General features: G+C 71.0%; 49 protein-coding genes, 3 tRNA genes and 1 pseudogene (2 of these 53 only partly in view). 28 read left to right on the forward strand and 25 right to left on the reverse strand.

Annotated features, from left to right (window positions below):
- Positions 1-253, forward strand: the end of a protein-coding gene (locus IOD16_RS03465) for a hypothetical protein (protein ID WP_201438859.1). It extends 1055 nt beyond the left edge of the window; 253 of the gene's 1308 nt are visible here — the last part of the coding sequence; its start codon lies beyond the left edge, outside the window; its stop codon occupies positions 251-253.
- Positions 254-365: 112 nt separating this feature from the next.
- On the opposite strand, the gene IOD16_RS03470 is transcribed toward IOD16_RS03465, so the two are convergent.
- Positions 366-438, reverse strand: a tRNA-Arg gene (locus IOD16_RS03470).
- Positions 439-563: 125 nt separating this feature from the next.
- Positions 564-1619, reverse strand: a complete 1056-nt coding sequence (locus IOD16_RS03475) for a LacI family DNA-binding transcriptional regulator (RefSeq protein ID WP_201438860.1) — start codon at positions 1617-1619, stop codon at positions 564-566.
- Between the two features lie 63 nt (positions 1620-1682).
- Between IOD16_RS03475 and IOD16_RS03480 the strand changes: the two genes are divergently transcribed.
- The gene (locus IOD16_RS03480; RefSeq protein ID WP_201438861.1) at positions 1683-2882 is read left to right on the forward strand and encodes an MFS transporter; all 1200 of its coding nucleotides are present in this window, start codon (positions 1683-1685) and stop codon (positions 2880-2882) included.
- On the opposite strand, the gene IOD16_RS03485 is transcribed toward IOD16_RS03480, so the two are convergent.
- Positions 2848-3414 carry a DUF3558 family protein gene (locus IOD16_RS03485; protein ID WP_201438862.1) on the reverse strand — a complete coding sequence of 189 codons (567 nt, stop codon included), beginning with the start codon at positions 3412-3414 and terminating at the stop codon, positions 2848-2850. The two genes, IOD16_RS03480 and IOD16_RS03485, sit on opposite strands and share 35 nt — an antisense overlap.
- 79 nt (positions 3415-3493) lie before the next feature.
- Between IOD16_RS03485 and IOD16_RS03490 the strand changes: the two genes are divergently transcribed.
- Positions 3494-5446: a cytochrome c oxidase assembly protein gene (locus IOD16_RS03490; protein WP_201438863.1), complete on the forward strand. Its 1953-nt coding sequence runs from the start codon at positions 3494-3496 to the stop codon at positions 5444-5446.
- A 57-nt stretch (positions 5447-5503) separates the two neighbouring features.
- Here IOD16_RS03490 and IOD16_RS03495 read toward each other — a convergent pair whose 3' ends face one another.
- The 3 genes from IOD16_RS03495 to IOD16_RS03505 are packed head-to-tail and all read right to left on the reverse strand — an operon-like array spanning position 5504 to position 7870.
- On the reverse strand, positions 5504-6307 hold the full coding sequence (locus IOD16_RS03495; protein ID WP_201438864.1) for an ABC transporter permease: 804 nt from the start codon (positions 6305-6307) through the stop codon (positions 5504-5506).
- A gap of 14 nt (positions 6308-6321) precedes the next feature.
- Complete coding sequence (locus tag IOD16_RS03500) at positions 6322-7251, reverse strand: ATP-binding cassette domain-containing protein (protein ID WP_201438865.1); 930 nt, start codon at positions 7249-7251, stop codon at positions 6322-6324.
- A gap of 10 nt (positions 7252-7261) precedes the next feature.
- On the reverse strand, positions 7262-7870 hold the full coding sequence (locus tag IOD16_RS03505) for a TetR/AcrR family transcriptional regulator (protein ID WP_201438866.1): 609 nt from the start codon (positions 7868-7870) through the stop codon (positions 7262-7264).
- 179 nt (positions 7871-8049) lie between these two features.
- Here IOD16_RS03505 and IOD16_RS03510 point away from each other — a divergent pair, with 179 nt between their 5' ends.
- The 4 genes from IOD16_RS03510 (at position 8050) to IOD16_RS03525 (ending at position 19650) form a co-directional block, all read left to right on the forward strand.
- Positions 8050-8541 (forward strand): single-stranded DNA-binding protein, encoded by a 492-nt coding sequence (locus IOD16_RS03510; RefSeq protein ID WP_201438867.1) that lies wholly within the window; start codon positions 8050-8052, stop codon positions 8539-8541.
- 317 nt (positions 8542-8858) lie between these two features.
- Positions 8859-10535 (forward strand): energy-dependent translational throttle protein EttA, encoded by a 1677-nt coding sequence (gene ettA / locus IOD16_RS03515; protein ID WP_123743703.1) that lies wholly within the window; start codon positions 8859-8861, stop codon positions 10533-10535.
- Positions 10536-10553: 18 nt separating this feature from the next.
- Positions 10554-14495 carry a hypothetical protein gene (locus IOD16_RS03520; protein WP_201438868.1) on the forward strand — a complete coding sequence of 1314 codons (3942 nt, stop codon included), beginning with the start codon at positions 10554-10556 and terminating at the stop codon, positions 14493-14495.
- A 196-nt stretch (positions 14496-14691) separates the two neighbouring features.
- Positions 14692-19650 (forward strand): NAD-glutamate dehydrogenase, encoded by a 4959-nt coding sequence (locus IOD16_RS03525; protein ID WP_201438869.1) that lies wholly within the window; start codon positions 14692-14694, stop codon positions 19648-19650.
- 223 nt (positions 19651-19873) lie between these two features.
- Here IOD16_RS03525 and IOD16_RS03530 read toward each other — a convergent pair whose 3' ends face one another.
- A complete protein-coding gene (locus IOD16_RS03530; protein WP_236594728.1) occupies positions 19874-20614 on the reverse strand; it encodes an SDR family NAD(P)-dependent oxidoreductase in 741 nt (246 codons plus the stop codon).
- A gap of 110 nt (positions 20615-20724) precedes the next feature.
- Here IOD16_RS03530 and IOD16_RS03535 point away from each other — a divergent pair, with 110 nt between their 5' ends.
- Complete coding sequence (locus IOD16_RS03535; protein WP_201438870.1) at positions 20725-21579, forward strand: helix-turn-helix domain-containing protein; 855 nt, start codon at positions 20725-20727, stop codon at positions 21577-21579.
- A 77-nt stretch (positions 21580-21656) separates the two neighbouring features.
- On the opposite strand, the gene IOD16_RS03540 is transcribed toward IOD16_RS03535, so the two are convergent.
- Complete coding sequence (locus IOD16_RS03540) at positions 21657-23219, reverse strand: carbohydrate-binding module family 20 domain-containing protein (protein WP_236594729.1); 1563 nt, start codon at positions 23217-23219, stop codon at positions 21657-21659.
- A 217-nt stretch (positions 23220-23436) separates the two neighbouring features.
- Here IOD16_RS03540 and IOD16_RS03545 point away from each other — a divergent pair, with 217 nt between their 5' ends.
- The 5 genes from IOD16_RS03545 to IOD16_RS03565 are packed head-to-tail and all read left to right on the forward strand — an operon-like array spanning position 23437 to position 28087.
- On the forward strand, positions 23437-25041 hold the full coding sequence (locus tag IOD16_RS03545) for a glycoside hydrolase family 13 protein (RefSeq protein WP_201438872.1): 1605 nt from the start codon (positions 23437-23439) through the stop codon (positions 25039-25041).
- Between the two features lie 11 nt (positions 25042-25052).
- A complete protein-coding gene (locus IOD16_RS03550; protein WP_201438873.1) occupies positions 25053-26045 on the forward strand; it encodes a LacI family DNA-binding transcriptional regulator in 993 nt (330 codons plus the stop codon).
- Complete coding sequence (locus IOD16_RS03555) at positions 26042-26986, forward strand: DNA glycosylase AlkZ-like family protein (RefSeq protein WP_201438874.1); 945 nt, start codon at positions 26042-26044, stop codon at positions 26984-26986. Before IOD16_RS03550 ends, IOD16_RS03555 begins: the two co-directional genes overlap by 4 nt.
- Positions 26987-27036: 50 nt before the next feature.
- Positions 27037-27468 (forward strand): acyl-CoA thioesterase, encoded by a 432-nt coding sequence (locus IOD16_RS03560; RefSeq protein ID WP_201438875.1) that lies wholly within the window; start codon positions 27037-27039, stop codon positions 27466-27468.
- Positions 27461-28087 carry a hypothetical protein gene (locus tag IOD16_RS03565; protein ID WP_123748066.1) on the forward strand — a complete coding sequence of 209 codons (627 nt, stop codon included), beginning with the start codon at positions 27461-27463 and terminating at the stop codon, positions 28085-28087. Before IOD16_RS03560 ends, IOD16_RS03565 begins: the two co-directional genes overlap by 8 nt.
- A gap of 59 nt (positions 28088-28146) precedes the next feature.
- On the opposite strand, the gene IOD16_RS03570 is transcribed toward IOD16_RS03565, so the two are convergent.
- Positions 28147-29742 carry a glycoside hydrolase family 13 protein gene (locus IOD16_RS03570; protein WP_201438876.1) on the reverse strand — a complete coding sequence of 532 codons (1596 nt, stop codon included), beginning with the start codon at positions 29740-29742 and terminating at the stop codon, positions 28147-28149.
- Between the two features lie 57 nt (positions 29743-29799).
- Positions 29800-30186, reverse strand: a complete 387-nt coding sequence (locus tag IOD16_RS03575) for a globin (protein WP_201438877.1) — start codon at positions 30184-30186, stop codon at positions 29800-29802.
- A gap of 272 nt (positions 30187-30458) precedes the next feature.
- On the opposite strand from IOD16_RS03575, the gene IOD16_RS03580 reads away from it, so the two are divergent.
- A complete protein-coding gene (locus tag IOD16_RS03580) occupies positions 30459-31829 on the forward strand; it encodes a hypothetical protein (RefSeq protein WP_201438878.1) in 1371 nt (456 codons plus the stop codon).
- A gap of 93 nt (positions 31830-31922) precedes the next feature.
- On the opposite strand, the gene IOD16_RS03585 is transcribed toward IOD16_RS03580, so the two are convergent.
- Together IOD16_RS03585 and IOD16_RS03590 are read right to left on the reverse strand one after the other, a co-directional pair.
- The gene (locus tag IOD16_RS03585) at positions 31923-32840 is read right to left on the reverse strand and encodes a mechanosensitive ion channel family protein (protein WP_123743690.1); all 918 of its coding nucleotides are present in this window, start codon (positions 32838-32840) and stop codon (positions 31923-31925) included.
- Positions 32841-32856: 16 nt separating this feature from the next.
- Positions 32857-34950: a prolyl oligopeptidase family serine peptidase gene (locus tag IOD16_RS03590; protein WP_236594731.1), complete on the reverse strand. Its 2094-nt coding sequence runs from the start codon at positions 34948-34950 to the stop codon at positions 32857-32859.
- 153 nt (positions 34951-35103) lie between these two features.
- On the opposite strand from IOD16_RS03590, the gene IOD16_RS03595 reads away from it, so the two are divergent.
- Positions 35104-35769 carry an HNH endonuclease gene (locus IOD16_RS03595; RefSeq protein WP_236594732.1) on the forward strand — a complete coding sequence of 222 codons (666 nt, stop codon included), beginning with the start codon at positions 35104-35106 and terminating at the stop codon, positions 35767-35769.
- 13 nt (positions 35770-35782) lie between these two features.
- Here the strand turns inward: IOD16_RS03595 and IOD16_RS03600 are convergent, their stop codons facing one another.
- Positions 35783-36100 (reverse strand): hypothetical protein, encoded by a 318-nt coding sequence (locus IOD16_RS03600; RefSeq protein WP_201438880.1) that lies wholly within the window; start codon positions 36098-36100, stop codon positions 35783-35785.
- Positions 36101-36585: 485 nt separating this feature from the next.
- On the opposite strand from IOD16_RS03600, the gene ctaJ reads away from it, so the two are divergent.
- Together ctaJ and IOD16_RS03610 are read left to right on the forward strand one after the other, a co-directional pair.
- Positions 36586-36831: an aa3-type cytochrome oxidase subunit CtaJ gene (gene ctaJ / locus IOD16_RS03605; protein WP_106615147.1), complete on the forward strand. Its 246-nt coding sequence runs from the start codon at positions 36586-36588 to the stop codon at positions 36829-36831.
- A complete protein-coding gene (locus IOD16_RS03610; protein ID WP_123743687.1) occupies positions 36818-37303 on the forward strand; it encodes a DUF5130 family protein in 486 nt (161 codons plus the stop codon). The genes ctaJ and IOD16_RS03610 overlap by 14 nt, the downstream gene beginning before the upstream one ends.
- 54 nt (positions 37304-37357) lie before the next feature.
- On the opposite strand, the gene IOD16_RS03615 is transcribed toward IOD16_RS03610, so the two are convergent.
- Both IOD16_RS03615 and IOD16_RS03620 read right to left on the reverse strand, forming a co-directional pair.
- Complete coding sequence (locus IOD16_RS03615) at positions 37358-37522, reverse strand: DUF397 domain-containing protein (RefSeq protein WP_201438881.1); 165 nt, start codon at positions 37520-37522, stop codon at positions 37358-37360.
- Entirely contained in the window at positions 37519-38358 is an 840-nt protein-coding gene (locus IOD16_RS03620) for a helix-turn-helix domain-containing protein (RefSeq protein ID WP_201438882.1), read from the reverse strand. Before IOD16_RS03620 ends, IOD16_RS03615 begins: the two co-directional genes overlap by 4 nt.
- A 215-nt stretch (positions 38359-38573) precedes the next feature.
- Here IOD16_RS03620 and IOD16_RS03625 point away from each other — a divergent pair, with 215 nt between their 5' ends.
- Positions 38574-39452: a helix-turn-helix domain-containing protein gene (locus IOD16_RS03625; RefSeq protein ID WP_201438883.1), complete on the forward strand. Its 879-nt coding sequence runs from the start codon at positions 38574-38576 to the stop codon at positions 39450-39452.
- Positions 39453-39598: 146 nt separating this feature from the next.
- On the opposite strand, the gene IOD16_RS03630 is transcribed toward IOD16_RS03625, so the two are convergent.
- The 3 genes from IOD16_RS03630 to pepN all read right to left on the reverse strand — a co-directional run bounded on the left by IOD16_RS03630 (position 39599) and on the right by pepN (position 42763).
- Positions 39599-39910: a type II toxin-antitoxin system PemK/MazF family toxin gene (locus IOD16_RS03630; protein WP_201438884.1), complete on the reverse strand. Its 312-nt coding sequence runs from the start codon at positions 39908-39910 to the stop codon at positions 39599-39601.
- Positions 39900-40130, reverse strand: a complete 231-nt coding sequence (locus IOD16_RS03635) for a hypothetical protein (protein ID WP_201438885.1) — start codon at positions 40128-40130, stop codon at positions 39900-39902. Before IOD16_RS03635 ends, IOD16_RS03630 begins: the two co-directional genes overlap by 11 nt.
- Positions 40131-40201: 71 nt before the next feature.
- Complete coding sequence (gene pepN, locus IOD16_RS03640; protein ID WP_201438886.1) at positions 40202-42763, reverse strand: aminopeptidase N; 2562 nt, start codon at positions 42761-42763, stop codon at positions 40202-40204.
- A 220-nt stretch (positions 42764-42983) separates the two neighbouring features.
- Between pepN and IOD16_RS03645 the strand changes: the two genes are divergently transcribed.
- Positions 42984-43607 (forward strand): mycothiol-dependent nitroreductase Rv2466c family protein, encoded by a 624-nt coding sequence (locus tag IOD16_RS03645; protein WP_201438887.1) that lies wholly within the window; start codon positions 42984-42986, stop codon positions 43605-43607.
- Between the two features lie 68 nt (positions 43608-43675).
- Positions 43676-45030, forward strand: a pseudogene (locus IOD16_RS03650) (aldehyde dehydrogenase family protein).
- Positions 45031-45187: 157 nt separating this feature from the next.
- On the opposite strand, the gene IOD16_RS03655 reads toward IOD16_RS03650, so the two are convergent.
- The gene (locus IOD16_RS03655; RefSeq protein ID WP_236594734.1) at positions 45188-45898 is read right to left on the reverse strand and encodes a 2-phosphosulfolactate phosphatase; all 711 of its coding nucleotides are present in this window, start codon (positions 45896-45898) and stop codon (positions 45188-45190) included.
- Positions 45899-45925: 27 nt separating this feature from the next.
- Between IOD16_RS03655 and IOD16_RS03660 the strand changes: the two genes are divergently transcribed.
- A complete protein-coding gene (locus IOD16_RS03660) occupies positions 45926-46393 on the forward strand; it encodes a ribose-5-phosphate isomerase (protein ID WP_201438888.1) in 468 nt (155 codons plus the stop codon).
- Positions 46393-47196: an Fpg/Nei family DNA glycosylase gene (locus IOD16_RS03665; protein ID WP_123743677.1), complete on the forward strand. Its 804-nt coding sequence runs from the start codon at positions 46393-46395 to the stop codon at positions 47194-47196. Before IOD16_RS03660 ends, IOD16_RS03665 begins: the two co-directional genes overlap by 1 nt.
- Positions 47197-47200: 4 nt before the next feature.
- Here the strand turns inward: IOD16_RS03665 and IOD16_RS03670 are convergent, their stop codons facing one another.
- Positions 47201-47965, reverse strand: a complete 765-nt coding sequence (locus IOD16_RS03670; protein ID WP_201438889.1) for a hypothetical protein — start codon at positions 47963-47965, stop codon at positions 47201-47203.
- A gap of 62 nt (positions 47966-48027) precedes the next feature.
- Positions 48028-49236 (reverse strand): GNAT family N-acetyltransferase, encoded by a 1209-nt coding sequence (locus IOD16_RS03675; RefSeq protein WP_201438890.1) that lies wholly within the window; start codon positions 49234-49236, stop codon positions 48028-48030.
- Positions 49237-49319: 83 nt separating this feature from the next.
- Here IOD16_RS03675 and IOD16_RS03680 point away from each other — a divergent pair, with 83 nt between their 5' ends.
- Positions 49320-50036: a maleylpyruvate isomerase family mycothiol-dependent enzyme gene (locus IOD16_RS03680; RefSeq protein WP_201438891.1), complete on the forward strand. Its 717-nt coding sequence runs from the start codon at positions 49320-49322 to the stop codon at positions 50034-50036.
- Between the two features lie 141 nt (positions 50037-50177).
- Here the strand turns inward: IOD16_RS03680 and IOD16_RS03685 are convergent, their stop codons facing one another.
- On the reverse strand, positions 50178-50519 hold the full coding sequence (locus IOD16_RS03685) for a VOC family protein (RefSeq protein ID WP_201438892.1): 342 nt from the start codon (positions 50517-50519) through the stop codon (positions 50178-50180).
- A gap of 268 nt (positions 50520-50787) precedes the next feature.
- Positions 50788-50858: transfer RNA gene (locus IOD16_RS03690), tRNA-Gly, on the reverse strand.
- Between the two features lie 61 nt (positions 50859-50919).
- Between IOD16_RS03690 and IOD16_RS03695 the strand changes: the two genes are divergently transcribed.
- Positions 50920-50996 (forward strand) — tRNA-Pro (locus tag IOD16_RS03695).
- A 96-nt stretch (positions 50997-51092) separates the two neighbouring features.
- On the opposite strand, the gene IOD16_RS03700 is transcribed toward IOD16_RS03695, so the two are convergent.
- Both IOD16_RS03700 and IOD16_RS03705 read right to left on the reverse strand, forming a co-directional pair.
- Positions 51093-51452 (reverse strand): hypothetical protein, encoded by a 360-nt coding sequence (locus tag IOD16_RS03700; protein ID WP_201438893.1) that lies wholly within the window; start codon positions 51450-51452, stop codon positions 51093-51095.
- A gap of 89 nt (positions 51453-51541) precedes the next feature.
- Positions 51542-52447, reverse strand: coding sequence for a LysR family transcriptional regulator (locus IOD16_RS03705; protein WP_123748058.1), 906 nt, complete (start codon positions 52445-52447; stop codon positions 51542-51544).
- A 1154-nt stretch (positions 52448-53601) separates the two neighbouring features.
- Here IOD16_RS03705 and tig point away from each other — a divergent pair.
- The 4 genes from tig to clpX all read left to right on the forward strand — a co-directional run.
- Positions 53602-54960, forward strand: coding sequence for a trigger factor (gene tig, locus IOD16_RS03710; protein WP_201438894.1), 1359 nt, complete (start codon positions 53602-53604; stop codon positions 54958-54960).
- 143 nt (positions 54961-55103) lie between these two features.
- Positions 55104-55682, forward strand: a complete 579-nt coding sequence (locus IOD16_RS03715; RefSeq protein WP_123743663.1) for an ATP-dependent Clp protease proteolytic subunit — start codon at positions 55104-55106, stop codon at positions 55680-55682.
- 35 nt (positions 55683-55717) lie between these two features.
- The gene (locus IOD16_RS03720) at positions 55718-56344 is read left to right on the forward strand and encodes an ATP-dependent Clp protease proteolytic subunit (RefSeq protein ID WP_123743662.1); all 627 of its coding nucleotides are present in this window, start codon (positions 55718-55720) and stop codon (positions 56342-56344) included.
- A gap of 207 nt (positions 56345-56551) precedes the next feature.
- Positions 56552-57671, forward strand: partial view of an ATP-dependent Clp protease ATP-binding subunit ClpX gene (clpX, locus tag IOD16_RS03725; RefSeq protein WP_106615123.1) — the 5' portion only. The gene runs 161 nt beyond the window's last position; 1120 of the gene's 1281 nt are visible here — the first part of the coding sequence; its start codon is at positions 56552-56554; its stop codon lies beyond the right edge, outside the window.

Consider the following 57671-nt stretch of genomic DNA (forward strand, 5'->3'; position numbering starts at 1 on the left):
GATCATCGCCGGCGCCAAGGTCGAGTCCTACGAAACCCTGACCGACATCGCCACCGGCCTGGGCATCCCACCGGGCTACATGGGCCTGGCCCACGACGAACAACCCGACCCCGACCACCCGTGCAGCTGCGCGAACCTCGACGAACGCACCAAACGCGACCGGTTCCTCGCCCACGCCGCCCTGGTCACCGTCGGAACCACCACCACCTGGGGCTGCCAATCCCCAACGTGCCGCTCGGCCCGCCTCATCTGACCGGCAACGCCCGCGCGACCCGACCACCGGCGCCAGGTCCCGCCACCACGATCTCACTGCGGTGTGGGCCGATCTCGACCACCGACCGGCCACACCACCCACAGCGCTTACGCGCCCCCGGCAGGATTCGAACCTGCGACCTCGGGATTAGAAGTCCCTCGCTCTCTCCACTGAGCTACGGAGGCTGGAGGGGCTGTCGACCACGCGCTGTAGCAGCGTAGCTGCCCCACCGGACACATCGTCCGGAAGACTCGTCGCGTTTCCTTCCGGGGCTCGGAAGGGGATCAGGAGGGCCTAAAAGTGATGTGGATCACTTCGGTGAGGCCGTCGAGTCGCGCTGGACGAGAGAAACCGGCAGTCTGGTTGGTTCGCCTGGTCTGCCGCCGTCGAGCAGTCGCAGGGCCAGTTCGCCCGCGTGTCGGCCCTTCTCGGCCAGGGGTTGACGCACCGTAGTCAACGGTGGGTCTGCGTGTTCGGCGGCGGGCACGTCGTCGAAGCCCACGACCGACACGTCGGCCGGCACGCGCAGCCCCAGGTCCCGCACCGCCTGGAGCGCGCCGAACGCCAGCTCGTCCGAGGCGCACAGCAACGCCGTCGGTCGGGGTGAGGCGGAGAGCAGGGCACGGGCCGCCGCACGGCCCAGTTCGCGGTTGCTCCGGGCGCACTCCCACACCGGGGTGTCCGCGCCCGTCACGTCGAGGTACCCGTGCACCCGGTCCCGGGTCACGCGGAACGACGTCGAAACCAGCCGTTCGGGCGTCACGAGGCCCGTCTGCCCGTCCGGGTGCAGCGCGAACGTCACCACGCCGAACCGCCGGTGCCCGAGGCTCCACAGCGACGACGCCGCCAGCCGCGCCCCGCCGAAGTCGTCCACCTCGACCCGTGCCGTGTCCGGCAGCACGGGCTGGTCGATGACGACCAGCGGCAACCCGCGAGCCCGCACCGCGGCCAACGCCGGCGCGTCGTCCGGCAGCGAGTAGGCCACCACGACGTCCGCCTGGGCCCGCGTCACGGTCTCCGGCCGCGGCCCGGCCTTGTCGCGCCCGGGCATCAGCACCAGGCAGTGGTCGTGTCCGTCCACGGTCGAAGCCAGTCCGTCCAGCACGATCGACAGCGCCGCGTCGGCGAACGACGCCGACAGTCCCTGTCCCAGCATGAACCCGACGGCCGCGCTGTGCCGGGTGGCCAGGCTGCGCGCCACCGGGTCGGGTCCGGCGTACCCGATGGACGCCGCGGTCTCCAGGATCCGCTCGCGCAGCGCGGCCGACAGCTGGTCCGGCCGGTTGTAGGCGTTCGACACCGTGGCGCGCGACACGCCGACCACGCCGGCCACCGTGTCGAGCGTCGGCTTCCGAGGGCGGTCCACGTGATGAGCGTAACCAGGTAATCGATTGGACGTTCTGAAGCGCTCTAGTTCACACTCGGACGCATGCCAGCACCACGCCTCGCCGTCTTCGCGGTGTTCCTGTTCAACGGGGCGCTGTTCCTGTCCTGGGCCGCGCGCATGCCCGCGTTGGCGGCACAGGTGGGCGCGACCGAGGCCACGCTCGGCCTCGCGCTGTTCGGCGCGAGCGTCGGCTTGGCGTCGACGGCGCCGTTCGCGGCCAAGCTCTGCGCGCGGGTGGGTGCGCGGAAGCTGATCCTCGTGGGCGCGGCGGTCACCGTCGTGGCCGTGCCGTCGCTCACGCTCGCCGAGACGCCCTTCCAGCTGGGCCTGGTCCTGTTCGTGCTCGGCTCGTGCGGCGCGTCGTTGGACGTCGGCATGAACGTCGCCGCCGTGGCCGTCACCCGCAGCCTGGACCGGCCGCTGATGCCGCAGTTCCACGCGGGCTTCAGCGTCGGCGGCCTGGTGGGCTCGCTGGGCGCGGCCGCCGCGGCGGCCGTCGGCTGGGGCCTGACCCGACACCTGATCTTCGTCGCGGTGATCGGGGCGGTCGTGATCGTGTGGGTGATCAGGTCGGTGCCGGACACGACCGCGGACGCGGGCGGCGAGACCTCCGACGCGGTCGAGGAGGACCGCCCGGTCCTCAAGCGGCCGCTGCTGTGGCTGCTCGCGACGATCACGCTGTTCTCCGCGATCGCCGAGGGCGCGGCCTCGGACTGGTCGGCGCTGTTCTTCGTCAACGAACGGGGTGTCGGCGAGGCCGCCGCCGCGGCCGCGTACGCCGGGTTCTCCATCGCGATGGCCACCGCCCGCCTGTTCGGCGAGCCCGCGCAACGCCGCGTCGGCCCGTACCGGCTGCTGGCGGTGGGCGCGGTGGTGGCGGCGGCGGGGTTGGCGCTGGCCGTGCTGGTGGTGTCGCCCGCGGTCGGCTACGCCGGGTTCGCGCTGGTGGGCCTCGGCCTGGCGTTCGCCTTCCCGGTGATCATGGACTTGGCCGGTGACGCGGGCAAGCGCGCCGACGGCACGGGTGGTGAACGCGAGATCGGCCTGGTCACGACGGTCGCCTACACCGGTTTCCTGCTCGGACCGCCCGTCGTCGGCGGTATCGCGCACGCGAGCAACCTGTCGATCTCGCTGGGCTTCGTGGCGTGCGTGATCGCGTTGATGGTGCCCGCCGTGCTGCTGGCACGCCGGTCGCGCGCCCGTGAGCTCACGCGAGCGGGAGCCGGTTCAACGCGGCCTTGAGCAGCGGCTGCATCCCGGCCAGCATCTGCTCGGGCACGCCGCCCGCCTGCGCCATCGCCACCAGGACGGTGCGGTTGGCGTTCACCACCATGGTCGCGGTGCACGCCATCTCGCCGCCGCTCAGCTCGCACAACGTCCACGTGGAGTGCCCCTCCACGACCACCTCGTGGCCCTTGGCCTGCCGCACCTGCACCTGCTCGTACTTCTGGTAGAGCGCGACGACCACGGTCCGGCCGGGCTGCGAGCCGTCGTCCAGCACGTATTGGCAGGACTCCTGGATCACGTCGTCCTTGCGCGCGGGTTCCTTCTTGTACGGCCCGATGGACTTCAGGTCGTCGGCGGTGAGCAGGGAGCACGGTTCGACGCCGACGACCGTGCGCGGCTTGGCGATCCGGGGGGCGGCCGACGGTGTCGCCGACGTCCCGGTCGCAACCCCCGCCTGGGGCAACGCGTCCCCGTTGACGGAGTAACTGCACCCCGCCGACAGGAGCAAGGCGAGGGCCATCACGAGCGCCGAGCGAGAACTGGTCACGTCCGGCAACGGTAGTGGGTGTGATCTGCGCACGTCCGGCGGTTGGTGGCGGTGTGGTCAGGCCGCCTACGCTCGTCTCGTGCCCACAGACGCGCCTTCCCGCACCCGGCGGACCGGTCTCATCCCCCTGCTGATCGTCGGCACGGCGATAGCCGCACTGGTGGCGGCCGGGCTGCTGGTGCTCACCGGCGGCGACGCGTCCGGGCTGATCGTCGTGCGCGTGCTGACCGAGGCGGCCGGGGTGGTGACGGTCGGGTCGCTGCTGCTGGCGGCGTTCCTGGTGCCGCCGCAGGCGAGCGGCACGCTGGCCGCGGACGGCTACGCGGCCGTGCGCACGGCGGGCTGGGCGGCGTTGGTGTGGACGTTGGGCGCGGTGCTGTCGGTGCCGTTCACGGTGGCCGACGCGCTGGGTCAGCCGGTGACGGCGCTGCTGGAGCCGGCGGTGCTTTTCCAGGTGGCGGGCCTGGTGGAGCAGGCGAAGGCGTGGCTGATCACGGCGGTGATCGTGGCGCTGCTGGCGCTGGGCTGCCGGCTGGTGCTGTCGTGGGGTTGGACCGTGCCGCTGTTCTTCCTGTCGGTGTTCGCCCTGATCCCGGTGGCCGTGACGGGGCACTCGTCCGGCGGCGGCTCGCACGACGTGGCCACGAACAGCCTGCTGTACCACCTGATCGGGGCGGCGTTGTGGGTCGGCGGCCTGATCGCGCTGCTGGCGCACGGCCGGCGGGGCGGCGACCACCTGGGGTTGGCGACGGCGCGGTTCTCCAGGCTGGCGCTGGTCTGCTGGCTCGTGATGGCGGTGTCCGGCGTGGTCAACGCGTGGGTGCGGCTGCCGGTGAGCGAGCTGTTCGGCAGCGACTACGGGCTGCTGGTGCTCGGCAAGACGCTCGCGCTGGTCGTGCTGGGTGTCGTGGGGTACTTCCAGCGCGAGAAGAGCGTGAAGGAAGTCGTGGCCACGGGCTCCGGGCGATCGCTGGTGAAGCTCGCGGGCGTCGAGGTGCTGTTGATGTTCCTCACGCTCGGCCTGGCCGCCGCGTTGAGCCGCACGCCCCCGCCGATGGAGGGCCGCGTGCTGCCCAGCACGGTGGAGCTGCGCATCGGCTACGACCTGGCCGGCGCGCCGACGTGGTCGCGGCTGCTGTTCGACTGGCGCTTCGACCTGGTCTTCGGCACGATCTTCATCGCTCTCGGCGTGCTGTACCTGCTCGGCGTGCGGCGGTTGCGCAAGCGCGGTGACGCGTGGCCGGTCGGCCGCACGGTCGCGTGGGTCGCGGGCTGCCTGACCGTGGTGTTCGCCACGTCGTCCGGGTTGGGCCGGTACGCGCCGGCGATGTTCAGCATCCACATGGAAGCGCACATGCTGCTGTCCATGCTGGCGCCGATCCTGCTGGTGCTCGGCGGTCCGGTGACGTTGGCGATGCGGGCGCTGCCGACGGCGGGCAAGGGCAACCCGCCGGGGCCGCGGGAGTGGCTGCTGGCGTTCGTGCACTCGCCGGTGGCGAAGGTGCTGACCAACCCGTTCGTGGCGTTGGCGCTGTTCGTCGGCTCGTTCTACGGCCTGTACTTCTCCGGGTTGTTCGACGCCGCGCTGGACTACCACTGGGCGCACCTGGCGATGAACGCCCACTTCATCCTGGTCGGCTACGTCTTCTACTGGCCGGTGATCGGCATCGACCCGGCGCCGAACCGGCTGCCGCCGCTGGGACGGCTCGGCCTGCTGTTCGCCTCGATCCCGTTCCACGCGTTCTTCGGCATCGTGCTGATGAGCTCGCAGACCGTGATCGGCGACAACTTCTACCGCTCGCTCGGCCTGCCGTGGGTCACGTCGCAGCTGGAGGACCAGCGGCTGGGCGGCGGCATCGCGTGGGCGGCGGGCGAGCTGCCGCTGATCGTGGTGATGGTGGCGCTGCTGGTGCAGTGGGCGAGGTCGGACAGCCGTGACGCCCGCCGGGCGGACCGGCGGGCGGACGCGGACGGTGACGCGGACCTGGTCGCGTACAACGCGATGCTGCGCAAGATGTCGGGCAAGGACTAGGCGCCGGGACCAGGTACCGGGACCTGGCGGCAGGACCTGGTCGGGCCCGCCCGAGGGTCAGAGCGGGCGGTTGAACCCCCGGACGGCCGCGAACCACCCGGCCGCGGCCAGCACGGCGCTCGTGGCCAACGCCCCGACCACCCCGGTCACGGGCTGGGCCAGCGCCAACGACCGCGCCGCGTCCACCGCGAACGTCAACGGGTTGACGTTCGCGATCGCCTGGAGCCACCCCGGCAGGCCGCTGACCGGCACGTACGCGCTCGACGCGAACATCAGCGGGAACATCGCCAGGAAACCGACGGTCTGCATCAGCTCGGCGTTGCGCAGCCACGCCGCGATGGCCAGGAAGATCCAGCCCAGACCCCAGCCGACGGCCAGGGCCAGCGCGAGCGCCGCCGCGATGCCCGCCACGCCGCCGGCGGGGGAGAAGCCGAAGACGACGACCGCGAACACCAGCATCAGCAGCAGTTGCGAGGCGGTGCGGACCAGGTCGGACAGGCTGCGCGCGACGAGCACCGAGCCCGACCGGATGGGCAGCGACCGGAACCGGGCCAGCACGCCGTTCTTCATGTCCGTGACGAGCCCGACGCCGGCCTGCAACGCGGACTGCATGGCGGTGTTGACCAGGATCGCGGGCATCAGGAAGTCGATGTAGGCCACGCCCCGCGGGAAGCCGGGCGTGTTGGCGATGCTGGCGAAGATCTGGCTGAACAGGGTCAGCATGATCAGCGGTTGGAGGATGCTGAACACGATCATGCGCGGGTCGCTGACCAGCGTGCGCAGGGATCGCTGGGTCAGCACCAGCACCTGGGTGCCGAAGTCCGTGCCGCGCCAGCGCGGCGCGGCGGTGAGGGTGGTCATCCGATGGCTCCTGTTCAGGCCGCGTGCTGCGCGAGGGTGAGGTAGACGTCGTCCAGGGTCGGCTCGCCGAGGGCCAGTTCGGTGGCCTCCAGCCCGACCTCGTCCAGCGCGCGGACCACCTTGGCGATCTCGCGGGACGACGTGACGGGCGCGGTCAGCGTGTTCTCCGCCGCCACCGGCTGCATGCCGGCCCGTGCCAGGGCTCCGGTGGCCTTGGCGACGTCCGAGGCGTCCGCCAGGGTCACGGTGACCGTGCGTTGGCCGACCTGGGCCTTCAGATCGGCGCTGGTGCCCGTGGCGACGACCTTGCCCTTCGAGAGCACCGTGATCGAGTCGGCCAGGCGGTCGGCTTCGTCCAGGTACTGGGTGGTGAGCAGGACCGTGGTGCCGTCGGTGACCAGGCCCTCCACGATCTCCCACAGGCCGAGCCGGCCGGCCGGGTCCAGGCCCGTGGTCGGCTCGTCCAGGAAGATCACTTCCGGGTGGCCGACGAGGCTCGCGGCCAGGTCGAGGCGTCGCCGCATGCCGCCCGAGTAGGTGCGGGAGGGCCGCTTCGCCGCGTCCGCCAGCTCGAACAGCTCCAGCAGCTCGTTGCCCCTGGCCCTGGCCTCCCGCGGGGTCGCGCCGAGCAGCCGGGCGATCAGGATCAGGTTGTCCAGGCCGGAGAGCTGCTCGTCCACGGAGGCGAACTGGCCCGTCAGCCCGATCCGGCTGCGCACCTGGTGCGCCTGCGCGACCACGTCGAACCCGGCCACCTCCGCGTGGCCCGAGTCCGGCGGGAGCATCGTGGTGAGCACGTTGACCAGGGTCGTCTTGCCGGCGCCGTTGTGGCCGAGCAGGCCGAGCACGGTGCCCTTGGGCACGGCGACGCTCACCCCGTCCAGGGCCTTCTGCGCGCCGAACGCCTTGCCGACGTCGGTCGCTTCGATCATCAGGTCTGTCATCGGTACCCCCTCAGTCCTGCTTCAGCGCGCCGTGCAGGAACAGCTCCACGAGCTGGTCCGCGCCCGCGGTGGCGTCGCCGAAGCCTTCGCCCTGCATGCGGTTGGTGAACACGAGCCCGAGCAGCAGCCGCGCGGCGAGGGACGGGTCGACGCGCAGGTCGTCGTCCGGGCCGAACAGCGAGGCGACGCGCTCGACGATGCGCTGCATCTCGACCGGCGGTCCCTTGTGCTCGCGCCGCTCGTCGTGCGGGTCGTAGCCCGAGTCGCGGAGCACGCTCATCAGCTTCCACATCCGGTCCAGGTAGCCGGAGACGGCGCCGATGGCCCGCGAGAGGCGTTCGGCGAGGGTGTCGGCCTGCCTCGCCTGCTCGATCAGCTCCAGTTCGGAGTCGACCCCCAGCGCGCTGCGCACGCACGTGCGGATGAGCTCCTGCTTGTCCTTGAACGCCCGGAAGACGGTGCCCTCCGCGATGCCGGCCGCCTTGGCGATCTGGCTGGTCGTCACGTTGGCGCCATGCGTGAACAGCAGCGGGACGGTGGCGGCGACGATCGCCTCGCGGCGGTCCTCGGGGCTCATCGCGGGTGCGCGTCGACGGCGTCGGGTGGTGTCCTCGGGCATGGGGCCAGCTTATGAGTGAGTCCTCACTCATGTCAACGAGTGAGCGCTCACTCATTTCGATTATGCATGCCCCGGCCACTTGTCCACAGTCCCGGAACCACCCCTCGCCACCCGCCCCCCACCACCGGCAACCTGGTCCCGAGCGACCAACCAAAACCGGCGATCAAGAGGAGACGGACATGGCGTTCAACGAGACCCGGGTCACCATCTGCGGCAACGTGGCGAGCCCGGTCGTGCACTCCAAGGTCGGCACCGGGTTCAGCCGGGCGAAGTTCCGGCTGTTCAGCGCGGAGCGGGTCTGGGACCCGGAGGACCGCAGCTGGTCCGACGGCGCGCGGATGTTCCTGACCGTGTCCTGCTGGCGCATGCTCGCGGACAACGTCCAGGTGTCGCTGACCAAGGGCGACCCGGTGGTGGTCACCGGCCGGTTGACGATCAGGGAGGTGGAGTTCGAGGGCAAGCGGCAGCCCGTCGTGGAGCTGGAGGCCACCGCGATCGGGCCCAACCTGGCCCTGTGCACGGCCACGTCGACGCGCACCAGGCTCGCGGCGGACGCGGTCGAGGCCAGGGCCGCGCCCGAGATCGCCGCACCCCGCAAACCGGAGGAGTTGCCGCTGGTCCTCCCGGGCGAACCGGAGCGCCCGAAGGAGGTGGCCGAAGTGCCGTTCTGAGCCGAACGAGCTACAAGGTCTTCCGCCGGGCCGATCGGGGCGGAGAATGCGCGGGCAGTCGTCGCCGTTGCGAGCGTGGAGGAGGGAGGTCGTCGGGCCGGCGCCAGGGCCGGGTCCGCACGCAGGCATCGGGGGTTGACAGCGCACCGAGTTCGCGCATCCGGTCGGAGTCGCTGGTCGCAGGGTCGCGCCAGGCGGGACCGGCGGTCGTGTTACGACTGTGGGTGACCCACGTTCGCGTTAACTCTGCGTTGTGACCCGTCCGTTGCCGGCGTCCGAGGTTCGGGCCCGAACGGCACCGCTCTACGATCGCGGGCATGGCCGAGTACGTCTACACCATGAAGAAGGTGCGCAAGGCGCACGGGGACAAAGTCATCCTGGATGACGTCACCATCATGTTCCTCCCCGGTGCGAAGATCGGCGTCGTCGGTCCCAACGGCGCCGGTAAGTCGAGCGTGCTGAAGATCATGGCCGGCCTGGACACACCGGGCAACGGCGAGGCCTTCCTCGCGCCGGGCTACACGGTCGGCATCCTCCAGCAGGAGCCGCCCCTCAACGAGGAGAAGACCGTCCTGGGCAACGTCCAGGAGGGCCTCGGCGAGGTCAAGGTGAAGCTCGACCGCTACAACGAGATCGCTGAGAAGATGGCCGTCGACTACTCCGACGAGCTGATGGAGGAGATGGGCCAGCTCCAGGAGGACCTGGACCACGCGAACGCGTGGGACCTCGACTCCCAGCTGGAGCAGGCGATGGACGCCCTCCGCTGCCCGCCGCCCGACGCCGACGTCAAGACCCTCTCCGGTGGCGAGCGCCGCCGGGTCGCCCTGTGCAAGCTGCTGCTGAGCAAGCCGGACCTGCTGCTGCTCGACGAGCCCACCAACCACCTGGACGCCGAGAGCGTGCTGTGGCTGGAGCAGCACCTGGCGCAGTACCCGGGCGCCGTCCTGGCCGTCACGCACGACCGGTACTTCCTGGACAACCTCGCCGAGTGGATCCTGGAGCTCGACCGCGGCCGGGCCCACCCGTACGAGGGCAACTACTCCACCTACCTGGAGAAGAAGGCCGAGCGGCTGGCGGTCTCGGGCAAGAAGGACCAGAAGCTGCAGAAGCGGCTGAAGGACGAGCTGGAGTGGGTCCGGTCGGGCGCCAAGGCCCGGCAGGCCAAGTCCAAGGCCCGCCTCGGCCGCTACGAGGAGATGGCCGCGGAAGCGGAGAAGACCCGCAAGCTCGACTTCGAGGAGATCCAGATCCCGCCGGGCCCGCGACTGGGCAGCGTCGTGGTCGAGGCGGACAGCCTGAAGAAGGGCTTCGGCGACCGGGTGCTGATCGACGGCCTGTCGTTCAGCCTGCCGCGCAACGGCATCGTCGGCGTCATCGGCCCGAACGGCGTCGGCAAGACGACGCTGTTCAAGACCATCGTGGGTCTGGAGGAGCCCGACTCGGGCACCGTCAAGATCGGCGAGACGGTCAAGCTGTCCTACGTCGACCAGAACCGCGGCGGCATCGACCCGAAGAAGAACGTGTGGGAGGTCGTCTCCGACGGCCTGGACTACATCCACGTCGGCAACGTCGAGATGCCGTCGCGGGCGTACGTCAGCGCGTTCGGCTTCAAGGGCCCGGACCAGCAGAAGCCGGCGGGCGTGCTCTCTGGTGGTGAGCGCAACCGGCTCAACCTGGCGCTGACCCTCAAGGAGGGCGGCAACCTGATCCTGCTGGACGAGCCGACGAACGACCTGGACGTCGAGACCCTGGGCTCGCTGGAGAACGCGCTGGAGCAGTTCCCCGGCTGCGCCGTGGTCATCTCGCACGACCGGTGGTTCCTCGACCGCGTCGCCACGCACATCCTGGCGTGGGAGGGCACGGACGAGAACCCGTCGAAGTGGTACTGGTTCGAGGGCAACTTCGAGGGCTACGAGAAGAACAAGATCGAGCGCCTCGGCGCGGAGGCGGCCAGGCCGCACCGCGTCACCTACCGCAAGCTCACGCGGGACTGAGAGCCGGGGACCTACATCGTGGCGGCGAGGGGCGAGGCGCAGGCGGACGTCGAGGTGAGCACGCTGGTCGTGCCCGCCTGGCGGCTGCGTTGGCGGGCACCGGAGCTTGCTCTGGTGCTGGGCGAACGCGCCGTCGCGCTCGCCTCCGCCCGCCGTGACGAGGTCGACCGGTTGCGCGCGGAGGCCCTGGTGGTCTTCGCGAGCAACCGCATGGGCCGGGGCGTCCGCATCGCGGACCGGGCGTTGGACGCCCTCAAGGCGGCCGAGGCGGCGTCCGAGCGGGAGACGGCGTGGCGCCTGCGGGTCGAGCTGGCCGACAGCGCCAGGTCGGTCGGCGCGCCGCTCACGGGTTTCGCCGCCGTCCGCCCGGTGCTGGAGGCCGACGACGTGCCGCCGGGCCTGCGGGCCACGGCCCTCGTCCAGGCCGGCGAGTGTCTGGTCTCGGTGGGGCGCGGTGCGGCACTGACCCAGGCGTTGGACGAAGCGGACCGCCTCTACCAGGCGGATCCGATGCTGGACCACGACACGACCCTGCTGCACCGCGGTCTGCTCCGGGCCTCCGCCGCCGGTCAGCACCGCCGTTGGGGCGACCTGCAGGCGGCGGTCGCCGCGGCCCGCGACGGCCTGGCCGTGCTGGACCGGCTCAAGGAGCCGGAGTCCGACAACGGCCAGGTCCGGGGCAGGCTGACGGTCGAGCTGGTCTGCGCCTTGATGGACCTGAACAAGCCGGGTGAGGCTTCGGAGGTCGGCACCCCGCTGCTGGAACGCCCGGTGCGGGCGCCGTCCGCCTCCACCGCCGGTTGGCTCCGGCTGGCCCTGGCCACCAGGGTCCACCTGCCCGCCGGGCGCGTCGACCAGGCCCGCGACCTGCTCCGCGACGCCGCCGACAGCGCCGAGCGCCACCAGTTGGACATCCTGCTGGCGGAGAGCCTGCTGGCGCTGGCGCACGTCCACGAGGTGGCCGGTGACCTGACCGAGGCGCTGGCCAACCTCCGCTCCGCGCACGCCGCCGAACGCAGGCGTGCCAGAGCGGTCTACGCCGTGCGGGCCAGGCTCGCCGCCGAGTTCTCCGGCGTCCACCGCCGGCAGGCGGGTGGCCTGCACGACGAACTGGCCGCCCTGCTCCGCACCGGGACCCCGGTCGTGGCGCCACCCGTCGACCCCGACCTGGCCCCCGAGGCGAAGCAGCAACTGCGCCAGTGGCGTCCGGTCCAAATGCACCGCAACGAGGGAGTGCGGGTAAAGCGCTCCCGCCGTGCGGCCGAAGACATGACGGTGGAAGGCCTCTCAGCCGCAAGGGCGCACGCCGCCGATCGCTGGCGCCTGGTCCAACCGTTCGGTGAGACGGAAGGCGACGACCCCCAACCGGGAGGCCGTCGCCGAGCACCGGACCCGGAAACCCCGCCGTCGCCGACCCAGGGCCGCCCGGAACACGCGCGAAGCGGCCAAGCCAAGCCCACCACCACGCCACCGGCAGGCATCCCGACCCCCGCCCAGCCGGTCGCCCCGACCGGCACGGGGATCGGCAACGCCTTCGGCGCCAAGCCACCGACCGCCGCCGGCCGCGCGGGAACCGACGCGCCCGCCACCGGCGGCACGGACCACGGCACCCCGACCAGCGCCTGGCCGGCAACCGACGCGGTCCTCGCCGACCCGACGGTCACCCCGCCCACGAGCGGGCCGGGCGACGCGCCGGCCGACCTCCACGCGAACAGCGCCGACCCGGGGCAGACCACCCCCGCCGGGCCGGCCGGCCCGCACTCAGCCGGCCTCGGCACCGCCGCCCAGACCTCCGCCGCCCAGACCTCCGCCGCCCAGACCTCCGCCGCCCAGACCTCCGCCGCCCAGACCTCCGCCGCCCAGACCTCCGCCGCCCAGACCTCCGCCGCCCAGACCTCCGCCGCCCCCACCTCTGTCGGCATCAGCGCGCACGACGCGGCAACCAACGCGACCGCACCCGCGCAGACCCCGACCACCCCGCCGGCCCCGAGCCGCGCGAGCGCCGCACAGCCCAGCGAGCCGGTGGTCGGCGGTGCCGCGCCCGGCGACACCACCCCGCCCGCGCCCCTCGCAGGACCCGGCGCGCCGGGGACCAGCGGCGTCGTGCCTGGCGGCAACCTTCCGGACCCGAGCCGCGCGGGTGGCACGGGGCAGGCTGAGGCGAAGCCTGACGGCCCGGCGACCGGCGGCGCGCCTTCCGGCGCGGGCGTCGGCGGTCCGGGCTTCGGCGGCCCGGGCTTCGGCGGCCCGGGACTCGGCGGCCCGGGACTCGGTCGCGCAGGACTCGGCAACGCGGGCCCCACCAGCGCAGGCCTCGGCAATCCGGGACTCGGCGGTGCGCCGGCCGGAGCCCCCGCGGGCGAGGTGAAGCCTGGCGGATTCGGGCTCGGGGTCGGTGGTGCGGCAGAGGCCTCGCCCGAGGCCCGGCCCGGTGCTCGTCAGGGTGTCGGCGAGCCCGCCGTGCGGCGTCCGATCGGTGGCGCCGGGCTTGGTGGGGGCGGGTTCGGCATCGTGCAGCCCGAGGTCGACGACAGCGGTGCCGGCGAGCCTGAGGCGGGTGAGCCCGGTGCTGTTGAGCCCGGTGCCGTTGAGAGCGGTGGTGTTGAGGGCGGTGTCGTGGGAAGTGGTGAGGAGGTCGAGAGCGGTGCAGAGCCCCCGGCCCCGCTCCTCCCCGGTCATGAGGGCGGCGAGCGGAGTGTGCCTGCGGCTGGGTTGATCGCAGCCGCCGGCGCCGTGCGCAGCGGTCGTCGGCGGGCTGCTCGTGAGGCTGCCGACGACGAGGGGGAGCGGTCGTCCGGTGACACCGACCCCAGCGTGCTGGACACGCTGAAGGCCGCCGGGCTGCTCGACCCGCAGCGCGCCGGCGGTCGGCGGCGCGCTCCCGACGCTGACGAGGAGGCCGTCGTTTCCGAGCCCGAGCCCACGCGACAGGCCGAACCCGAGCAGGTGCAGTGGCGCGTCGAACCGCCGCCGCGACTGCGCGGTGAGGCGCCACCCATCGACATGTTCGACTCGCCGACGATGGTCCAGCCCGCCGTGCGCGACGACGTGCCGCCGGTCGGACTCGGCGCGGCCTTCGTGAAGGGCCCGCTCATCCCGACCGCCCGGGTGCCCGACCCGCCCGACTACCCGCTGCCGCCCGTGCCCGACTTCGCGATGTCTTCACCGATGCCGATGCCGACGTCGGAGCAGGCGGTGGAGACGGAGGACCTGCCACCGCTGTTCCCCCCGACCGACGTGGATTCGTCCGCCGAGAACCTGTCGACGCCGACGACGCGGCCGGTGCCCCAGTCCGCGCCACCGGCCGCGCCCCAGCCGGAGCCACAGCCCGCGCCGCGGCCCGAGGCGGAGCAGGTGCCGACGGTTCCGGTCCCCGATCAGGCGCCGCCGGTCCCGGTCCCCGACCCGGTGTCGTCCGACCTGCCCCCCGACACCCCGCCGCCCCCGCTTCCGTCACCGGCGGCGCGGTTCAGCCCCACCGGGTTCCTCGGCGCAGGCGATATCGAGCACGACGACACACCCGCACCCGGCGACCCGGTGGTCGACACGGCCGGCGACGCACCCACCGAAGCGCCCGGCGTGGACGCCGCACCTGCCGAGGACGCGCCGAAGGAGCCCTTCGTCACCGCCGTCGTCGTCGGCGGCAAGACGATCGACCTCCCGGCCATCGTCGTCGACCCGACCCCGCCCGCCCCCGACTCGCCCAGCGCCACCCGTGCCTCGCGCCGCCACAAGAGCGACCTGAGCCTGGCCGAACTCCTCGCCGAAGCCCTCGTCGCCTACGAGGACGCCCGACGCGAGGACGAAGCCGCCGGCCGCGTCGAGGGCGACGACGAGAGCACCATGCTGATCTCACCTGTCGGGACGGCGCCACCCGAGTCCGACAACGAGACCACCGCTCCGATCCAGCGCGTGGACCCGTCGTACCGCTTCGACACGTGGACACTTCCCGAATCGTGAAATGATTTGAGGTTCTAATAAGGTTTCCCGCCGGTAACAAAGCGGGAAATAGGCCGTGCCACAAGTGAATTCCGGACTTTCCGGCAAGTTGTTCGATTCAGTGCGAGGGTTGCGGCGAAGGGGTTCGCGCTCGTCTGGTTAAGTGGTGCGCACACCCGGTACACAGAGGTACCGGATAGCGTGGAGTCGCCTGAACATGACCTCGACTGGAGCCCCGTCCCGATCCGAGCACGCCGCCCGCGACGTCGGCGCGGCTCGCCCGGCCAGTCCCGAACAGGCCCGTGACGAATTGATCGAACGTGCCGCCGCCAACGCCCCCGAGCTCGCCGACCTGATCCGCCTGTACTACCGCCACGTCCCGGCCGAGGAAGTCAACGACGACGACCCGGTGGACCTGGTGGGCGCGGTGCGCTCGAACTACCAGCTCGCCGAGTCCCGCGTGCCGGGCCGCCCGGTGGTGCGGATCCTCAACCCCACCCGCGCGCACGACGGCTGGACGTGTCCGGCCACGGTGGTGCAGGTGGTCACCGACGACATGCCGTACCTGGTCGACTCGGTGGCCTCCGAGCTGACCCGCGGCGGCGTGCAGGTGCAGCGGGTGGTGCACCCGATCGTCGTGGTGCGCCGGGACCTGGTGACGGGCGCGCTCCAGGAGGTCCTGCCGACGGCGGACCCGGCCGACCCGCCGGGTGACGCGCTGGCCGAGTCGTGGATGTACATCGAGGTCGACCTGCTCACCGACCCGGACCGGGCGCGTGAGCTGGAAGCCAAGCTGCACACCGTGCTCAACGACGTCCGCGAGGTCGTCGAGGACACCGACAGGATGGCCGGCATGGCGGGGCACCTGGCCGAGCTGCTGGAGTCCGAGCCGCCGCCGCTGCCCAGCCACGAGGTGCAGGACGGCGCGAACCTGCTGCGCTGGCTGGCCGACGACCACTTCACGTTCCTCGGCTACCGCCAGTACGAGCTGGTCCGCGACGACCCGGCCACCGACGGGGCCCCCGCGCTGCGGGCGGTCCTGGCGAGTGGTCTCGGCGTGCTCAGACAGGACAGCCTCGCGGCGCGCAGCCTGACGGCGGGCCCGGACGCGGGCGCCCAGGCACTGTCACCCGAACTCCTGGTCCTGACGCAGGCCAGCGCGCAGTCGAGCGTGCACCGGTCGGTGTACCCCTACTACGTGGGCGTGAAGACCTTCGACGCCGACGGCAACGTGTCCGGCGAGCACCGGTTCCTCGGCGTCTTCTCCACCACGGCCCTGCACGAGGACGTGCTGGACATCCCGGCCATCGAACGCCGGGTCCGCGCCGTCATCCACCGCGCCGGGTTCCCGCTGCACTCGTACTCGGGCCAGCGGATGCTCGAAGTGATCCAGAACTACCCGCGCACCGAGCTGTTCTCGGTCGACACGGACACGCTCTACCAGACGGTCGCGGGCGTGATCGCGCTCGCCGAACGCCGCCGGCTGCGGCTGTTCCTGCGCCGCGACCCGTACGGCCGCTTCTACTCCTGCCTGGTCTACCTGCCGCGCGACCGCTACACCACGACGTCGCGGCTGGCCATGCAGGAAGTGCTGATCGACCAGCTCGGCGGCGTGAACCTGGAGTACAGCGCCCGTGTCGGCGAGTCGGCGCTGGCGCGCGTGCACTTCACCGTGCACACCGACCCGAACCGGCAGACCGAGCCGGACACCGGCCACATCCAGCAGCTGCTGGCCGAGGCGGTGCGGCTGTGGGACGACCGCATGGTCGAAGCGGTGCTGGGGGACCACGCCACGGGGCTGGGCGCGGAATCGTCGTCCGAGCAGGGCCAGCGGATCGCCGCGGCGTTCCCCGAGGCCTACAAGGAGGACTTCACCGCGGCCGAGGGCCTGGCGGACTTCCGGCGCATCGAGGCCCTCAAGCGCGGTGACCTCGACCTGGTGTTCTACACGCCGCGCGACGCCGAGCCGGGTGAACGGCGGTTCAAGCTGTTCCTCGTCGGCGCCCGCCTCACGCTGTCCGACGTGCTGCCGATGTTGCAGCGCATGGGCGTGGTCGTGGTGGACGAGCGCCCGTACGAGCTGTCCCGCGACGACGGCGCCGAGTGCTGGATCTACGACTTCGGCCTGCGCATCGACCAGGTCACGCTGGACAAGCTGTCCGGCGAGGACGTCGAGTCGATCCGCACCCGGTTCCAGGACGCGTTCGCCGCGGCCTGGCGGGGTGAGGCCGAGGTGGACGGCTTCAACACGCTCGTGCTGAAGGCCGGTGTCACGTGGCAGCAGGCCGCGATGCTGCGCGCCTACGCGAAGTACCTGCGCCAGGCCGGCACGCCGTACAGCCAGGACTACATCGAGGACGCCGTCCTGGGGCACACCGAGGTCGCCACGGCGGTGGTGCGGCTGTTCGAGGCGCGGTTCGACCCCGCGCTGTCCGACGAGCAGCGGTCCGGCCGCACGGAGCACCTGGTCGACGAGATCACCGCGATGATCGACGACGTGACGAGCCTGGACGCGGACCGCATCCTGCGCAGCCTGCTCACGTTGGTGCAGGCCACGTTGCGCACGAACTACTTCGTCCGCGACGTCGACGGCAACCCCCGCCCGTACCTGGCGGTCAAGCTGGACCCGCGGGCCATCCCGGACCTGCCGCAGCCGCGGCCGAGGTTCGAGATCTTCGTGTACTCGCCGCGCCTGGAAGGCGTGCACCTGCGCTTCGGCCCGGTGGCGCGCGGCGGTCTGCGCTGGTCCGACCGGCGGGAGGACTTCCGCACCGAGATCCTGGGCCTGGTGAAGGCGCAGGCGGTGAAGAACGCGGTGATCGTGCCGGTCGGCGCGAAGGGCGGCTTCGTGCTGAAGCGCCCGCCGGCGCCCACCGGTGACCCGGGCGCGGACCGCGAGGCGCTGCTGGCGGAGGGCATCGCCTGCTACCGCCAGTTCATCTCCGGTCTGCTCGACCTGACCGACAACCTCAACTCCGGCACGGTCCTGCCCGCGCCCCAGGTCGTCCGGCACGACGGCGACGACACGTACCTGGTGGTGGCGGCGGACAAGGGCACGGCGTCGTTCTCCGACATCGCCAACGAGGTCTCCAAGTCCTACGGCTTCTGGCTGGGCGACGCGTTCGCGTCCGGCGGTTCCGTCGGCTACGACCACAAGGCCATGGGCATCACCGCCAAGGGCGCGTGGGAGAGCGTGAAGCGCCACTTCCGCGAGCTGGGCACGGACACCCAGACCGACGAGTTCACCGTCGTCGGTGTCGGTGACATGTCCGGCGACGTGTTCGGCAACGGCATGCTGCTGTCCGAGCACATCCGGCTGGTGGCCGCCTTCGACCACCGCCACATCTTCATCGACCCGGACCCCGCCGCTTCCACGAGCTACGCCGAGCGCAAGCGGCTGTTCGAGCTGCCGCGCTCGTCCTGGGACGACTACGACCGTTCCCTGATCAGCGCCGGCGGCGGTGTCTGGCCGCGCACGGCCAAGTCCGTCCCGATCTCCGAGCAGGCCCGCGTGGCGCTGGACCTGCCGGAGGGCGTGGTCAAGCTGTCGCCGCCGGAGCTGATGAAGGCGATCCTGCTCGCGCCGGTCGACCTGCTGTGGAACGGCGGCATCGGCACCTACGTCAAGGCGAGCGCCGAGTCGCACGCCGAGGTCGGCGACAAGGCCAACGACGCCATCCGCGTCAACGGCGCCGACCTGCGCGTCAAGGTCGTCGGCGAGGGCGGCAACCTGGGCCTGACCCAGCGCGGCCGGATCGAGCTGGCCCGCAACGGCGGCAAGGTCAACACCGACGCGCTGGACAACTCGGCCGGTGTCGACTGCTCCGACCACGAGGTCAACATCAAGATCCTGCTGGACGAGCTGGTCCGCGACGGCAAGCTCGACCGGGAGCAGCGCAACGAGCTGCTGGGCCAGATGACCGACGAGGTCGGCGAGCTGGTGCTGGCCGACAACTACTCGCAGAACTCCGTGCTGGGCGTCTCCCGCGCCCACGCCGCGCCGATGCTCTCGGTGCACGCGCGCCTGGTCGCCGACCTCGAGCAACGCGGCGTCCTCGACCGCTCGCTCGAAGCGCTGCCGAGCGCGGCGGAGTTCAAGGCGCTGGAGAAGGCGGGCGACGGTCTCACCTCGCCGGAGCTGGCCACGCTGCTCGCCCACGTGAAGCTGGCGCTGAAGGAGGAGGTGCTGGCCAGCGACCTGCCGACGATCGACGTGCTGGCCCGCCGCCTGCCCGACTACTTCCCGAGCGAGCTGCGCGAACAGTTCGCCGACGCCATCGGCAGCCACCCGCTGTCCCGCGAGATCATCACGACCGTCCTGGTCAACGAGGTCGTCGACGGCGGTGGCGTGTCCTACGCGTTCCGGCTGGCCGAGGAGATCAGCGCGTCGGCCACGGACGCGGTGCGCGCTTACACCGTGGTGACCGCGATCTACGACCTGCCGTCCATCTGGCGGCAGATCCGGGAGCTGGACAACGTCGTGCCGACCGACGTGCAGGACGACATGGTCCTGGAAACGCGCCGCCTGCTGGACCGGGCGTCGCGCTGGCTGCTCACCAACCGCCCCCAGCCGCTGGCGGTCGGCTCCACGATCAGCCGCTTCGCCCCCGTGGTCAGCGCCTTGGCGCCGCGCACGATCGACCTGCTCCAGGGCCACGAGAAGGAGTCGGTGATCGGCCACGTCGAACGACTGGTCGGCCACGGCGTGCCGGTCGACCTGGCCCGGCGGATCGCCGGACTGCTGTTCACCTACGGCCTGCTGGACGTCACGGAGGTCGCCGAACTCGCCGAGCGCGAGGAAGGCGAGGGCGCGATGGGCCAGGAGCGCACGCACGAGGAGACGGCGGAGGTGTACTTCGCGCTGTCGGAGCACCTGGACGTCGACCGGATGCTCAGCTCGGTCTCGAACCTGGAACGCCTCAACCGCTGGCACTCGCTGGCCCGCCTGGCGTTGCGCGACGACTTCTACTCGTCGTTGCGCTCGATCACGATCGACGTGCTGCGCTCGGCCGACCCGGGCGACACCCCGGACGAGAAGATCGCGAAGTGGGAGCAGGACAACTCCTCCCGCCTGAGCCGCGCCCGCGCCGCCCTCGCCGAGATCAACCGGGTCAGCAAGCTGGACCTGGCCACCCTCTCCGTCGCCGCCCGCCAAGTGCGCAGCATGATCCGCTGACCCGCCAGGGCACTTGTCCACCGTCGCTGTTCACCGACACGAAGCCCTTCCCCCAGTGGGAAGGGCTTCGTGTCATCCCGCCGACCCGGCTCCGCCCTGCCGCGCGTGTGAAAGGGGCTTGTCCGGCACTACCCGCGGCATTCACCGGAACCGGCGCATCACCACGAACCCGGTCATCCTGCTGATCCGCCCGTCCGGCGAGTGCTCTTTCGGCCTCTTCACCTCACCACCGCAAATCCCCGTTTTCATCCTGAAACGTCCCCGTCGGACCATCCACCGGCAAGGTCGCCAACCGCACGACCGTCTTCGCGCTCTCTTCCGGCGCCCGCCCGACTCCGAAGCCCGCCGTCATGTCGGTGGCCGTGAAACCCGGTTCGAGCGCGTTGAACTTGATGCCCGGCTGGGACTTCGCGTACTGGACCGTCAACATGGTGGCCGCCGCCTTGGACGCCGAGTAGAGCGCCGCCCTCACGTGGAACTCCGGCCGGTCGGGGTTGTTCACCGCCCAGAACGACCCGGCGCTGCTCGACACCGTGACCACCGTCGGGTTCGCGGACTTGCGCAGCAGGGGCAGCGCCGCTTCCGTGACGCGCACGATCCCCACCGCGTTCGTGTCGAAAACCCGCAGCGCCGTCGGCCCGTCGACGTCGTCACCGGTCAGAATGCCCGCGTTGTGCACCAGGACGTCGAGCAGTCCTTCCGCCGAACCGATCGCGGCCACTGCGCCGCTCACCGAAGCGTCGTCGGTCACGTCCAATCGCACGAATCGCGCGCCGATCGCCGCCGCCGCTTTTTCGCCGCGTTCGACGTCACGCGCGCCGAGGTAGACGACGTGGCCCAACTCCGACAACTGTTTGGCCGTCTCGAAACCGATGCCCTTGTTCGCCCCGGTGATCAGTGTGACAGTCACGTCGCGTCCCTCCGAAATAAATGGCCCTGACCGGCCGTTGGCCACGTTATGCACCGGCACCCACCTCGACCAGAGCCCTCTCGAGCCGGGGGTGTGACAGGACCCCCTCCGCCGGCCCGCCTCCTGGACGAGACCTCGGGGCGAGCCCTGGCGAGCGAGCCCTCATGAGCGACACGACGAATGCCCTCGGCGCGTACCTGCGTGCCCGACGCGAGCTCGTGACGCCCCAGCAGGCCGGCATCCCCGAGATGGGCGTGCGGCGCGTGCCCGGGTTGCGCCGCGAGGAAGTCGCCATGCTCGCCGGCATCAGCGCCGACTACTACCTGCGGCTGGAACGCGGCCGTGACCGCAACCCGTCCGTCCAGGTCATCGAGTCGATCGCGCGCGTGCTCCAGCTCGACGGCGACCACGTCGCGCACCTGATGACGTTGGTGTCGGAAGCTCCCCGGCAACGCCGCCCGCGCGAGGAGGTCCCGCCGCCCGGTGCGCTCAAGCTGGTGGACTCCCTCGCCCAGCCGGCTTTCATCGAGGGGCGCTTCTTCGACGTCCTGGCCTCGAACAGCCTGGCCCGGGCGCTGTCACCCCATCTCACCGCCGGGGGCAACCAGCTGCGGGACATGTTCCTGGTCCCGGCCGTGCAGGCGCTGCACCCGGACTGGGAGGACGTCACGGAGTGCTTCGTCGCGAACCTGCGGCAGGCCGTGGGCAACGACTTCGACGATCCCCGCTTCGTCGAGCTGACCGAGGAGCTCTCGCTGGCGAGCGCGAGGTTCCGCCGGCTCTGGGCCCGCCACGAGGTGCGCGGGCAGCGCGGGACGCCGATCCGGATCAACCACCCCCAAGTGGGCGAACTGACCCTCAACCGCGAACGTCTCGCCATCGCCGGGACCGACGGCCTGATGCTCGTCGTGTGCCACCCGGACGCGGGTTCGGCCGACGCGGACAAGCTGGCCCTGCTGGCTTCCTCCGACCTGCCGACGAGGCGCGGAGCACCGCTGGACAACGCCGCGGTCGGGTAGGTGGAACCCGAGGGGCGGGCGGGACGCCACCCGCGTCCCGCCCGCCCTCTCACCTGCTCATGGCCGCCGGCCGACCACTAACCGCGCCAGGTGTCCGACAGCACCGCCGGTGACGTCGCCGACCGGTTCGTCCCGCTCTCCCACGTCACCGCCCCGCCGGCGTCCTTCCGGATGTACTTGTACTGGAACGACGTCCCCGCCGGCAGCGACACCGATCCCCGCCACGTCGGGTACGCCGCCGAGGACAGCGCGACCGCCGCGCCCGTGTTCCACGCGCCGAGCGACGGGTGGTCGCCGACCACGAAGATGTTCTGCCCCGACGACGTGGTGGCGTTCACCGCGAACGACGTCGTCCCGGCCGGCGGGTTGCCGATCCCCGTCGCGCCGACGTGCAGCGCCAACGCCTCGCCCGCGCCCAGCGTGGCGGTGAACTGGCCGTTCGACCCGACCGCCACCGCGACGCACCCGTCCTGCTGCACGTTGCAGTACGACCCGGCGGGCAGCGAGGTCTGGAACGTCCGCGTCATCGCCGACGACTCCCGGTTGATCGCGACGAAGCCCTTGTTGCCCCGCCCGAACGCGATGGCGTCGCCGCCGTTGTCCCACCAGTTCACGACCGCCGTGCCGGCCACCGCGTTGCGGAACTGGACCATCGACGAGATCTGCGTCCACCGGTGCTGGCACTTCCACCCGGACGTGTAGCACTCCGACCCGGCCGGCGGCCCGGCGTCGTGGTTGGAGAACTCGTAGCCCGAGTACACGTTCGGGGAACCGTAGGGCCACGCCAGCATGAACACGTTCGCCAGCGTGTACGTCGAGCCGTCGCGGTAGGTCAACGTCGACCCGTTGCGCTCGGTGTCCCAGTTGTCCACGAACGACCGCGCCTGACCGCTCGCCAGGTAGCCCCACGACTGCCCGAACGTGCTCAGGTACGCCAGGTTCTCGTTGTTGAAGATCCGCTTGAGGTCGTAGGCGTACCGGAACTCGTCGACATCACCCGATCCGGTGTACTCGCCGGGCTGCACGGCCTCGCCGGCCCCGTAGATCACCTCGTGCACCCAGTAGATGCCCGGGTTGCTCAGCCGGGACTTGATCGCGGCCAGGTCGGCCGCCGCCATGTGCTTGGCCGCGTCGATCCGGAACCCGTCCACGCCGAGCGAGATCAGGTGGTTCAGGTAGGTCGCGATCCGCCCGCGCACGTAGTCGCTGCCGGTGTTCAGGTCCGACAGGTTGACCAGCTCGCAGTTCTGCACGTTGTCGCGGTTGCGGTAGTCGCTGATCGCGGTGCGGCACGAGTGGAAGTCCGGGTCGCTGTAGACGCCGGGGTAGTTGTACTTCGCGTACGACGAGCCGCCGGTGCCCGTGCCCGACCCGGCGCTCATGTGGTTGATCACCGCGTCCGCGATGACCTTCACGCCCGCCGCGTGGCAGGTGTTCACCATGTTCCGGAACGCGGTCTCGTCACCGAGGCGTCCGGCGATGCGGTAGCTGACGGGCTGGTAGGAGGTCCACCACTGGGAGCCCTGGATGTGCTCGGTGGCCGGTGACACCTCCACGAACCCGTAGCCCTTCGGGCCGAGCACGTTCGTGCACTCCGCGGCGACCCGCGCGAACGGCCACTGGAACAGGGTCGCGGTCACGTCCTTCGCGGACGGTGGCGTTGCAAAACTTTGCGGAGCCGCCAAAAGGCTGAACAGGAGTACGGCTATCACGCCCAAGGCGCGTCGACTTGAGGAAACCACGATGTCTCCTAGCTGGCAGGGATGTGCTCTAGGTCATACCAGCTGGCAGACTTGCTGAAAACACTTGCAAAGTATTTCATTGCCCTCCGGCGGAACCGATCCGGAAGGACACCCCATGACGCAGGACTGGTGGCGCGAGGCCGTCATCTACCAGGTCTACGTGCGCAGCTTCGCCGACTCGGACGGCGACGGCGTCGGTGACCTGCCCGGCATCCGCTCCCGGCTGCCCTACCTGGCCGACCTCGGCGTGGACGCCGTCTGGATCACGCCGTTCTACCGGTCCCCGATGGCCGACGGCGGCTACGACGTCGCCGACTACCGGACCGTCGACCCGCTGTTCGGTTCCAACGACGACGCCAGGGCGCTCCTGGACGAGGCGCACGCGCTCGGCATCCGGGTGATCGTGGACCTGGTCCCGAACCACACCAGCGACCGGCACGAGTGGTTCCAGCAGGCCCTCGCCTCGCCTCCCGGCTCCCCGGAACGCGCCCGCTACCACTTCCGCGACGGCCTCTCCTCCTCCGACGGCCACGGCGACCTCCCGCCCAACGACTGGGAGTCCGTCTTCGGCGGCCCCGCGTGGACCAGGACCGCCGACGGCCAGTGGTACCTGCACCTGTTCGCGCCCGAGCAGCCGGACCTGAACTGGGACCAGCCGGAGGTGCGCGACGAGTTCCTCGACGTGCTGCGCTTCTGGCTCGACCTCGGCGTGGACGGCTTCCGCATCGACGTCGCGCACGGCATGGTCAAGGCCGACGGCCTGCCCGACGTCGGCACGCCCGGCCACCTCAAGCTGCTGGGCACGGAGTCGCTGCCGTTCTTCGACCAGGACGGCGTGCACGAGATCTACCGCGACTGGCGCAAGGTGCTCGACTCCTACCCGGGCAACCGGATCGGCGTGGCCGAGGCGTGGACGCCGAGCCCCGAGCGCACCGCCCGCTACCTGCGCGCCGACGAGCTGCACCAGGCGTTCAACTTCCACTACCTGACCGCCGAGTGGACCGCCGCCGACGTCAAGCAGGTCATCGACGACTCGCTGGCCGCGATGAGGCCGGTCACCGCGCCGACCACGTGGGTGCTGTCCAACCACGACGTGCAGCGGCACGTGACCCGGTACGGCAGCGTGGCGCGCGCCCGTGCCGCCGCGATGCTGATGCTCGCGCTGCCCGGCAGCGCCTACGTCTACCAGGGCGAGGAGCTGGGCCTGCCCGAGGTGCTCGACCTGCCCGAGGACGTCCTGCAGGACCCGGTGTGGACGCGGTCCGGCCACACCGACCGGGGCCGGGACGGCTGCCGCGTGCCGATCCCGTGGACGCCCGACGGCCCGTCGTTCGGCTTCGGCGACGGCGGCTCGTGGCTGCCGCAGCCCTCCTCGTGGGCCGACCTCAGCGTGGCGAGCCAGCTCGGTGACCCGAACTCGGTGCTGGAGCTGTACCGCAGCGCGCTGCGCGTGCGGCGGGAGCACCCGGACCTCGGCGCGGGCTCGGACGTCGAGTGGCTGGAAGAGGGGCTGGAAGGCGGGCTCGACGCGCCGGCGGCCACGGCGACCGGCGTGCTGGCGTTCCGCCGCGGCGCCTTCACCTGCGTGGTGAACTTCGGCCCTGACGTGGCACGTCTGCGCGCCGACGGCGAGGTGCTGCTCGCCTCCGGTGGTTTCGCGACCGAAGACGCGGACGTCCTCGTGCCGCCGGACACGACCGTGTGGCTCTCGCGCCCGTAGAGTCACCCGGTGTGACAGCGCGGCTCAGTGACATCGCGACCCAGGCAGGCGTGAGCGAGGCGACGGTCAGCCGGGTGGTCAACGGCAAGCCAGGCGTCTCGGCCACGACCCGCCAGGCGGTGGTCGCCGCGATGGACGTGCTCGGCTACGAGCGCCCGCCCAGGCTCCGCCAGCGCAGCGCCGGGTTGATCGGGTTGATCACCCCCGAGTTGAACAACCCGATCTTCCCGGCGTTCGCGCAGGTCATCGAGCAGGTGCTGACCCGCGACGGCTACACGCCGGTGCTGTGCACGCAGACGCCCGGCGGCTCCACCGAGGACCAGCTGACCGAGATGCTGGTCGACCGGGGCGTCACCGGGATCGTCTTCGTGTCCGGCCTGCACGCCGACACGACCGCCGACAAGGACCGGTACGTGAAGCTGGCCGGGCGCGGCGTGCCGTTCGTGATGGTCAACGGCTACACCGACCAGGTGTCCGCGCCGTTCGTCTCGGTGGACAACCGGGCGGCTGTCCGGTTGGCGGTCACCCACCTGGTCGAACTCGGGCACGAGACGATCGGCCTGGCCGTGGGTCCGCCGAGGTTCGTGCCCGCCCAACGCATGGTGGAGGGCTTCACGCTCGTCCGACCGCGGGCCGCCGCCCTGGTCGAGCACTCCTTGTTCACCGTCGAGGGCGGCCAGGCGGCGGCCAACGCCCTGCTGGACCGCGGCTGCACGGCGATCGTGTGCGGCAGCGACCTGATGGCGTTCGGCGCGATCCGCGCGGCCCGCCACCGGGGCCTCGACGTGCCGCGTGACGTCTCCGTCGTCGGCTTCGACGACTCGCCGCTGATCGTGTTCGCCGACCCGCCGCTGACCACGATCCGGCAGCCGGTCGAGGCGATGGGGCAGGCCGCCGTGCACGCGTTGCTGGAGGAGATCGGCGGCACGCCCGCACCGCACGCGGAGTTCGTGTTCCAGCCCGAGCTGGTGGTGCGCGGCTCTACGGGCGCCCGGCCCAGATGACGTCGCTCGCGGCACGGATGCGGGCCCAACGGCTCTCGCACCCGGCTTCCGACGCGACGGACCTGCTCGCCTCGATCTTCGCCCTGCAAGCCCAGGACGTCCCGGCGGCACGGCTCGCAGCGCGCGCCCGGGGCGTGAGGTCCCTCGACGGGCCCTTGGTGCGCACCTGGGCCATGCGCGGCACCCTCCACCTGCTCCACCGGGACGACCTGTGGGTGGTGCACCTGCTCGGTCCGACCTTCATCGCCGCCGGACGACGCCGCCGCGAACAACTCGGCCTCACCGACGAGCTGTGCGCTCGCGCGCTGCCCGCGCTCCGCGAGGTCCTGACCGAGCCGGTGGACCGCGCCGAACTCGTGCGCCGGCTCGCCGAGGTCGGCGTCGTCCTCGACCCGGGATCGCAGGCGCCCGCGCACCTGCTGGCGTTCGCCGCGAACTCCGGCGTGCTGTGCCGGGGACTGGACGACACCTACCGCCTCCTGCGCGTCGACTGCGAACCCCGCGGCGTGGACGAGCTGTGGCGGCGCTACCGGCGTGCCTACGGACCCGCCACGCCCGACGACTTCGCCGCTTGGAGCGGCCTGCCCAAGCGCCAGCTCAAAGACCTGCCCGACGTGGCGGACTCCCCGACCCGCCCAGCCGAACCGGCCACCCCGACCGGCGTCGTGCGGATGCTCGGCCACTTCGACACCTACCTCCTCGGCTACCGCGACCGCTCCGCGGCCCTCGCCCCCGAACACGCGCCGCTCGTGCAGACCGGCGGCGGTTTCCTCACCCCTCACGTCGTCGTGGACGGCCGGGTCGTCGCGGTCTGGCGGCGCGACGGCGCGCTCTTCACCGTGCGGCCGTTCGACGACCGCGCAGAACGGCCGGACGTCGCGGAAGAGGTCGCCGACCTGGGTCGATTCCTCGACGTGGACGCGCGCTTAACCTGGCAGTAGCACGTCGATAGGGTCACGGTCACGCAGCGACAGCGGGAGGCGCGTTCAACTTGGGTGTGTTCGTCACGGGCGTTCGGCCGCGCTGGTCGGACATGGACGCGTTCGGCCACGTCAACCACGCCAACACGGTGACCTTGCTCGAAGAGGCGCGCATCGACCTGCTGTTCACCGAGGCCGCCAGGCACGGTGTGCCGGAGATGTCGCACGGCCTGGTCGTCGCCCGGCTCGTCGTGGACTACCTCTCGCCGGTGGTGTTCACCGGTGAGGAGATCGTGGTGGAGATGTCCGTGCGGGAATTGAAGTCCGCGTCGTTCACGTTGGACTACACGGTCCGCGGCGGTCGCCAGGAGGGCAGTGCCGTCGTCACGACGGCGGAGACCCTCATGGTGCCGTACAACCTGACGGCCGGGCGTCCGCGCCGTCTTCTCGAAGCCGAGCGCGATTTCCTCGCGGGCTGGCGTGCCGGAGGTAATGGTGCCTGAGTTGGTCCTCGCCGACCCCGCCGAGCGGGACGACCTCGGCGCGTTCGTCGCCCGTGCCGTCCGGTTGGACGGTCAAGCCGTGGTGCGGCTGCGCAACCGCCCGTCCGGCGGCCTGGTCGACGCGTGGGTGGCGACCCCGTTCGACACCCTCGCGACCCGGACCGTGGCCGGGCAGGCCGCGCCGGGCGACGTCACCGTGTCGGGCACCGACCTGCTGACCGGCTTGGCCGTGGTGCGCAGCGAGACCGTCGACCCGGGTCCGGCGCGGGACATGATGTGGCGCTCGGCGCTGCCGCCGGTGGCGGGCTGGCTGCCGGTGGACCGGCTGCCCGGCAGCGTGGTGTCGGAGCTGGCGGAGAAGGGCGTGGAGGTGGCGCGGGAGAACGCGGGGCCGCGCGGCACGCCGCCCGCTTCGCTGCTGGACCAGACCGTGCTCACGGTGAGCGGTTCCGGCTTGGACGTGAAGGTGCCGATGCGGTGCCTGTTCGCGTTGTCCGGCATGGGTTTCCTGGGCGGCGACGACGTGCGCATCACCGCCACCGACTCGTGGCTGCGCATCGACGCCCGGTTCGGCGCGGTGGTCCGCCGCCGCCACTCCATGCTGCCCCTGCTGGTCTGAGCGGGTCGGGGGCGCGGCCGACCGACCGCGCCCTCCCCACGTGCACCGGACCAGCGGCGCTAGACCAGCCAGACCGCCGTGTCGGGCGGCAGCTGGTTGCCGTCCATCGGGCCGCTGGCCAGCAGGATCTCGCCGGGCGGCAGCGGCACCGGGCCGCCGGACGTGTTCAGCGCGCAGATCAGCCCGCCGCCCTTGCGCCGGAACGCGAAGCACCCGGGCGGCGCGCCGTACCACTCCAGCTCGTCGCCGTCGAACGCCGGCTGCGACTTCCTCAGCTCCAGCGCCTGCCGGTAGAACGACAGCATCGACCCCGGGTCTTCCAGCTGCGACTCGGCGGTCAGGCCCGCCCACTCGTTCGGCTGCGGCAGCCACGTGGTCACGGCCTGGGAGAAGCCGAACGGCGGCGTGTCGCCCTCCCACGGCAGCGGCACCCGGCACCCGTCCCGACCGCGGTCGGTGTGCCCGGACCGCAGCCAGATCGGGTCCTGCAACGCCCACTCGGGCAGCTCCACGTCCGGCAGGCCGAGCTCCTCGCCGTTGTAGAGGTAGACCACGCCGGGCAGCGCCAGCTCGACCAGCGTCATCGCCTTCGCCCGCTGCGCGCCGATCGCGCCGCCGCCGTACCGCGTCACGTGCCGCGTCACGTCGTGGTTGGACAACGTCCAGGTGGGAGGCGTGTCCAGGCCGCGGACCGCGCCCAGCGAGTGCTCGATCGCCGACCGCACGCCGTCCGCGTCGAACGGCGCCTCGACCAGCCGGAAGTTGAACCCGAGGTGCAGCTCGTCGGGCCGGATGTAGCGGGCGAACCGCTCGTCGTCCTTCACCCAGATCTCGCCGACGGCCATCCGGCCCGGGTACTCGTCGATGACCTTGCGGATCATCCGGTGCACCTCGTGCACGCCGTCGTTGTCGAACCGGGGGTCCAGCGAGTTGTCGTGCATGACGCCCGCGCCCAGCTGCGCCCGCGGATCGATGTTCGGCAACCCGAAGGGCTTGGCCATGCCGTGCGCCACGTCGATGCGGAACCCGTCGACACCGCGGTCCAGCCAGAACCGCAGCGTGCGCGTCAGGTCGGCGGCGACCTCGGGGTTGTCCCAGTTCAGGTCGGGCTGCTCGGGCGCGAACAGGTGCAGGTACCACTGCCCGTCGGGCACCCGGGTCCACGCCGGCCCGCCGAACTGGCTGGGCCAGTTGTTCGGCGGCACGGACCCGTCGAACCCGCCGCCGTCGCGGAACACGAACCGGTCCCGCTCGACCGACCCCGGCCCGGCCCGCAGCGCGGCCTGGAACCAGGCGTGCCGGTCGCTGGTGTGGTTCGGGACCAGGTCGATGGTGACCTTGAGGTTGTGGGCGTGCGCCTCGGTCACCAGCCGGTCGAACGCGGCCAGGTCGCCGAACAGCGGGTCGACGTCCCGCGGGTCGGCCACGTCGTAGCCGTGGTCGGCCATGGGCGAGGTGAAGAACGGCGTGAGCCAGAGGGCGTCCACGCCCAGCAGTTCGAGGTAGCCGAGCCGGGAGCGGATACCGTCGAGGTCGCCCACGCCGTCACCGTTCGCGTCGGCGAACGATCGGACGTAGACCTGGTAGAAGACGGCGTCACGCCACCAGGCGGACTCGTCGGCGATCTCTGGTTGTAGATCGGAGGATCGTCGCACGAGGAGTCATCCTGCCATTCGCGACCGACACCACGACCCCGTTCGTGTGATCACGAATCACACCCAGGCGTTCATCATGCTGTTCGCGGCCATCTCCAGGTACGCCCAGAGCTGCTTGCGGTGCTCGGGGGAGAGGTCGACCGCGTCGACGCCGACCTTGATGCAGCGCAACCAGGCGTCCCGCTCCACGGGACCGATGACGAACGGAGCGTGACGCATCCGCAACCGAGGATGACCCCGGTTGTCCGAGTACGTGTGCGGGCCGCCCCAGTACTGCATCAGGAACAGCCGGAAGCGCTCCTCGGCGGGACCGAGGTCCTCTTCGGGGTACAGCGGACGCAGGACGGGATCGTCGGCCACTTCCTGGTAGAAGACGGCGACGATCTTGTGGAACGTCTCGTACCCGCCCACTGCTTCGTAGAAGTTCTCCGGAGGAGTGGTCACCCCTCCATCCTGCCTCAGGACCCGTGCGGCAGCGCACGCCGACCCCGCTACGCGGTGGACGAGGCGACCCGCCGCTGCCGCCGCCCGCCCTGCTCGACCTGTCGCCTCCGGGCCACCCCGCCGAGGCCCCGCCGTCGTCGGGCCGTCACCCGAGCGGCCCCGGTCCGCCGGCGCTTGGCGAACGGTTGGCGCACTGGGCCGATTCGTGGTGAACGCGCCACGCCGCCCCGCATCCTGGCCCCGGCATCTCCTGCCGCGAGGGAGGACACGACATGAGCCGGTCGAACGAGGCGTTGTTGCACTGGTTCCGGCAGGCGGGGTGGACCCAGCTCGAACTCGCGCGCGCCGTCGGGAGGCTCGGCCGGGCGAGGGGCCACAACGTCGCGCCGGACAGCTCCCGGGTGCGGCGGTGGCTGGAGGGCGAGCAGCCGCGGCACCCCGTCCCGGACCTGCTGGCGGCGTTGTTCGCCGACCGGCTGGGCAGGCCGTTCACGCCGGCCGACCTCGGGTTGACGGGGGTGTCGCCGGCCCGCGACCACGTGTCGTGGGACCACCGGGGCCTGGTCGCGACGTTGCAGGACTTCACGAGGAGCGATCTGATGATCAAACGCAGGGACGTGCTCGGCGCGACCGCCGCCCTCGCCACCGGCGCGGTCCTGGAGGGGCGGCTGGCCGGGTGGCTGGAGGCGGGCGACGCGGCGCCGACCCCGGCGCTGGGACCGGGCCGGATCGGCGCCGCGGAGATCGTCGAGATCGAGTCCGCGACCAGGACGTTCTGGGCCTGGGACGCCAAGCGCGGCGGCGGGCTGTACCGCGAGGCCGTGGTGGGGCAGCTCAAGGCGATGACCGACCTGCTCGACCACGGCTACCCCGACCCGATCTCCCGGCGCCTGTTCCGCTCGACCGCGGACCTGGCCAGGCTGGCGGGCTGGATGTCGCACGACGTGGGCCTCCAGGCGACCGCGCAGCGCTACTTCACGCTGGCGCTGCACTGCGCGAAACGGGCACGTGACACCGGTCTGGGCGTCGAGGTGCTGTCCCGGATGGCCCGCCAGATGGTGCACGTCGGCCGGCCGCGCGAGGCGTTGTCGCTGGTCGCCCTGGCCCGGCGGGGAGCGGGGGACCGGCTGGGGCCGATGCCCTCCGCGATGCTCTCCACGTGCGAGGCGTGGGCGCACGCGACCCTGGGCGACGTCGAGGCGGTGGACCGGGCCGTCGGCACGGCGCAGGAGCGGTTCTCGCGGGCCGACCCCGCCGACACGCCCGGCTGGCTGTCCTACTTCGACCGGGCCGGGCTGGAGGGCATGGCGGCCCTGTCGTACCGGACCGCCGCCGAGCACCGGCCGGGGACGGAGCGGAAGGCCGAACCGCACCTCGCGGAGGCGCTGCGCCTGCGCCGTGACTCCTACCAGCGGTCGAACCTGTTCGACGTGATCTCGCTGCTCGGCGTCCGCGTGCTGCAGGGCGAGCACGCGGAGGCGAACCGCCTGGCGGCCGACCTGCTCAGCCCGGCCGGGCGCATCAGCTCGACCAGGACCTTCGACCGCATCAAGGTCGTCCGCGACCGGGCCGTGGCCGACGCCGTCCGCTCGAAGGAAGCGCGGCTGCTGGCCGACGCGCTCACCGCGGTGATCGCGGCCTGAGCGGCTGCCAGGTGGTCGGGCAGGAGCACGACGGCCCCTGCCCGATCGCCGTCAGCCGGCCCAGGCGGACCCGGGCCGGGCCGCCCAGGAGGCCTAGGACGACTTGAGCGAGATGCCCGCGTCGTCCAGCGCGGGCATCAGCTTGGCCCTCAGGGCGCGCTGGACGGCCCACTGGCGGCCCGGCCGGACCTTCACCGTCACCCGCATGGTGATGCCCTCGGGCGTGACCTTCTCCACGCCGAGCACCTGCGGCTTGTCGATGACGTCCTTGGCCAGCAACTCCTCGCCCGTGGCGTCCTCCACGGCCTTGGTGAGCACCTCGGTCGCCGACGCCAGGTTCGCGCCGTACCCGAGCGGCAGGTCGACCACCGCCACCGCGAAGCCCTGCGAGGAGTTGCCGACCCGCAGGATCTCGCCGTTGCGGACGTACCAGACGGTGCCGTTGGTGTCGCGGATCGTGGTGATCCGCAGCGCCACCGACTCCACCGTGCCCGTCGCGGGACCGAGGTCGACCACGTCGCCGACGCCGTACTGGTCCTCCAACATCATGAACATGCCGGACAGGAAGTCCTTGACCAGGTTCTGCGCGCCGAAGCCGATGGCGACGCCGAGGATGCCCGCCGAGGTCAGGATGGGCGCGGGGTTCATGCCCAGCTCGGTGAGGACCTGGATGAACGCCACCCCGAACACGATGATCGTGACGAACGACTTGAGCACCGAGCCGATGGTCTTGGCCCGCTGCTCGCGCCGTTCGGAGACCAGCGCGCCCAGCGCCTGGGGGGCGCGCTCCCGCAGCGGCTTGAGCAGCTTCGGCTTCCGCCCGCCGTTGCCCCGGGTCATCCGGTCGATCAGCCGGCGGAGCACGAACCGGACCACCACCGCGATGATCAGCGTCAACGCGATCCGCAACGCGCCCTCGGCGATCTTGGGACCGTTGGTCACCCACCACTCGACGGCGAGGGTCGACTCCACGTCGAACACCGGTGTCGGCGTCGGCTCCACGTCCAGCACCTGCTCAGTCCTCCACTCACAACTCCAGGCCGGTCGCCCGGGCCAAGAAGGTCAACTGGTCCACGGCCAGGCCGACCGATCGGCTCACCGAGCGGCCCGCGTGCCCCACCTCGGTCTCGCGGCGGAGCAGCACCGGGTGCTTGGTCGGATCACTCGACGTCGCGTGCTGCAGCGCCGCGCACATCTTCCGGGCGTGGTTCGGGTCCACGCGGCTGTCCGACTCGAAGACCGTGAACAGCACCGAAGGGTACTCAACTCCCGTCCGCACCCGGTGGTACGGGGAGTAGGCCAGCAGCCACGCCAGCTCTTCGGGCACGGCCGCCGAGCCGTACTCCTCGGCCCAGAGCCGCCCCAGCAGGAAGTTCTCGTAGCGCACCATGTCCAGCAGTGGCGCTGAGCACACCACCGCCGCGTAGAGCTCCGGCCGCTGCGTCAACGCCGCCCCGACGAGCAGCCCGCCGTTCGACCCGCCCATGATCGACAACTGCTGCGGCGTGGTCCACCCGTCGCGGATCAACCACTCGGCCGCCGCGTGGAAGTCGTCGAACACGTTCTGCTTGCGCTCGCGCATCCCCGCCCGGTGCCATTCCCCACCCTCCTCGTCGCCGCCGCGCAACGACGCGTGCGCCCACACGCCGCCCGCCTCGACCCACGCCAACGTGGTCGCGCTGTACCCCGGCCCGCGCCCCACCGCGAACCCGCCGTACCCGGTGAGCAACGTCGGCCGGGGCAGGTCCGGGTGCTGCTCGCCGGACACCACGAACATTCGCACGACCGTGCCGTCGGACGACGTGTACGAGACCTGCTGTGTGGACAACTCCGGAAGCGACACCGTCCCGGGCGCCGCCGCCTCCAGCTCGGTCCGCCCGCTCGACAGCGAGTAGCGGTACACCGACAAGGGTGTGATGAAGTCCGACCACCCGAACCACAGCACGTCCCGGTCCGCACCGGTCAGCCGGTCGACTGTGGACAACCCGTGCAGCGACCCCGTCCCGGGCAGCGGGACCTCCCCCAGGTGCTCGCCGGTCGCGGGGGAGTGCAGGTGCAGCTCCGAGACCGCGTGCCGGGTCCGCAGCAGCACCAGCGACCCGTCCAGCCAGGTCACCGCGTCCAGCACCGAGTCCGGCTGCTCGCCGACCAGCTCGGTCCACTCGCCCGGCGCCGCCGGGTCGGCCACGCACACCCGGAACCGGGGCGCATCGAGGCTGGTCCGCAGGTAGAGCCGCCCGTCCGGGGCGACCCACGCCGAGCACTGCACGTCGTCGGAGTCGCGCACGACCGGCGTCAGCTCGCCGGAGCCGTGCAGGTCGGCGATCCACACCGAGTCCCGCCGCACGGTGCCGGGCGCGCCGTTCACCACCAGCCACCGGCCGTCCTCCGACAACGACAGCCCGTAGTAGTAGGTGTGGTCGAGGCCGTCGCCGTGCACGTTCACGTCGTCGGCCGCGGGCGTGCCCACCCGGTGCCGCCACACCCGCCGGTGGAACTGCCGCTCGTCCTCGGGCACCAGCGCGGGGTCGACCCGGCGGACGTAGAAGAACTCCTCGCCGCCGGGCAGCCAGCCGACCGGTGAGTACCGGCACCGGTCGATCGGGCCGTCCAGCAGCTCGCCGGTGTCGACGTCCAGGACGTGCAGCAACGAGTGCTCGTCACCGCCGATCGACACCTGGTAGGCCAGCCGCGTGCCCTCGCGGGACGGCGACCACTGGTCGAGCGTGGTCCGGCCGGACGGGTCGAGCCGCGACACGTCCAGCAGCGCCCGCTCCACGCCGTCCACCCGCACGTACAGCACCGGGTGGTCCTCGTCCGGCCCCCGGCGGGTGTAGAACGCCCGTCCGGCCCGCCACACCGGCGTGCCCACGGAACCGGTCCGCATCAGCTCGCCCAGGCGGGCGGCGAGCGCGTCCCGGCCCGGCATCGCGTCCAGCCAGGACCGGGCCACCCCGTCCTGTTCGGCGGACCACGCGGCGGTTCGGGGGTCCGCAGGGTCCTCGAGCCAGCGGTAGGGGTCGGGGACCGCGTTTCCGTGCAGGTCGTCGACGAGGTCGAGCCGCGGCGCGGCCGGGTAGGTGATCGTCGCAGGCAGCGCTGCGCGGGAGGCTTCGGTCACCTCGCCGAGCGTAGCGCGGGTGATGAAAACCATGTCCGATAGGGGTCTGTTCACCCGAGTTTCGCTCTCGGCTTCGTGACCCGTCACATATCACAGGTGATTTTTGGGGTCGATCTGTGGTCTGCTAGGCCCTGAACCGGTGGAGGTGGTCGCGTGCCAGACCGACAACCCACCCCGATCGGCGCCCTGGTGAACGCCGGGATCGCGTCGTCGGTGCCGTCCGGCCAAAAGCAGCTCGCGCTGAACACCGTGCACACTGTGGCCGACGGCCAGGGGGCCGGTCCGGCGCCCGTGGTGCTGCCTTGGGGAAGACGCAAGGTCCTGCTGCTCAACGCCACGTTCGAACCGCTCACCGCGCTGCCCCTGCGGCGCGCGGTGGTCCTCGTGGTGTGCGGCAAGGCCGAGGTCGTGCACGGCGACCCCGCCGGGGCCGTCGTCCACTCCTCGACGTCCGCGGTGGTCGTCCCGTCGGTGATCCGGCTGGCGAACTACGTGCGGGTGCCCTACCGGGGCCGGGTGCCGCTCACGCGGGCCGGGCTGATGCACCGGGACCGGTACCGCTGCGCGTACTGCGGCGGACGCGCCGAGACGATCGACCACGTGGTGCCGCGCAGCCGCGGCGGCCCCCACTCGTGGACCAACTGCGTCGCCTGCTGCGCGAAGTGCAACCACCGCAAGGCCGACAAGCTCCTCTCGGAGCTCGGCTGGCGCCTGCGGGTGGTGCCCAACGCGCCCCGCGGGCCGCACTGGCGGCTGCTGGCCGGCGTCACCGAGGCCGACCCGCTGTGGCTGCCCTACCTCGGCGAGCCCGCGGCTTAGCGACCGCTCTTGTTCAGGCCGCCAGGACGTGGTCCTGGGGGTCGTTCGTGATGCGCACGGAACCGTTCGTGATCCGCACGGAGCCCGACGTGATGCGCACCGACCCGACTGTCGTGATGCGCACGGAGCCCGGGTCGTCCCCGGTGATCCGGACGGAGTCCGAGGTGATGCGGACGGAGCCTTGGGAGGTGATCCGAACGGAGTCGTCGGCGGTGATGCGCACCGACTCGGCGAGCACTGCTTGAGGCTGAACAGTGGTAACGCTCTGCTCCGATTGGGTGTACGACGAAAGGGTGAGGGCGGCGACCAGAACAAGGTTCATGGTGTACATGTCGTGTCCTCCGAGACTCATCGGGCGGGAATTGGGCTCCGGAATCGGATGCGCAAGACCCGTACAGGTGAAAAGCTAGAAGCCGAGTGGGCCCAGGACAAGACGCCAAACCGGCCGCCATTCGCCTCCGTCCGGGGGAAGGCCATCCGGGTGTACGCACTGCGACGATCGAGCGTGGGTGCTGGTGCATCCGGCACCAATGGACACTGAGGGTGACGTCGTCGCAGGTAGGGCGTCGGGTAGATCACAAAGGGTCATATGCCACGTGGCAGCGCCATGTCCGTGACAGTCGCGTGCCCGCCGCCCGAGCCGGTGTCCCACGACGTGGTCACCGCCGTACGCGTAGTCGCGGACCGCGCCCACCGGGCCGCGTTCACAGTTGGCCGGACCGCCGGACGGCCCCGCGCGCACCGCTCGGCCCACCCCGGTGCGGAAACGGTGCCCTCACCCCGACCTGACCAGGACGATCGGTTACCGTAACCGGCGTGACCATCGTGGAGACCGTGCTCGTCTTCGCGCTGATCCCGCTGGCCATCTACGGCGTGATCACGCTACTGACGCTGAGGCCGAAGGCCACCCGCATTCAGCGGTACCGCCCGGGCCAGGAGTGGAACTACGCCCCCGTCTGGTGGACGGCGAACCCGGCGGGCTTGCCCGGCGGCGCGCACCAGGCCGTCACGGCGCCGGCCGAGGGCCGTACCGCCAAGGGAGGTGCCCGTGGCAACTGGTGAGCTGACGAGGGTGGACGTCGACCCGTCGACGCTGGAGGTCGGCGAGGTCGTCACCAACAGCGGCCGGGTGTCCGCCGCCAAGATGTACGAGCCGCACCCGCCGAGCCTGCCGTTCACGCCGGTGCAGCTGTCGAGCCTGGACGAGGCGCTGACGCTGGCCAGCCGCACCACCGGGCTGGACTTCAGCGTGTACCTCGGCGAGCTGGGCGCGGACGCGCGGGCGAAGGCCGAGGAGCTGCACGCCGGCACCACGCGCCCCACGCACGCCGTGCTCGTCGCGGTGTCGCCCGGTGAACGCCGGGTGGAGGTGGTGACGGGCGAGGAGTCCCACCGCCGCATCGCCGACCGCGGCGCGAAGCTGGCCGTGATGAGCATGGTCGCCTCCTTCAAGGAGGGCGACCTGTCCGGCGGCCTGGTGAGCGGCCTGCGGATGCTGACCGACCAGGCCGGTCCGGCTCCCAAGCACGGCTGACGACCTCGAACGACGAGGTGAAGGCCCCGGCGCGCAGCCGGGGCCTTCGCTGTGTCAGCGGGCTTTGAGCGCGTCCACGAACGCCTTCAGCCGTGCCGGGCTGACACCCAGCACGACCGAGGGGTTCTTGCTGTCCCGCACCGCACCGAGGTGGTTCGCCACCTCGACGCAGGAGCCGCTCTCGACGCTCTTGCCGGACTTCCTCCACCGCAGGGTCATGAGACTCCCGTCGTCCGCACCTCCTCCGCGATCAGCTCGAAGGACTGCTCCGGGCTCATCGCGACCTCCAGCAACCTTGGCACGGACGCTTCGAAGCCGGCTACCACCTCCGGCTCCTGCACGAACACGGAGCTGATCGAGTTCTCCAGGTGCACGAACGAGGTCCCGTTGCACTTGAGCAGGTGGAAAGCGCCATTCAGTCCGGGGTGCCAGCCGCTGGCCGAGGGCACGATCCGGAGGTCGACGTTCTCGTGCGCGCTCATCATCAGCAGGTGGTCGAACTGCTCGGTCATGACCTCACGGCCGCCGATCGTCTGCTTCAGCACCGCCTCGCCGATCAGGGCCGTGAAGCGGACCGGGTTGCGACGGGTGAGGACGTCGCGCCGTCCCATCCGCACCGCGACGCGGGTCGCGACCTCGCCCTCGGGGATGCCGGCCGCCTCCATGATCGAGCGGGTGTAGGAGCTGACCTGGAGCAGGCCGGGGATGATCAGCGGCGACCAGCTCACCACCTCGTGGGCCATCTGCTCGACCTCCACCAGGGCGGCGATCTGCGCCCGGCGCTCGGGCAGTTCGATCACCGCGAGCGGTGATCCGCTGGGATCTTCGGTCATCTCCAGGATTTCTTCGCGATCCCGATCGGGGATGATGAGCGGGTCGAGGATGCGGATGACCTCCGCCCGGGTAGGGACGCGCTGGCCGCTTTCGTTGCGCGAAAGCAACGAATGTACGACGCCGATTTTCTTCGCGAGTGCGCGTTGGCTGAGCTTGTTGGTCGTCCGTGCGTTGCGCAAACGCGCGCCCAGTGCGATGGATTTCGAGGTGTTGCGGTTCATGGAAATGCATACTAAAGCGGGACCAGTGGTCAAGTCTCTCGCTCGAAAAGGGGATTGACCAGCTGTTGCGGGCCGGACAAGGTGTTGTGCACCAGAGCTACCGACCAGCCCGCACACTGGTCGGACATGCGCGGCGGGTGGTGGTGTGCGCGACGGGACTTCGCTGCACGCACCGCCCGCCGCGCCCTTTGCAGATGTGCGCCATAGGGGGTGTCATGGAGTCCGAAGAAAGGCCGTCCGCGAGGTTGAGCACGGCTCGCAGTCGGGAATTGGGCGAGGAATTGCGGCGCGTCCGGCACCGCGCTCGGATGTCGACGGCGTTCGTCGCCGACGCGCTCGGCTGGTCGCTGGGCAAGTTGTCGAAACTCGAAACCGGCAGTCGCGGCACGAGCCCGTGGGAAATCGGGACGCTGCTCGGCCGGTGCGGCGCGGACAAGCCGACCCGTGACCGGGTCCTGGCCATCGCCAGCGAGGTCGACGCGGGCAACTTCCTGCGCCGGCACGAGCCGTGGCCGGACACGCTGACGGCGGTGGCCGTGCACGAGCACGCGGCCCGCACGGTGACGACCTACGAGCCGCTGGTGGTGCCGAGCCTGGCGCAGACCGAGGACTACGCGTACGCGTTGACCAGGGACCGGGACCTGACGGAGGCGCGCATGACGCGGCAGGACGCGTTGCGCAGGCCGGGCGGCCCGGAGATGGTGATCTACATCCACGAGGCGGCGTTGCGGCTCGTCGTCGGCGACGCGAAGGTCATGCGCGACCAGCTGCTGCGCCTGACGCTGATGTGCGGGTGGTCGCGGATCAGCCCGCGGATCATCCCGATGAGCGCGCCGTCGCACACGGTCCTGCGCCACTCCGCGACCCTGCTGACGTTCTCGTCGCCGACCAAGCCGCTGGCCTACGCGGAGACCGAGACGGCGACGGTCTTCCACGACGACCCGAGCGCGATCAGCGCCTACGAGGCCAAGATGCGGCAGCTGGAACGCGTGGTCCTGAGCCCGGCCCACTCGCGTGACGTGTTCGCCCGCTGGGCCGACGCCTACGACCGCGACCACCGCTCCGCCCCGGAAGCGAAACGGGACAGCGCCTGAAGCGCCGTCCCGTTCACCTCTCAGCCGTCACCGGGCCCGCAGCGGCTCCGCGCACGATGCCCGCTCGGCCTTTCGGGACCAGTCGCCGCAGGGCGGGCGTTCCTCGGCCGGCCACTCGTCGGCCGCCGTGACCGTCCCCCTTCGGATCACAGGTCGAGCACGGTGCGAAGAGCGGTATCCACCTCGTTCATCTCGTGCAAGGACAACCTTCCCACCAGCTCACCCAAGCGCTGCGGGTCGACGGCTGTCGTCTGCTCCACGAGCACTCGAGTCGGCTGCCCGTTCAGCTCGATCTCAGGACGGAACGACGCCGGTCGGGCCGAGGTGGACGTCGGCGCCACCAGCCACGTGCTCAACGGGAGCGCGTTCGATTGGACGACGACCGCGTAGCGACTGGCTTGCTGCTCGTTCCCGGCGGGGTTGCGCGGCGCCCGAAGGCGGTAGACCTCACCGCGCACGCAGCGGCTCCAGGTCCGCGAGCACGGCCCGTGCTTCCGCCACGTCGTCAGGGTCGGCCGCCAACGCCAGCGCCTCCTCGCGCAACGCCTCGGCTTGCTGCACCTTCGCGGCCAAGAGCAGGGCTTCGCGAATCGCGGCCGAAGCGCTGCGGCCGTCAGCCGTCAAGCGCTCCAGCGCCCGTTCCGTCTCGGTGTCCGGGCGAAAGGTGATGGTGCCCATGTGGCAAGCGTACTACGAGATGTATGACGTGCGGTGACACGATCGGGCCACCGCACGTCGTACATCGAGCCTCAGGACCGGTCGAACTCCTGGGCGGCCAGGGCGCGCACGATGCCCGCTCGGCCTTCCGAGACCAGTCGCCGCAGGGCGGGCGGGCGTTCCTCGGCCAGCCACTCGTCGGCCGCCGTGACCGTCTCCTTCGAGATGGACCACGACGGGAACAAACCGACGATCATGGACTGGGCCCGCTCGCTCGACCGGCGGTCCCACACGTCGGCCGCGTCGGCGAAGTACCGCGCCACGAACGGCTGGAGCAGCGCCTTCTGACCGGGGTGCTGGATGCCCGCGATGATCGCCTCGGACACCGCGTTCGGCAGCTCGTCGTCGTTCACCGCGCGATCCCACGCCTCGGTCTTCGCCTCGACCGTCGGCCGCAGCGCGCGCGCCGACTCGGCCTTGCGCCGACCGGTGGCGGTGGGGTCGCGCTCCTCCTCGGCCTGGATCTCGGCCAACCCGGCGGCGCCGTGCGCGACCAGCGCGTTCAGCAGCCGCCAGCGCAGGTCGGTGTCCACGTCGAGGCCGGGGAGCACGTCCGAGCCGTCCAACCAGCCGCGCACCACCTCGACCGTCGCCTCGTCCAGCACGGAACCGGCCAGCGCGTTCACGAACGCGAGCTGGTGGTCCGAACCGGCCTCGGCGGCGCGCGCCAGCTCCAACGTCCGGGAGGAGAACCTGCGCCAGCCCTCGTCGCGCCACGAGACGTCCGCGTACGACGAGAGCGCCGTCTGCGCCTGAAGCAGCAGCCGCTGCACCACGCCGACCTCGGTCTCCGAGTGCAGCCCGCCGAGCACCAGGTTCACGAAGTCGCGCGCCTTCAGCTCGGCCTCACGCGTCATCTCCCAGGCCGCCGACCAGCACAGCGTGCGCGGCAGGGGCTCGGCGATGTCGGCGATGTGGTCGATCAGCGACGCCAGCGAGTCCGGGTCCAGCCGCATCGTGCAGTAGGTGAGGTCGTCGTCGTTGACCAGCACCAGCTTGCCCCGGTGCACGCCGACCAGCTCCGGCACCTCGGTGCGCTCGCCGGACACGTCCAGCTCGACGCGGTGGGTGCGCACGAGCTTGCCGGAGTCGTCGGCGTCGTACACGCCGATCGCCAACCGGTGCGTGCGCAGCTCGCCCTTGCCCGGCCGGGCGCCGCCCTGGAGCACGGCGAACTCGGTGAACCGGCCCTCGGAGTCGACCGAGTACTTGGGCCGCAGCAGGTTCAGGCCGGTGGTCTCCAGCCACTGCGCGCTCCACCACGACAGGTCGCGGCCCGACGCCTCTTCCAGCGCGTTGAGCAGGTCGGCCAGCGTCGCGTTGCCCCAGGCGTGCTTGCCGAAGTACACCCGCAGACCGGACAGGAAGTTGTCCAGGCCCACGTACGACACCAGCTGCTTGAGCACCGAGGCGCCCTTGGCGTAGGTGATGCCGTCGAAGTTGACCTCGACCGCCTGGAGGTCCGGGATGTCGGCGGCCACCGGGTGCGTGGACGGCAGCTGGTCTTGCCGGTACGCCCACGACTTCTCGATCTTGGCGAACGTCGTCCACGCCTGCCGGTACTCGGTCGCCTCGGCCTGCGCCAGCACCGACGCCCAGGTGGCGAACGACTCGTTCAGCCACAGGTCGTCCCACCAGCGCATGGTCACCAGGTCGCCGAACCACATGTGCGCCATCTCGTGCAGCACGGTCTCGGCGCGGCGCTCGTACAGGTAGCGGGTGACGCGGCTGCGGAAGACGTAGTCCTCCAGGAACGTGACGCAGCCGGCGTTCTCCATCGCGCCCGCGTTGAACTCGGGCACGAAGCACTGGTCGTACTTGCCGAACGGGTAGGTGACCCCGAACGCCTTGTGGTAGAAGCCGAAACCCTGCTTGGTCTCGGTGAACAGCCGCTCGGCGTCCATGTGCGGCGCGAGCGACGCGCGGCAGTAGATGCCCAGCGGGATGGTGGCGTCGCCGTCGCTGAACTCGTCGCGCCACTCGGCGTACGGGCCCGCGACCAGCGCGACCAGGTACGTCGACATGGGCTTGGTGGTGGCGAAGACGTGCCTGTCCGCGCCGCCCGCGCCATCCACAGTGGACTCGATCGCCGAGTTGGAGACGACCTTCCAGTGGTGCGGCGCGGTGACCGCGAGGTCGTAGACCGACTTGAGGTCGGGCTGGTCGAAGCAGGCGAACATGCGCTTGGCGTCCGCCGTCTCGAACTGCGAGTACAGGTACACCTCGCCGTCGACCGGGTCGACGAACCGGTGCAGGCCCTCGCCGGTGTTCATGTACCGGCAGTCGGCCTCGACGGTCAGCTCGTTGACCTCGGCCAGGTCGGGCAGGTGGACGCCGTCGTCCTCGCGGTACTCGGAGACGTCCAGCTCGTGTCCGTTGAGCACGGCGCGGTGGACATCGGCGGCCACGATGTCGATCCACGCCGACGCGCCGGGTGTCCGGCTGCGGAAGGCGACCGTCGTGGTCGAGCGGAACGTGTCCGAGCCGGGCTTGCCGCCACCGTCGGTCAGGTCCAGCTCGATCCGGTAGGAATCGACCTCCAGCAGCGCAGCCCGCTGCTGCGCCTGGTCGCGGGTGAGGTTGGGTGCCGCCACTGGTCACCTCGTCTGCCGCCGCCACGGGACCTCGGCGCCGGCGTCGTCGGAACGGGAAATGGGTGTCGAGTCGGTGAACACGACAGTCGCATCCAATCACGTGGGACGCCCGGAAGTGGACTGGCGTCCGAGGGAAGACTGCGTGCGGTCGACTGGTTGAGCACGATGGGAGCGCCGAACCTGGCGCACCGCTCACGAACAGCCACGGAGGGAACACCGCATGTCGACAGAGGGACGTACGAAGGTCGACTTCTACTTCGACCCGATCTGCCCGTTCGCGTGGATCTCGTCCCGGTGGATCCTCGAGGTGGAGCAGCAGCGCGAACTCGACCTGGACTTCCGCGTGATGAGCCTCTCGGTGCTCAACGAGGGCCGCGACCTGCCCGCCGACTACCGCGACATGATGGACCGCGGCTGGGGCCCGGTGCGCGTCGCCATCGCGGCGGCCAAGAGCGAGGGCGACGGCGTGCTGCGCGACCTGTACACCGCGCTCGGCACCCGGATCCACAACGAGGGCCTGGGCAAGACGCGTGACTACGACCAGGCCATCAAGCTGGCGCTGGAGGACGTCGGGCTGCCCGCGGAGCTGGCCGAGGCCGCGCACACCGACGCGCACGACGAGGACCTCCGGGCCAGCCACCACCGCGGCATGGACCCGGTGGGCATGGACGTCGGCACGCCCACGATCCACATCGACGGCGTGGCGTTCTTCGGGCCCGTGCTCACCAAGATCCCGCGCGGCGAGGACGCGGTGAAGGTGTTCGACGGCGCGCGGGCGTTGGCGAGCTTCCCGCACTTCTTCGAGCTCAAGCGCACCCGGACCGGGGGTCTGGACTTCTCCTGACCCGATCGATGTGACACTCTTGGGTGAGTTTCGTCCTGGAGTGTCACATCGTTCTCGGGGAGCCCGCAGTGATCGAGGTCGTCAACCCGACCACCGAAGAGGTCGTCGGCACGGTCCGCGCCGGCACCGTCGGCGACGTGGACACCGCCGTGATCAGGGCGGTCGCCGCGTTCCCGGCCTGGTCGGCCACTGCCCCGGACTCCCGGCTCGCCCTCGTGCGGGCGATCGCCGACGCCCTGGAGGCACGGGCCGCCGAGTTCGCCTCGACCATGACGGCGGAGATGGGCACGCCCGCCACGTTCGCGTCGCGGGTGCAGGTGCCGAACCCCGTGGGCATCGCGCGCGGGGTGGCGGACGTGCTGGCCGCCGGCTACTTCGACGGCGCGGAGCTCGGGAACTCGCTCGTGCTGCGGGAACCGGTCGGCGTCGTCGCCGCCATCACGCCGTGGAACTTCCCGTTGCAGCAGATGGTGGCCAAGGTCGTGCCCGCGCTGGCGGCGGGCAACGTGGTCGTGCTCAAGCCGAGCGAGCTGGCGCCCCTCACCGCTGACCTGCTCGCCGCGGTGCTCCACGACTTCGGCGTGCCCGAAGGTGTGTTCTCCCTCGTCCACGGCACCGGACCGGTGGTCGGCGAAGCGTTGGCGAGTCACTCGATGGTGGACATGGTGTCGTTCACCGGTTCGACGCGGGCCGGTCGGCGGGTGTCCGCGCTGGCCGCCGAGACGGTGAAGCGGGTGGCGTTGGAGCTGGGCGGCAAGTCGGCGAACGTCGTGCTGGAGGACGCCGACCTGACGCGTGCGGTGAAGATCGGCGTGGGCAACGCGTACATGAACAACGGGCAGGCGTGCAGCGCGTGGACCGCCTGCTGGTGCCCGCGTCCCGGCACGACGAGGCGTTGGAGATCGCGGTCGCCGCCGCGGCCAAGTACGAGCCCGGCGATCCCGCTCTCCCCTCGACGCGCATGGGCCCGGCGGTCTCGTCCGCCCAGCGCGACCGCGTCGTCGGATACATCGAGCGCGGCGTCGCGGAGGGGGCGAAGCTCGCCCTCGGCGGCGCCTCCCGCCCCCTCGACCGCGGCTTCTTCGTCGCGCCGACCGTGTTCGGCGACGTCCGGTCGGACATGGTGATCGCGCAGGAGGAGATCTTCGGCCCGGTCCTGTCCGTCATGCCCTACGCGGACGAGGACGACGCCGTGCGGATCGCGAACTCCACCATCTACGGCTTGGGCGGCGCGGTGTTCTCCGCGGACACCGACCGCGCTCTCTCGGTGGCCAAGCGCCTGCGCACGGGCCAGGTGGACATCAACGGCGCGGCCTTCAACACCAGCGCCCCGTTCGGCGGCTACCGCCAGTCGGGCAACGGCCGCGAGTTCGGCTCGCACGGCCTGGACGAGTTCACCGAGCTGAAGTCCATCCAACGCTGACCCCGAGAGTCCTGCGTTCACGGCGCGTGAGTCGTACGTTCGCGCACCCCGAATTCAACACTCGCGCATACCGGGCGGTATGGCCGAGGGTTGAACTCATGCGCTCTGGAGGTAGGACTCTCGAGCCCTGAACGCAGGACTCTCGCGAGGGGGTGGGTCAGGCGGCGCGCAGGACGCCGCCGGTCAGGCGCGGGACGGCGGCGCTGACGTTCACCTGGGACGCGAGGGCGACGTCACCGGCGTGGCCGGTCGAGATCAGCTCGCGACCGGACACGCAACCGGCCAGCACGTCCTCCACCGACGCCCACGCGTAGGTCTCCGCCGCCAGAGCCGCTTCCACCGAAGCCGACCCGTACCCCAGCAGGGACGACATGATCGCGCCCGCGCCCAGCAGGTCCTCGACCGCCGGCCGCAGCGGCCCGACGTCCCCCTGCTCCGCCAGGTTCACGCCCCACCGCTCACCGGCCGGCACGACGCCGACCGGCCCGCCGGCCGCCAGCTCCCGAGCCGCCGCGGCGACCGCCCGCGCGTTGCGCAGGCACCCCGCCAGCACGACCGCCCCCGTGGCCCCGGCCGACGAGCACAACGTGGCGCCGTTCGCCGAAGCCAGCTCCAACTCCGCCCCGGCCGGCACCGACACCAGCGACGACGGCCGCAACGTCCACGACGGGTCCGCCGGCCGCGCGGCGGTCTCCCGCTGCGACCAGCGCACCGGCCGCACGGCCCCGCCGCGGGCCACGACGACGTCCACCGCCGTGGAGAACGACAGCACGTCCACGATCACCAGCACCGCGCACTGCTCACCGAGCGCGGCGACCCCCTCCGGACCCCACTCCAGGCGCAGCCGGCAACCCTCTTGACCGAACACGCGGTCCAGGATGGCAGACTTGCTGACGTGCGCGTTTACCTGGGATCGGACCACGCGGGCTTCGAGCTGAAGACCCACCTCGTCAAGCACCTGACCGACGCGGGCCACGAGGTGGTCGACGTCGGACCGGCCGCCTACGACGCGGAGGACGACTACCCGCCGTTCTGCATCGAGGCGGCCCGCCGCGTCGTCGCGGACGAGGGCAGCCTGGGCATCGTCATCGGCGGCTCCGGCAACGGCGAGCAGATCGCCGCGAACAAGGTGCCCGGCGCCCGCGCCGCGCTCGCCTACAGCGTGGAGACGGCGAAGCTCGCCCGCGAGCACAACGACGCCCAGCTCATCGGCGTCGGCGGCCGGATGCACACCACCGAGGAGGCGTTCGCGATCGTGGAGGCGTTCCTCGCCACCCCGTTCTCCGGGCAGGAGCGGCACGCGCGGCGCATCGACATCCTCCGCGAGTACGAGCGCACCGGCGAGGCGCCGGCCCTGCCCTGATGCCCGAAGGCCACACGCTGCACCGCCTGGCGAAGCTGCACCGACGCCGGTACGCGGGCTCGACCGTCCGGGTGTCGAGCCCGCAGGGCAGGTTCGCCACGTCCGCTGTGGACGGTCGGCTGTTCGAGCGCGCCGAGGCGCACGGCAAGCACCTGTTCCACGTCTACGGGCCGGACGCGACCGTGCACGTCCACCTGGGGCTCTACGGCACGTTCACCGAGTCGCCGCACCCGGTCACCCAGCCGGTCGGCCAGGTGCGGATGCGGCTGGTCGGCCCCACCCACTGGACGGACCTGCGCGGCCCGACCCGGTGCGAGGTGCTGACCGACGTCGAGGTGGCCGCGCTGCGCGCCCGCCTCGGACCGGACCCGCTGCGCCGTGACGCGAAACCCGACCTGGCGTGGGCGCGCATCGCCCGGTCCCGCCAGTCCATCGCCGTGCTGCTGATGGACCAGACCGTGCTCGCGGGCGTCGGCAACGTCTACCGGGCCGAGGTGCTGTTCCGGCACGGCGTGCACCCGCTCGTGCCCGGAAACCAGCTGGACCGGGCGTTGTGGGACGACCTGTGGTTCGACCTGACCGTGCTCATGCGGGCCGGGGTGAAGGTCGGGCGCATCGACACCGTGCGGCCCGAGGACCTGCCCGAGGTCACCGGCCGCCCGCCGCGCCAGGACCGGCACGGCGGCGAGGTCTACGTCTACCGCCGCACCGGTCAACCGTGCCTGGTCTGCGGCACGCCCGTCGCCGCCGCCTCACTGGCAGGCCGGAACCTCTACTGGTGCCCGACCTGCCAACCCGCCTGAGCGGTCAGAACCCGCCGAAGTCCCCGCCACCGAAGTCGCCGCCGCCGAAGTCACCACCGCCGTAGTCGCCGCCGTAGTCACCGCCCGCGTCGCCGCCGTCGCCACCATCGCCGCCGTCACCACCGTCGTCACCGCCGGGGTCCTCGGACGCCACGGCCGCCGGCACGCCGACCATGCCCGTGAACATCGCGCTGAACAGCATCATCGAGGCGAAGCCCCACGCGCCCGCCACCAGCGCGGGCTTCCACCACGGCTCGGAGTACCAGCCCTGCGGCACCGGACGTCCCGCCACCACACCACCGGGGTAGTAGTGCGGCGTGTGCGCGCCCGGCCGCGGCGAGGCGACGTACCGGTGGCCCTCCACCGTGACGTCCCGCTCCTCCGACACCTTGCCCGCCCGGCTCTGACCGGTGAGGTCCGGCAGCTCGGGGCCCGGGTCGAGGTCCATCGCCACGCGCGCGGCCCGCACGTAGTACAGGCCCTCCATCGCGGTCTGCGTGACGAGGCGGCACTGCTCCACCGTGCGCGCCTGCTCCATCTGCGAACCGGCCGCGGTGAACCGCTCGGACGCGTCGGCCATGGCCTGCTGCGAGGCCACGTCCGTGCCGGCCAGGTTCATCACCTGGCCGCCCAGCCGCTCCACCCAACGGCGTGCTTCGGCCTGCGCGTCCTCCAGCTCCCGGCGGCGCTTCTCGGCGGCGGAGCGGGCGGAATACCAGACCGCGCCGACCAGGACCAGCAGCACGAGCAACACGATCGTGGTGGTCATCGACCCTCCCGGTGCTTGTTGCCCGGAAAACGCCGCACGCCGGGCGGAGGTTCCCGAAACGGTCAGAACACCTCCGGGCAGTGAGGCTCCCGATCACCTGAAAGTGCATGTGACAGGGCGTTCAGCGCACCACCGGTGACCTCACTCACCCGTTGGGCCCGCGCCAGGGTCGCCAGCCTCGTCCCACCGAGGTACGCCGCGCCCAACGCCTGCACGTCGAGCGCCACGTCCGGCTCGTCGTCCACCCGCCGCACGGTGGCCGCGCCGTCCTTCACGGTGAACCGCCACCGGCCCGCGTTCCACGGGCAGAACTCGTCCGACAGCTCCAGCACCACGTCCACGTCCGAGAGGTAGCGGCGCAGGGTGAGCGCGCGGTCGACGTCCACCAGCCGCACCCACAGCGAGTCGCCCCGGCCGCGCAGTGCGAGCCGTGCGTCCTCCAACAGGTGGACGCCCGGGTCGTCGGCGGCGGTGAAGAACTTCAGCTCGCCGACCATGTCGACGTCCAACAGGTACCGGTAGAGCGCCGCGTACGCCTCATCGGTGCGTGCCGCGATCTCGCGCACGTGCAGCTCGTTGCGCGGACCGCGTTCCCGCCAGTCCGCCTTGACCCGGTAGACCGCGTAGCCCTGCGAGTGCAGGACGTAGCGGTACGCGGTAAGCCCGTCGCGGTCGCGCTCGGTGTCGGCGAACTGGTGGTCCCACGAGGCGTCCTTGCGGCTCAGCCACCCCGTCCGGCTCGGCCGCAGGTCCTCGTACACGGCCTTCATGAACGGCATGGCCTCGTCCCGCGACACCTCGCGCAGCCGCTCGCCACCCGTCGACACGCCGGGCCGGAACTTCGCGCCGCTCGGCACCTCGAGCCGGGTGAACTCGGCCGCGAGCCCGTAGCCGAACCGGGGGTAGATCGCGGCCTCCGACGCCCACAGCGCGGCGATCGCCTCGGTGCCGTCCTCGTGCATGCCGTGCAGCTGGGCGCGCATCACGCGGGTGAGCACGCCGCGCCGCCGATGGCCCGGTTTCACGCCGACCGACGTGACCGCCGCGACCGGTTGCGGGCCGGCGCCGGGCAGCGTGATCTGCCGGCTCTGGATGCCGCCGCCGCCGATCAGCTCGTCACCGTCGAACACGGCGTGGTGCCGTTCCGGCTCGAACAGGCCACGCCACCGTTCGAGCTGGTCCTCGACGCTGTCGAAGAGGAAAGCCGAGTTGACGACCCGCTGGAACTCGGCGAGGTCGTTCGCGGCGAGGGTGCGGAGGGTGAGCGCCATGGCACGTTCATACGCCGGTCGGTCGCCGCGCGCGATCCAATACGGGGTCGCCCGCGGGTGGTGCGTTCGGCGATGCTGCGGTGATGGATGCCCACTCGTTGGCCGGCGCGCTCCGCGTCGAAGCGGAGTCGTTCGCGGTCGCGGCAGAGCTCGCGCCACTCGATCGTGACGTGCCGGCGTGCCCAGGCATGACGGTCGGTGACCTTCTCGTGCACCTCGGGTCGATCCACCGGATGGTGGCGGAGTGGATCGGCCGCGGCGCGCGCCCGGTGGGGTGGGAGAGCTCGCCGGGAGCCGACCCGATCGACTGGTACCGGACCGGCGCGGCGTCCCTGATCACCGTGCTGGATCCGGAGCGTGCGGCGTCACCTGCGGCGACGTGGTGCCCGTGGGACCGGACCCTGGGGTTCTGGGTGCGTCGGATGGCGCACGAGACGGCCGTGCACCGGTTCGACGCGCAGGCCGCGATCGGCTCGGCGGCGCCGTTGGAGCTCGGCTTGGCCGCGGACGGCATCGACGAGGTGCTGCACCTGTGGCTGGGCTGCCACCAGCCACCCGGAATTCACACGTCAGGGCAAGCCGTGACGCTCCGTGTGCCGGGCCGGGAGTGGACCGTGGCGCTGCACGAGGGGGTCGTCGACTACTGCCCGCAAGCCACCCCGGCGGCCGTCGTGAGCGGCTCGCCGTCCGCGGTGGACCTGTGGTTGTGGGGCCGGGTCGGGGAGGAGCACGTGTCGGTGGAGGGGGACGTCTCGGTGGTGCGCTCACTGCGCGCCGCCGTCGCCGCCGCCACCGGCTGATCCGCGGGCGTCGTCGGGGCAGACTGGGCGCGTGACGACGCTGCGCCTGATCCTGAGATGCCTGGTGACCTTCGCCATCGGCGTCCTCATGGTCGTGCTGGCGATCCGCTTCGGCGAGGCCCTGTGGCGCGTCGTGACGTCCTAGGCGGCTTTGACGAAGCAGAACTCGTTGCCCGCCGGGTCGAGCAGCACCTGGAAGCTGCCCTGCTCGTCGGTCTGCACCGCGCCCTGCGGCCTGGCCCCGAGTCCGACGGCCCTCTCCGTGGCAGCCGTGATGTCGTCCACGCCGATGTCCAGGTGGAGCCGGTTCTTCACCGCTTTCGGCTCCGGCACGGGCTGGAACGAGATCCGGGGCCACCCGGGCGGAACGACGTGCGCCCACCCATGCTCCCGCTCCACCGGCCGCCCACCGAGCAACCCCGCCCAGAACCTCACGAGCCCCGCGGGGTCGACGCAGTCCACCACGATCTGGTCCAAACGCATGCCCCATCATGAGCCGCCGACCACCCACCCCAACCGCCGCCCGACCCCGACGTGCGACCACCAAGCGCCCGAGCACACCACAACCGTCCACATGGGACATCCGCCGGCGATCTACCGGCGGACGCTCTGCGAGACCGAGCCGGACCAGTCCGATCACCGGGTGAGCAGCGCTAATCGCACGCTAATGGCACGACGTGATCAAGAGACACGACAGCGGTGCTGCCCAAGATTGGGTGGCACCGCTGTTGACCTGCAAGGGGAGTTCGAGAGCGGGTGACGGGAATCGAACCCGCATGACCAGCTTGGAAGGCTGGGGCTCTACCATTGAGCTACACCCGCATCGCGCCTACCGGGGTGGGCGCGTGGTCAGCTTAGCTGGTCGCGATAGGCTGGGGTGGACCGGGGCGTGGCGCAGTTTGGTAGCGCACCCGCTTTGGGAGCGGGGGGTCGCAGGTTCAAATCCTGTCGCCCCGACCAGTTCAGTGGCCCTTTCCTCCACGTCGGAGGGGAGGGCCGCTGGCTTCTGACGGGTGGGTCGCCGCACGTGGGCGGCAGTGGTGGTGGGTCGGGTGGTCACGGAGGTCCGGTAGTGATGCCGGAGTTCGGTCGGGCCGAGGGGGATGGGCGGTCGGGGGTTCGGGATTCCGTGGTCGACGGGGAACGCGTCGTCGGCTGACTCCTGGCGGGGTCCAGGTCGGCGACCGCGGTGCAGATCGTGGCCGCTTGGCGTTCCAGGACGTCGTCCGGTGAGGTCTCGTCGACGCCTCTGGCGAGGAGCTCGGTCCTGGAGAGCAGGAGCACGGCGTCGCGGAAGTCGTCCGCGTCCAGGTCGTCCACCTTGATCACCTCGAGCCTGCCCCCGATCAGGACCAGGGTGGGGTCCGGCAGGTCGGACAGCAGCAGCTCCCGCAGGTCACTCGCCTTGACGGTCATGTGTCCGTGCTACCCGGCGCCGGTCCCGCGAAACGCGGGCCGTTCTTGAGCACACCCGCGCCCGGGCGCTCAAGAACGGCTCCCCAGTGTCATGCCGGAGTTGCCACCTGCTCGCTGACCACCTGCGCCGCCGCCGACACCAGCGCCGTCACCGACGGGTTGGTGGAGTTGTCCTGGCGCCACGCGAACTGGGTGTACACCCGGAACGGCGGCACCCAGGGCAGTCGGCGGAGCCTGCCGTCGCCCAGCTCGGCGGCGACCGTCACCTCGGGGACAAGCGAGATCCCCAGACCCGAGGCGACCGCCCGCTTGGCGGCGTCGATCGAGTCGAGCGCCAGCACGGGCGACTTCGACTCCGCTTCCTGCAGGCCCAACGCCTGCTCGAACTGCTCGTAGTAGCTGGCGCCGTTCTCGGCCCGGATGAGCGTGCTCCCGCGCAGCTCGTCCTCGGTGATCACCGAACGCCTGGTCAGGGCGTGGGTGGGACCGGCGACCATGACCAGCGGCTCCGGGCACAGCACCGTCGTCTCCAGCCCCTCGCGGGGCTCCACGGAGCCGATGAAGAAGGTGCAGTCCAGTCGTCCCTCACGCACCGAGGTCAGGTTGGCCTGGGTGTTGCGCGAGTGGAGTGAGATCTGGACGCTCGGGTAGCGCCAGCACATGTACTCGATCAGTGGTAGCAGACGGTAGTCGGTCAGACTCTGTGCGCTGCCGATGACCAGCTTGCCGTGCGGCTCGCCGTTCATCGTGATCGCTTTCCTGGCCTTGTCGGTCAGGGTGATGATGTTCCGGGCAAAAGGCAAAAGCTCGACACCGGCAGAGGTCATCTGGATGCCGCGTGGAAGTCGTCGGAACAGCGGCACGCCGAGGGTCTCTTCGAGTGCCTTGATCCGAGTGGTTATAGTGGGTTGCGAGCAATTCAGCGTGGCGGCTGCCTTGGTGAAGCTGCCCGTTTGAACCACAGTTGTGAACGCCAAAAGCTGACGCGTCTCCATGGAGCTCCCCAACGGTGCGTGTAAGTGGTCCACGATGAGGCCTGTGCGGGACGGCATCGTGATCTCTTGTGCGTGGCGGCAGTTGACCTGGCTGCGCTTCTTCGTGCGCGTGGCCTGAGGTCGATCAACATCGCCGCGCTACCGCGAGGGGTGGTACGCGGTGGCCGGGAGGTGTGCCCGAGGCCCGTCGGACCCCGAAGTCACAGCCGGCGCCCAGCAGTTGTCCTGGGATAGTGTTCGGCAGCGGCGGAATGGATCTCATCGGGTCATCGGCACCTTGTCTGGTAGGTGGTTAAAGAGCTCGATGACATTGTCTCGCTCGTTCCTGTCGGTCCCGGTTGCCGGTTGCGTCCGCTGCTGACCCCCCAGAACGTCCGGCAACGCCAATTATTGCTGGTCCAACATGCGGATCCGGGCGTCACGCTACCTGAAACCCACACTAATGGACTACGGCGGTTGGAGTCATCTCGACAAGTGAAAGTTTTCTGTCGGGCACTACTCCAAACGGCCTCAATTCACTCTTTCTGGCGAACCTCCCCTCGCTGACGGTCGCCGACTGTTAGTCGGCTCTACGGCATACGTGTTACACGACTCCGCGGTGGCCTCGCTCGGTGCTGACGCGCTCTGCCGTGGTCACGGCTCCCAGTGCCACTCGAATGGCCTAGCGGATCGCCCTGTCGATCGACCGTTGAGCCGCATAGGTACGCCCGATCTGCCTCTGGTGAGACCGCGAAAATGCGGATTCACGGTCTGGTCACACCGGGTTGGCGAGCCGGGCTCGGGTCACGTGGCCCGACGGCGCCCGGGCACGCCGGAGCCGAGTTAAGAACCACTGTTGTGATTTTCACCGCGCCCGCCGGGCGGTCCGGGCGGGCGTCCGGGAGGCCCCGCGGGACGACCCGGACGGGTCGCCCGAACGGGCGGAATTCCCCCGACGCCACGAATTCCGGCGTTGCCCCGCAATAGGGATTCCCGGCGAGCGGGTATTGCCGCGACAATGGCCCGACGGCCCCACCGCGGCCGGTTGCGGCGCCTCGACCCGGGGTGCTAGCGCCACCACGCCGGCCGACCGCCTAGACTCAGGCGGAATCCCGGCGCGCCCAGACGCGTTCACGGGGTGTTCCGCACGTCATGCCCGTTACGAGGAGACCACGTTGAAGAGCACCGTCGAGCACCTGAGCCCGACGCGGGTCCGGATCAACGTCGAGGTGCCGTTCGACGAGCTCAAGTCGGACTTCGACCGCGCGTACCGCAAGCTGGCCAAGCAGGTCCGCATCCCCGGCTTCCGCCCCGGCAAGGCCCCCGCCCGCGTTCTGGAGAGCCGCATCGGCCGCGCGCCCGTGCTGGACGAGGTCGTCCAGGAGGCCATCCCGGCGAAGTACCTGGAGGCCGTGACCTCCGGTGAGCTGCGCACCCTCGGCCGCCCCGACTTCGAGGTGACCAAGATCGAGGACGGCGAGTCCCTGGCGTTCACCGCCGAGGTCGACGTCCGCCCCGAGATCACCGTCCCCGCCTTCGGCGAGCTGACCGTCAGCGTCGACGACCAGGAGGTCACCGACGAGGACGTGGACACCCAGCTCGACGAGCTGCGCGCCCGCTTCGCCACCCTCACCGGCGTCCAGCGCCCGGCCGAGACCGGCGACTTCGTCGTGGTCGACCTGTCGGCGACCGTGGACGGCGAGGAGGTCGAGGAGGCCAAGACCGCCGGCCTGTCCTACGAGATCGGTTCCGGCCAGCTCGTCGAGGGCATCGACGAGGCCCTGGTCGGCGCCTCCGAGGGCGAGTCCAAGAACTTCACCACGACGCTGGTCGCCGGTGACCACGCCGGCCGCGACGCCGAGGTCACCGTGGTGCTGAACTCGGTCAAGGAGCGCCAGCTGCCCGAGCTGGACGACGAGTTCGCCCAGCTGGCCAGCGAGTTCGACACGCTCGACGAGCTCAAGGCCGACCTGCGCACCCGCCTGGGCCGCGTGAAGAAGATGCAGCAGGGCGTCCAGGCCCGGGACAAGGTGCTGGAGGCGCTGCTGGCCAGCGTCGAGGTGCCGCTGCCCGAGGCCGTCGTCGCGGGCGAGGTCGAGGCGCGGGCGCACGACGCCATCCACGCCCTGGACCACGACGAGGCGCGCTTCGCCGAGTGGCTGGCCGAGCAGGGCCAGACCAAGGAGGAGTTCGACACCGAGGTGCGCGAGGCCTCCGAGCAGGCGGTCAAGACCCAGCTCGTGCTGGACGCCATCGCCGACGCCGAGCAGCTCAACGTCACCGACGCCGAGCTGACCGAGCGGATCATCTACCAGGCGCAGCGCTTCGGCATCAGCCCCGACGAGTACGTCAAGCGGGCCCAGCAGTCGGGCCAGCTCGGCGCGATCTTCGCCGACGTGCGCCGCGGCAAGGCGCTGGCCTCGGTCGTGCGCCAGGCCACCGTGACGGACTCCGAGGGCAACGCCCTCGACCTGGACGAGCTGTTCGGCGAGACCAGGGCCACCGAGGAGCCGGAACCCGCGAACGCGGAGTGAAGCCCTGAGCGAACGCGGGCGGTGTCGGGACGTCGACGCCGCCCGCCTTCGTTAAGGTCGTTGCTACGAGACTCTTTTCGGCACAGCTAGTAGGCACAGTTAGGCAGGCAGACGTGACGCAGCATTCCTTCCCGACGCCCGAGATGCGAGCGGCTACGGGGATGAACCTCAACGACTCGGTCTACGAGCGTCTGCTCCGCGAGCGGATCATCGTCCTGGGGACGCAGGTCGAAGAGAACATCGCCAACCAGATCGTCGCCCAGCTCCTCCTCCTCGCCGCGGAGGACCCGGAGAAGGACATCACCTTCTACATCAACTCGCCCGGCGGGTCGGTGACCGCGGGCATGGCGATCTTCGACACGATGCAGCTGATCGAGCCCGACGTGGCGACCTACGCGATGGGCCTGGCCGCGTCGATGGGGCAGTTCCTGCTCTCCGCGGGCACGCCCGGCAAGCGCCACGCCCTCCCGCACGCCCGAATCCTCATGCACCAGCCCTCGGCCGGCGTCGGCGGCACGGCGGCGGACATCGCGATCCAGGCGGACATGCTCACCCGGACCAAGCACGAGATGGCGGAGCTCATCGCGGAGCACACCGGTCAGCCGGTCGAGCGCATCATCGCCGACTCGGACCGCGACCGCTGGTTCACCGCCAAGGAAGCCGTCGAGTACGGCTTCGTGGACAAGGTGATCACCCGCGCCAGCCAGGCGTCGACCAACTGACCGCGACCAGAGCACCAGCCACCAGGAGACCTGAAGTGAGCCAGTTCCACGCGCCGCAGTCCCGGTACGTGCTCCCGTCGTTCGTCGAGCGCACCAGCTACGGCATCAAGGAGTCCAACCCGTACAACAAGCTGTTCGAGGAGCGCATCATCTTCCTCGGCGTGCAGGTGGACGACGCGTCGGCCAACGACGTGATGGCCCAGCTGCTCGTGCTCGAGTCGGAGGACCCCGACCGCGACATCCTGATGTACATCAACTCGCCCGGTGGCTCGTTCACCTCGCTGATGGCCATCTACGACACCATGCAGTTCGTCCGCCCGGACATCCAGACCTACTGCCTGGGCCAGGCGGCCTCGGCGGCGGCCGTGCTGCTCGCGGCGGGCACCCCCGGCAAGCGGCACGCGCTGCCGAACGCCCGGATCCTGATCCACCAGCCGGCCACCGAGGGCGTCTACGGGCAGGTCTCCGACCTGGAGATCCAGTCCAACGAGATCCAGCGGGTCCGCAGGCTGCTGGAGACCACGCTCGCCCGGCACACCACCCGCACGCCGGAGCAGGTGCGCACGGACATCGAGCGCGACAAGATCCTCACCGCCGACGAGGCCAAGGACTACGGCCTCATCGACAGCGTCCTGCCCTACCGGAAGCTCTCGGCGAAGTAGTCCCGGCGTGGCGTCCGACACGCCGAGCTGACCAGGGGTCCTGCTCAGCGAGGCGTGTCGGGGGCACGCTAATCCTCCCGCACAGGCGGGTAGGACAGGTACCGTCGAGGGGAACGGGCGGACCCCGCATCCAGCGGGCACTCGCCACATCAGCAGTCAGGCGCACCTCACCAGGTCGTGCGCCGGAGGGGACAGAGGTCAGCGGTCATGGCACGTATCGGTGACGGCGGCGACCTGCTGAAGTGCTCTTTCTGCGGCAAGAGCCAGAAGCAGGTGAAAAAACTCATCGCCGGACCGGGTGTCTACATCTGCGATGAGTGCATCGACCTCTGCAACGAGATCATCGAGGAAGAACTCGCGGAGGCCGGTGACGTCAAGCTCGACGAGCTGCCCAAGCCCGCCGAGATCCACGAGTTCCTCGACCAGTACGTGATCGGCCAGAACGAGGCCAAGCGCACGCTCTCGGTGGCGGTCTACAACCACTACAAGCGCATCCAGGCCGGTGACCGCGGGCGTGAGGGCCGCGACGACGGCGTGGAACTCGCCAAGTCGAACATCCTCATGCTCGGGCCCACGGGGTGCGGCAAGACCTACCTGGCCCAGACGCTCGCGAAGATGCTGAACGTGCCGTTCGCCATCGCGGACGCCACGGCGCTGACCGAGGCGGGCTACGTGGGCGAGGACGTGGAGAACATCCTCCTCAAGCTCATCCAGGCGGCGGACTACGACGTCAAGCGCGCCGAGACCGGCATCATCTACATCGACGAGGTCGACAAGATCGCTCGAAAGAGTGAAAATCCGTCGATCACGCGCGACGTGTCGGGTGAAGGTGTGCAGCAGGCGCTGCTGAAAATACTGGAGGGGACGACGGCCTCGGTGCCGCCGCAGGGTGGTCGCAAGCACCCCCACCAGGAGTTCATCCAGATCGACACGACGAACGTGCTGTTCATCGTGGCGGGCGCGTTCGCGGGCCTCGACAAGATCATCCAGGACCGGGTCGGCAAGCGCGGTCTCGGCTTCGGCGCCGAGGTGCGGACCAAGGCCGAGGTCGACGCGGCGGACTACTACGCCGACTCGATGCCCGAGGACCTGATCAAGTTCGGCCTGATCCCCGAGTTCATCGGCCGCTTGCCGATGGTCGCGAGCGTCACGAACCTGGACAAGGAATCCCTCGTCCGCATCCTCACCGAGCCGAAGAACGCGCTGGTCAAGCAGTACCAGAAGCTGTTCGAGATGGACGGGGTCGAACTGGAGTTCACCCGGACGGCGATGGAGGCGGTCGCGGACCAGGCGATCCTGCGCGGCACGGGCGCGCGCGGCCTGCGGG

This window comes from Saccharothrix sp. 6-C, assembly GCF_016695385.1.
GTDB lineage: Bacteria > Actinomycetota > Actinomycetes > Mycobacteriales > Pseudonocardiaceae > Actinosynnema > Actinosynnema texasense.

Excerpts from the sequence above, each read along its gene's own strand:
- IOD16_RS03480 (WP_201438861.1), top strand. The coding sequence starts at position 1,683 with ATGCCAGCACCACGCCTCGCCGTCTTCGCGGTGTTCCTGTTCAACGGG.
- IOD16_RS03495 (WP_201438864.1), bottom strand. The coding sequence starts at position 6,307 with ATGACCACCCTCACCGCCGCGCCGCGCTGGCGCGGCACGGACTTCGGC.
- IOD16_RS03500 (WP_201438865.1), bottom strand. The coding sequence starts at position 7,251 with ATGACAGACCTGATGATCGAAGCGACCGACGTCGGCAAGGCGTTCGGC.
- IOD16_RS03505 (WP_201438866.1), bottom strand. The coding sequence starts at position 7,870 with ATGCCCGAGGACACCACCCGACGCCGTCGACGCGCACCCGCGATGAGC.
- IOD16_RS03510 (WP_201438867.1), top strand. The coding sequence starts at position 8,050 with ATGGCGTTCAACGAGACCCGGGTCACCATCTGCGGCAACGTGGCGAGC.
- ettA (WP_123743703.1), top strand. The coding sequence starts at position 8,859 with ATGGCCGAGTACGTCTACACCATGAAGAAGGTGCGCAAGGCGCACGGG.
- IOD16_RS03525 (WP_201438869.1), top strand. The coding sequence starts at position 14,692 with ATGACCTCGACTGGAGCCCCGTCCCGATCCGAGCACGCCGCCCGCGAC.
- IOD16_RS03535 (WP_201438870.1), top strand. The coding sequence starts at position 20,725 with ATGAGCGACACGACGAATGCCCTCGGCGCGTACCTGCGTGCCCGACGC.
- IOD16_RS03545 (WP_201438872.1), top strand. The coding sequence starts at position 23,437 with ATGACGCAGGACTGGTGGCGCGAGGCCGTCATCTACCAGGTCTACGTG.
- IOD16_RS03555 (WP_201438874.1), top strand. The coding sequence starts at position 26,042 with ATGACGTCGCTCGCGGCACGGATGCGGGCCCAACGGCTCTCGCACCCG.
- IOD16_RS03580 (WP_201438878.1), top strand. The coding sequence starts at position 30,459 with ATGAGCCGGTCGAACGAGGCGTTGTTGCACTGGTTCCGGCAGGCGGGG.
- IOD16_RS03600 (WP_201438880.1), bottom strand. The coding sequence starts at position 36,100 with ATGTACACCATGAACCTTGTTCTGGTCGCCGCCCTCACCCTTTCGTCG.
- IOD16_RS03615 (WP_201438881.1), bottom strand. The coding sequence starts at position 37,522 with ATGACCCTGCGGTGGAGGAAGTCCGGCAAGAGCGTCGAGAGCGGCTCC.
- IOD16_RS03620 (WP_201438882.1), bottom strand. The coding sequence starts at position 38,358 with ATGAACCGCAACACCTCGAAATCCATCGCACTGGGCGCGCGTTTGCGC.
- IOD16_RS03625 (WP_201438883.1), top strand. The coding sequence starts at position 38,574 with ATGGAGTCCGAAGAAAGGCCGTCCGCGAGGTTGAGCACGGCTCGCAGT.
- IOD16_RS03635 (WP_201438885.1), bottom strand. The coding sequence starts at position 40,130 with ATGGGCACCATCACCTTTCGCCCGGACACCGAGACGGAACGGGCGCTG.
- IOD16_RS03645 (WP_201438887.1), top strand. The coding sequence starts at position 42,984 with ATGTCGACAGAGGGACGTACGAAGGTCGACTTCTACTTCGACCCGATC.
- IOD16_RS03665 (WP_123743677.1), top strand. The coding sequence starts at position 46,393 with ATGCCCGAAGGCCACACGCTGCACCGCCTGGCGAAGCTGCACCGACGC.
- IOD16_RS03670 (WP_201438889.1), bottom strand. The coding sequence starts at position 47,965 with ATGACCACCACGATCGTGTTGCTCGTGCTGCTGGTCCTGGTCGGCGCG.
- IOD16_RS03675 (WP_201438890.1), bottom strand. The coding sequence starts at position 49,236 with ATGGCGCTCACCCTCCGCACCCTCGCCGCGAACGACCTCGCCGAGTTC.
- IOD16_RS03680 (WP_201438891.1), top strand. The coding sequence starts at position 49,320 with ATGGATGCCCACTCGTTGGCCGGCGCGCTCCGCGTCGAAGCGGAGTCG.
- IOD16_RS03685 (WP_201438892.1), bottom strand. The coding sequence starts at position 50,519 with ATGCGTTTGGACCAGATCGTGGTGGACTGCGTCGACCCCGCGGGGCTC.
- IOD16_RS03700 (WP_201438893.1), bottom strand. The coding sequence starts at position 51,452 with ATGACCGTCAAGGCGAGTGACCTGCGGGAGCTGCTGCTGTCCGACCTG.
- IOD16_RS03705 (WP_123748058.1), bottom strand. The coding sequence starts at position 52,447 with ATGGAGACGCGTCAGCTTTTGGCGTTCACAACTGTGGTTCAAACGGGC.
- IOD16_RS03715 (WP_123743663.1), top strand. The coding sequence starts at position 55,104 with ATGCGAGCGGCTACGGGGATGAACCTCAACGACTCGGTCTACGAGCGT.